Annotated in this window: 48 protein-coding genes and 2 pseudogenes (1 of these 50 running past the window's edge); 30 read left to right on the top strand and 20 right to left on the bottom strand. The window is 33.6% G+C overall.

From position 1 onward, the window contains the following. Positions 1-1,504: the 3' portion of a lipid A ABC transporter ATP-binding protein/permease MsbA gene (msbA, locus tag H3S88_RS10115; protein ID WP_198228795.1), read on the top strand. Its footprint begins 269 nt before the window's first position; 1,504 of the gene's 1,773 nt are visible here — the last part of the coding sequence; the start codon falls outside the window, past its left edge; its stop codon occupies positions 1,502-1,504. Between the two features lie 35 nt (positions 1,505-1,539). On the opposite strand, the gene H3S88_RS10110 is transcribed toward msbA, so the two are convergent. Further along, on the bottom strand, positions 1,540-2,607 hold the full coding sequence (locus H3S88_RS10110) for a glycosyltransferase (protein ID WP_198228796.1): 1,068 nt from the start codon (positions 2,605-2,607) through the stop codon (positions 1,540-1,542). Positions 2,608-2,625: 18 nt separating this feature from the next. Further along, positions 2,626-3,603: a glycosyltransferase family 8 protein gene (locus H3S88_RS10105; RefSeq protein WP_198228797.1), complete on the bottom strand. Its 978-nt coding sequence runs from the start codon at positions 3,601-3,603 to the stop codon at positions 2,626-2,628. A gap of 141 nt (positions 3,604-3,744) precedes the next feature. On the opposite strand from H3S88_RS10105, the gene H3S88_RS10100 reads away from it, so the two are divergent. Beyond that, the gene (locus H3S88_RS10100; RefSeq protein ID WP_198228798.1) at positions 3,745-4,713 is read left to right on the top strand and encodes a glycosyltransferase family 8 protein; all 969 of its coding nucleotides are present in this window, start codon (positions 3,745-3,747) and stop codon (positions 4,711-4,713) included. Here the strand turns inward: H3S88_RS10100 and H3S88_RS10095 are convergent, their stop codons facing one another. Continuing rightward, positions 4,714-5,670, bottom strand: coding sequence for a glycosyltransferase family 8 protein (locus tag H3S88_RS10095; protein WP_198228799.1), 957 nt, complete (start codon positions 5,668-5,670; stop codon positions 4,714-4,716). 153 nt (positions 5,671-5,823) lie between these two features. Here H3S88_RS10095 and H3S88_RS10090 point away from each other — a divergent pair, with 153 nt between their 5' ends. The 4 genes from H3S88_RS10090 (at position 5,824) to tsaB (ending at position 10,729) form a co-directional block, all read left to right on the top strand. After that, positions 5,824-6,801 carry a glycosyltransferase family 8 protein gene (locus tag H3S88_RS10090; protein ID WP_198228800.1) on the top strand — a complete coding sequence of 326 codons (978 nt, stop codon included), beginning with the start codon at positions 5,824-5,826 and terminating at the stop codon, positions 6,799-6,801. Between the two features lie 47 nt (positions 6,802-6,848). Beyond that, the gene (locus H3S88_RS10085; protein ID WP_198228801.1) at positions 6,849-7,826 is read left to right on the top strand and encodes a glycosyltransferase family 8 protein; all 978 of its coding nucleotides are present in this window, start codon (positions 6,849-6,851) and stop codon (positions 7,824-7,826) included. Positions 7,827-8,114: 288 nt separating this feature from the next. Beyond that, positions 8,115-10,019 (top strand): ATP-dependent DNA helicase, encoded by a 1,905-nt coding sequence (locus tag H3S88_RS10080; protein WP_198228802.1) that lies wholly within the window; start codon positions 8,115-8,117, stop codon positions 10,017-10,019. Positions 10,020-10,048: 29 nt separating this feature from the next. Further along, positions 10,049-10,729, top strand: coding sequence for a tRNA (adenosine(37)-N6)-threonylcarbamoyltransferase complex dimerization subunit type 1 TsaB (tsaB, locus tag H3S88_RS10075; protein WP_198228803.1), 681 nt, complete (start codon positions 10,049-10,051; stop codon positions 10,727-10,729). Positions 10,730-10,782: 53 nt separating this feature from the next. On the opposite strand, the gene H3S88_RS10070 is transcribed toward tsaB, so the two are convergent. Next, complete coding sequence (locus H3S88_RS10070; protein WP_025314989.1) at positions 10,783-11,049, bottom strand: GrxA family glutaredoxin; 267 nt, start codon at positions 11,047-11,049, stop codon at positions 10,783-10,785. A gap of 710 nt (positions 11,050-11,759) precedes the next feature. On the opposite strand from H3S88_RS10070, the gene H3S88_RS10065 reads away from it, so the two are divergent. From H3S88_RS10065 to H3S88_RS10050, 4 genes are all read left to right on the top strand, one after another. Then, positions 11,760-12,449: a DUF2884 family protein gene (locus H3S88_RS10065; RefSeq protein WP_198228804.1), complete on the top strand. Its 690-nt coding sequence runs from the start codon at positions 11,760-11,762 to the stop codon at positions 12,447-12,449. Positions 12,450-12,518: 69 nt separating this feature from the next. After that, on the top strand, positions 12,519-13,370 hold the full coding sequence (gene folD / locus H3S88_RS10060; RefSeq protein WP_144091677.1) for a bifunctional methylenetetrahydrofolate dehydrogenase/methenyltetrahydrofolate cyclohydrolase FolD: 852 nt from the start codon (positions 12,519-12,521) through the stop codon (positions 13,368-13,370). A gap of 71 nt (positions 13,371-13,441) precedes the next feature. Beyond that, the gene (ppiB, locus tag H3S88_RS10055) at positions 13,442-13,933 is read left to right on the top strand and encodes a peptidylprolyl isomerase B (RefSeq protein WP_198228805.1); all 492 of its coding nucleotides are present in this window, start codon (positions 13,442-13,444) and stop codon (positions 13,931-13,933) included. Continuing rightward, positions 13,926-14,678, top strand: coding sequence for a UDP-2,3-diacylglucosamine diphosphatase (locus H3S88_RS10050; RefSeq protein ID WP_198228806.1), 753 nt, complete (start codon positions 13,926-13,928; stop codon positions 14,676-14,678). The genes ppiB and H3S88_RS10050 overlap by 8 nt, the downstream gene beginning before the upstream one ends. Here the strand turns inward: H3S88_RS10050 and modC are convergent. Genes modC through modA form a run of 3 tightly spaced genes read right to left on the bottom strand, consistent with a single transcriptional unit; the run spans position 14,657 to position 16,810 of the window. After that, a complete protein-coding gene (gene modC, locus H3S88_RS10045; protein ID WP_198228807.1) occupies positions 14,657-15,340 on the bottom strand; it encodes a molybdenum ABC transporter ATP-binding protein in 684 nt (227 codons plus the stop codon). The genes H3S88_RS10050 and modC overlap by 22 nt on opposite strands. Beyond that, positions 15,341-16,033 carry a molybdate ABC transporter permease subunit gene (gene modB, locus H3S88_RS10040; protein ID WP_198228808.1) on the bottom strand — a complete coding sequence of 231 codons (693 nt, stop codon included), beginning with the start codon at positions 16,031-16,033 and terminating at the stop codon, positions 15,341-15,343. Between the two features lie 12 nt (positions 16,034-16,045). Beyond that, on the bottom strand, positions 16,046-16,810 hold the full coding sequence (gene modA / locus H3S88_RS10035) for a molybdate ABC transporter substrate-binding protein (RefSeq protein ID WP_370528605.1): 765 nt from the start codon (positions 16,808-16,810) through the stop codon (positions 16,046-16,048). Positions 16,811-17,180: 370 nt separating this feature from the next. Here modA and H3S88_RS10030 point away from each other — a divergent pair, with 370 nt between their 5' ends. From H3S88_RS10030 to amtB, 9 genes are all read left to right on the top strand, one after another. Beyond that, positions 17,181-17,960, top strand: coding sequence for a TOBE domain-containing protein (locus H3S88_RS10030; RefSeq protein ID WP_198228810.1), 780 nt, complete (start codon positions 17,181-17,183; stop codon positions 17,958-17,960). 15 nt (positions 17,961-17,975) lie between these two features. After that, positions 17,976-19,436 carry a molybdate ABC transporter ATP-binding protein ModF gene (gene modF, locus H3S88_RS10025; RefSeq protein ID WP_144091682.1) on the top strand — a complete coding sequence of 487 codons (1,461 nt, stop codon included), beginning with the start codon at positions 17,976-17,978 and terminating at the stop codon, positions 19,434-19,436. A 395-nt stretch (positions 19,437-19,831) separates the two neighbouring features. After that, positions 19,832-21,835 (top strand): excinuclease ABC subunit UvrB, encoded by a 2,004-nt coding sequence (uvrB, locus tag H3S88_RS10020; protein WP_198228811.1) that lies wholly within the window; start codon positions 19,832-19,834, stop codon positions 21,833-21,835. Positions 21,836-21,860: 25 nt separating this feature from the next. Then, on the top strand, positions 21,861-22,211 hold the full coding sequence (locus H3S88_RS10015) for a RidA family protein (protein ID WP_086308958.1): 351 nt from the start codon (positions 21,861-21,863) through the stop codon (positions 22,209-22,211). A gap of 211 nt (positions 22,212-22,422) precedes the next feature. Next, on the top strand, positions 22,423-22,923 hold the full coding sequence (purE, locus tag H3S88_RS10010; RefSeq protein WP_039128522.1) for a 5-(carboxyamino)imidazole ribonucleotide mutase: 501 nt from the start codon (positions 22,423-22,425) through the stop codon (positions 22,921-22,923). A 7-nt stretch (positions 22,924-22,930) separates the two neighbouring features. After that, positions 22,931-23,998, top strand: a complete 1,068-nt coding sequence (gene purK / locus H3S88_RS10005; protein WP_144091715.1) for a 5-(carboxyamino)imidazole ribonucleotide synthase — start codon at positions 22,931-22,933, stop codon at positions 23,996-23,998. Between the two features lie 21 nt (positions 23,999-24,019). Further along, on the top strand, positions 24,020-25,510 hold the full coding sequence (gene dgt / locus H3S88_RS10000) for a dGTPase (protein ID WP_198228812.1): 1,491 nt from the start codon (positions 24,020-24,022) through the stop codon (positions 25,508-25,510). A gap of 490 nt (positions 25,511-26,000) precedes the next feature. Further along, entirely contained in the window at positions 26,001-26,339 is a 339-nt protein-coding gene (gene glnK, locus H3S88_RS09995) for a P-II family nitrogen regulator (RefSeq protein WP_025315005.1), read from the top strand. 20 nt (positions 26,340-26,359) lie between these two features. Then, positions 26,360-27,643 (top strand): ammonium transporter AmtB, encoded by a 1,284-nt coding sequence (amtB, locus tag H3S88_RS09990; protein ID WP_198228813.1) that lies wholly within the window; start codon positions 26,360-26,362, stop codon positions 27,641-27,643. Positions 27,644-27,936: 293 nt separating this feature from the next. Here amtB and H3S88_RS09985 read toward each other — a convergent pair whose 3' ends face one another. From H3S88_RS09985 to dsdX, 3 genes are all read right to left on the bottom strand, one after another. Beyond that, the gene (locus tag H3S88_RS09985; protein WP_039128532.1) at positions 27,937-28,416 is read right to left on the bottom strand and encodes a hypothetical protein; all 480 of its coding nucleotides are present in this window, start codon (positions 28,414-28,416) and stop codon (positions 27,937-27,939) included. Between the two features lie 220 nt (positions 28,417-28,636). After that, positions 28,637-29,968, bottom strand: coding sequence for a D-serine ammonia-lyase (gene dsdA, locus H3S88_RS09980; RefSeq protein ID WP_198228814.1), 1,332 nt, complete (start codon positions 29,966-29,968; stop codon positions 28,637-28,639). A 21-nt stretch (positions 29,969-29,989) separates the two neighbouring features. Further along, positions 29,990-31,327 (bottom strand): D-serine transporter DsdX, encoded by a 1,338-nt coding sequence (dsdX, locus tag H3S88_RS09975; protein ID WP_198228815.1) that lies wholly within the window; start codon positions 31,325-31,327, stop codon positions 29,990-29,992. A gap of 233 nt (positions 31,328-31,560) precedes the next feature. Between dsdX and dsdC the strand changes: the two are divergent. Then, positions 31,561-32,500: pseudogene (gene dsdC / locus H3S88_RS09970) on the top strand (DNA-binding transcriptional regulator DsdC). 87 nt (positions 32,501-32,587) lie between these two features. On the opposite strand, the gene H3S88_RS09965 reads toward dsdC, so the two are convergent. From H3S88_RS09965 to fdhD, 4 genes are all read right to left on the bottom strand, one after another. After that, positions 32,588-33,487, bottom strand: a complete 900-nt coding sequence (locus H3S88_RS09965; protein ID WP_198228816.1) for a DMT family transporter — start codon at positions 33,485-33,487, stop codon at positions 32,588-32,590. A gap of 183 nt (positions 33,488-33,670) precedes the next feature. Further along, complete coding sequence (locus H3S88_RS09960) at positions 33,671-34,912, bottom strand: nucleoside permease (RefSeq protein WP_198228817.1); 1,242 nt, start codon at positions 34,910-34,912, stop codon at positions 33,671-33,673. Between the two features lie 61 nt (positions 34,913-34,973). Then, positions 34,974-35,792: a purine-nucleoside phosphorylase gene (locus H3S88_RS09955; RefSeq protein ID WP_198228818.1), complete on the bottom strand. Its 819-nt coding sequence runs from the start codon at positions 35,790-35,792 to the stop codon at positions 34,974-34,976. Positions 35,793-36,220: 428 nt separating this feature from the next. Beyond that, positions 36,221-37,030, bottom strand: coding sequence for a formate dehydrogenase accessory sulfurtransferase FdhD (gene fdhD / locus H3S88_RS09950; RefSeq protein ID WP_198228819.1), 810 nt, complete (start codon positions 37,028-37,030; stop codon positions 36,221-36,223). A gap of 191 nt (positions 37,031-37,221) precedes the next feature. On the opposite strand from fdhD, the gene H3S88_RS09945 reads away from it, so the two are divergent. After that, positions 37,222-37,752, top strand: a complete 531-nt coding sequence (locus tag H3S88_RS09945) for a DedA family protein (RefSeq protein WP_065737461.1) — start codon at positions 37,222-37,224, stop codon at positions 37,750-37,752. Here H3S88_RS09945 and mscM read toward each other — a convergent pair. Together mscM and asd are read right to left on the bottom strand one after the other, a co-directional pair. Beyond that, positions 37,749-40,295: pseudogene (gene mscM, locus H3S88_RS09940) on the bottom strand (miniconductance mechanosensitive channel MscM); the annotation flags it as partial. The gene H3S88_RS09945 and the pseudogene mscM overlap by 4 nt on opposite strands. 76 nt (positions 40,296-40,371) lie before the next feature. Beyond that, complete coding sequence (gene asd / locus H3S88_RS09935) at positions 40,372-41,220, bottom strand: archaetidylserine decarboxylase (protein WP_198228821.1); 849 nt, start codon at positions 41,218-41,220, stop codon at positions 40,372-40,374. A 207-nt stretch (positions 41,221-41,427) separates the two neighbouring features. On the opposite strand from asd, the gene rhaB reads away from it, so the two are divergent. The 6 genes from rhaB to rhaM all read left to right on the top strand — a co-directional run bounded on the left by rhaB (position 41,428) and on the right by rhaM (position 47,628). Further along, entirely contained in the window at positions 41,428-42,834 is a 1,407-nt protein-coding gene (gene rhaB / locus H3S88_RS09930; protein WP_198228822.1) for a rhamnulokinase, read from the top strand. Positions 42,835-42,873: 39 nt separating this feature from the next. After that, positions 42,874-44,124 (top strand): L-rhamnose isomerase, encoded by a 1,251-nt coding sequence (locus tag H3S88_RS09925; RefSeq protein ID WP_198228823.1) that lies wholly within the window; start codon positions 42,874-42,876, stop codon positions 44,122-44,124. A 14-nt stretch (positions 44,125-44,138) separates the two neighbouring features. Continuing rightward, positions 44,139-44,963 carry a rhamnulose-1-phosphate aldolase gene (rhaD, locus tag H3S88_RS09920; protein WP_086326293.1) on the top strand — a complete coding sequence of 275 codons (825 nt, stop codon included), beginning with the start codon at positions 44,139-44,141 and terminating at the stop codon, positions 44,961-44,963. Positions 44,964-45,017: 54 nt separating this feature from the next. Further along, complete coding sequence (gene rhaT / locus H3S88_RS09915) at positions 45,018-46,052, top strand: L-rhamnose/proton symporter RhaT (RefSeq protein WP_198228824.1); 1,035 nt, start codon at positions 45,018-45,020, stop codon at positions 46,050-46,052. Positions 46,053-46,068: 16 nt separating this feature from the next. After that, positions 46,069-47,223, top strand: a complete 1,155-nt coding sequence (gene fucO / locus H3S88_RS09910; protein ID WP_198228825.1) for a lactaldehyde reductase — start codon at positions 46,069-46,071, stop codon at positions 47,221-47,223. 90 nt (positions 47,224-47,313) lie between these two features. Next, a complete protein-coding gene (gene rhaM / locus H3S88_RS09905; RefSeq protein WP_144091699.1) occupies positions 47,314-47,628 on the top strand; it encodes an L-rhamnose mutarotase in 315 nt (104 codons plus the stop codon). 58 nt (positions 47,629-47,686) lie between these two features. On the opposite strand, the gene H3S88_RS09900 is transcribed toward rhaM, so the two are convergent. The 3 genes from H3S88_RS09900 to H3S88_RS09890 form a co-directional block, all read right to left on the bottom strand. Beyond that, complete coding sequence (locus H3S88_RS09900) at positions 47,687-48,550, bottom strand: helix-turn-helix domain-containing protein (protein ID WP_198228826.1); 864 nt, start codon at positions 48,548-48,550, stop codon at positions 47,687-47,689. A 29-nt stretch (positions 48,551-48,579) separates the two neighbouring features. Then, positions 48,580-49,404, bottom strand: a complete 825-nt coding sequence (rhaS, locus tag H3S88_RS09895; protein ID WP_065737451.1) for an HTH-type transcriptional activator RhaS — start codon at positions 49,402-49,404, stop codon at positions 48,580-48,582. 196 nt (positions 49,405-49,600) lie between these two features. Further along, positions 49,601-50,425, bottom strand: a complete 825-nt coding sequence (locus H3S88_RS09890; protein WP_198228827.1) for a helix-turn-helix domain-containing protein — start codon at positions 50,423-50,425, stop codon at positions 49,601-49,603. 285 nt (positions 50,426-50,710) lie between these two features. Here H3S88_RS09890 and H3S88_RS09885 point away from each other — a divergent pair, with 285 nt between their 5' ends. Then, positions 50,711-52,279: a hypothetical protein gene (locus H3S88_RS09885; RefSeq protein ID WP_198228828.1), complete on the top strand. Its 1,569-nt coding sequence runs from the start codon at positions 50,711-50,713 to the stop codon at positions 52,277-52,279. A 28-nt stretch (positions 52,280-52,307) separates the two neighbouring features. Beyond that, the gene (locus tag H3S88_RS09880; protein WP_144091704.1) at positions 52,308-53,657 is read left to right on the top strand and encodes an MFS transporter; all 1,350 of its coding nucleotides are present in this window, start codon (positions 52,308-52,310) and stop codon (positions 53,655-53,657) included. Between the two features lie 415 nt (positions 53,658-54,072). Here H3S88_RS09880 and H3S88_RS09875 read toward each other — a convergent pair whose 3' ends face one another. Beyond that, complete coding sequence (locus tag H3S88_RS09875) at positions 54,073-55,503, bottom strand: sodium:proton antiporter (RefSeq protein ID WP_198228829.1); 1,431 nt, start codon at positions 55,501-55,503, stop codon at positions 54,073-54,075. A gap of 919 nt (positions 55,504-56,422) precedes the next feature. Between H3S88_RS09875 and H3S88_RS09870 the strand changes: the two genes are divergently transcribed. Further along, positions 56,423-57,671 (top strand): type VI secretion system Vgr family protein (locus tag H3S88_RS09870; protein ID WP_198237271.1); only part of this gene is annotated, 1,249 nt, incomplete at its 3' end.

The following is a 57,671-nucleotide window of genomic DNA, read 5'->3' as shown; positions in this document are numbered from 1 at the left end:
TGCCAATTACGGTTATTCAGTTCTTCTTTCCTTAATTTCAGGAAAAATTGTGATGAAAATTAGACAAAAATTATTTAGTCATTTTGTTGATTCTCCAGTAAGTTATTATGATCAGAATTCAACAGGTAGATTACTCTCTCGGATAACTTATGATACTGATCAAGTTGCGTCATCTTCATCAGATGCCTTAATTACAATAATTCGTGAATCCGCATTTATTTGTGGCCTATTTTATACGATGTTTTACAATAGTTGGCAGTTATCCTTGTCCTTAATTATTATTACTCCAATAGTTATCGCCTTAATTACCTTTATTTCTGTTAGATTTAGGCGCTTAGCTAAAAACATGCAAAACTCAATGGGTAACCTTACCATGTCAATTGAGCAAATGTTAAAAGGACATCGTGAAATCATAGTATTTGGTGCTCAAGAGGAAGAGTCAAAGAATTTTGAAAAAGTTAGCAATAAATTTCGTCGCGATGGTATGCGATTAGTTTCAATATCAGCATTATCCACACCAATAGTTCAGGTGGTTATTTCTTTTGCGATAGCATTTGTATTATTAACAGCAAGTAATCCTGAATTGAATATTACTCCTGGTGAGTTTACTGTTGTTTTTTCATCATTAGTTGCTTTGATGCAACCTATAAAAAGTTTAACAAGTGTTAATGCCGGATTTCAAAAAGGTATGGCTGCATGCCAAACATTATTTGCTATATTAGAGCAACCAGTTGAGAATGATAAAGGTTCTATTGAAGTTGATAAAGTAAAAGGTGATATTGTTTTTGAAAATGTATCATTTGGTTATGAAACAAAAAATGATTTAGCCTTACAGGATATTAGTTTCTCTGTTCCTGCTGGTAAAACAGTTGCTTTAGTTGGTCGCTCTGGCTCAGGTAAGACTACTATAGCTAGTTTACTAACTCGTTTTTATGATATTTCTCAAGGAAAAATTCTAATCGATGGAATTAATATACAGGATTTTACCTTATATTGTTTAAGAAACCAAATAGGATTAGTTTCTCAACGTGTTCATCTGTTTAATGACACAATCGCTAATAATATTGCGTACGGTAAAATTGGAGAGTTTTCACAACATCAAATTGAGGAAGCAGCAAAAAAAGCCAATGCTTATGCTTTCATAAAGGAGTTTGATAAAGGTTTTGACACTTTAGTTGGTGAAAATGGTGTTTTGCTATCTGGTGGTCAGCGTCAACGTATTGCAATAGCAAGGGCTTTATTAAGAGATAATTCAATTCTTATATTAGATGAGGCTACTTCTGCTTTAGATACTGAATCCGAACGAGCTATACAAAAAGCTTTAGATGAATTGCAAAAGGGAAAAACATCTTTAATCATTGCCCATCGATTATCGACTATTGAAAATGCAGATGAGATTTTAGTTATGAGTGAAGGAAAAATTATTGAAAAGGGCAATCATTCGGAATTATTAAATATGAATGGGGTTTACACCAAATTGTATAGAAGTAATTTTAATGATTAAATAACATATTATTAATATTAATTTTTTAATGATTGCTAAAATTTATTCAATGAGGAATATTGCTCATAATTACTTTTAATGTTTAAGTTAGGATATTGCTTGGTTATAGCACATCTTAGTAAAACTTTTTTTGTTAATAATGAGCAATTATGAAGTTTGATAAATTTTAAAATATAAAAAATATTTCTTATAACATTTGGTTTGTTGTTGGTATAAATTCGGATTAATAATTTCAGCAGACCTAATTCTTGAATTAAACTATCTTTATCTTTTTTTGATTTTGGTAGATTGGATTTTAATACTGTTTCTAAATACGTTACATTCATTAATAAAACATAATTAAGTTTAGCAGACTCTGATAATTGTAATGTATTAATTTGTTGTATACATTCTTTTAATACATTCTTTAAAGTATGTACATAAATAGAATCTATATTTATATTCGATAATGACGATGAGTGTACTCGATGAAAATAAGCTTCCTTATTATTGAAATAATAAGAAAGTTTAGCTCTAGATATAATAGAGAGTGAAACAAGATGATCTTCATGATTTTTGCCAATAAAGTTTTTTGTAAATAAATCTCGTTTAAATATATATCTCCATACAACACCTGAATAATTTTTTCTTTCAAGCAAATAAGTTAATAGATCTGTACCGGATTCAAATTTTTTTTGCACTAATGGTATCAATTTGCTTGTTTTTTGTGGGGCCTTACTAACTTCAAAGGATGTATAATTAAAATAAAAAAACTCTAAGTTAGGATTGGAAGTCAATGATGATTCAAATTGATAGAGTAAATTTGTATTGATAATATCATCAGAATCAATAAATAAAATAAAATCAGCGGTTGCTATTTCAATTCCTCTATTTCTAGCTGAGCTTACACCTTGGTTATCCTGTTGAATAATTTTTATATAATTATATTTTGATGAGTATTTCTGAAGGATTAATAATGTATCATCGGTAGAACCATCATCAATACAAATTATTTCTTTGGGTAAACACTGTTGTTTAATCAAAGAATCCAGGCAAGTAGCGATATAATCCCTTACATTATAACAAGGAATAATAACAGAAACGTGTGCGTCTTTATTCATCATATAATATTCTTCTGATAATTATTTTTTCTGAAATAGCTTATACTTTAAGTAAACACCATAATAATAAATAGATTTACATTGAGCGCCTTGTTTCATCAGATATTTAGCATAGTTTCTAATTGATGAACTGTTTCCACTCAAAGGTAACGTTTCATTTTTCCATGGAGATAGCTGAAAATAATGGTCAAATATTTTTGATTGATAAACTTTAAACCAAGGTTTATTTTGTGATATGTAATGTAAAATTACTGTATATGGTCTAATATCTTTTTCTTGATGAGCATCAATTGAAATTTTTATTTTAGTATTAAATTTTACGGGCAACAAAAGAGTTCTGTTTTCTAATAAAATGTTTAAAACGTCTTGATCTGCAAATTTATATACATTTCCATCATTAATGAGTTCTAATGCTTTCTTTGTAATATTTTCTTCACACCATTTTTTAGTATTTATTAAAAGAACACCTGCATTAAAATATTTAGTTGAATCGATTTGGTACATTTTACTAATTGTTTGTTGCATATCTTTGGTGTCAGTTATTACACCTGCAATATAATTTTCAATATTGTATTGAGATAATTTTGCTAATGATTGCAAACATATTACATCACTATCAAGATAAATTAATCTATTAGTTTTTGATTCAAGTATTTCAGGCATAATAAAACGAATACAAGTAGATATAGTAGTAATATGTAAAACTAAAGTTTTGGGATTTATTTTAAAGTTATTATTCAAATAATAAAGTGTAATTGAAATATTGTTTCTTCTTAACTCTTTAAATTTTTGAATATTTTCTTCAGAAACCTTATCAATAAATAAATGGAAATTTAAATTATAATTTGGCGTGTTTTCGATAACTGATAACATCGCGACACCAGCTGGCATTGCATAATTATTATCAAAACCTAAAGCAATATCAAGTGTCTGAAATTGAGGATTGTATTCATTAAAAAGAGGTTTTATTTGATCGATAAAGTTATGAGTATTAACCATGTAAAGTAATTAAATTTTAAAAATTTAACTAATTATATATTCAATTTTTATTAAAATATAGCTCAGAAATTTAATAAATTTACACATGGATATATTTTATTTAAAATGAAGAAAAGAAACTATAAAAAATAAATGAATGGAATGGGTATTACAAATAAATATATTAGTGAATTAGAAATTTTCACACAATCAGATAAACAAAATTCAGATATGATGCACATAGCATTAGCATTTGATGATGGCTATGCGCTGCCAGCAGGTGTCACGATTTCCTCTGTTATTTATAATAACCCCAATGCTCATATATGTTTTCATTTATTTGTTGACAAAATATCTTCCGTCAACCTAGAAAAGTTTAAACAATTAGTAAATTCAACCATCACTATAAAAATATATTATTTAAATAATAATTTTCAGATTAATTCAGAGACCTTAGTACAAGGTTATTTATCAGCAATGTCGTGTGCTAGATTTATTATTGCTGATATATTAAAAGATGAAACAGAAAAATTTCTATATATCGATAGTGATATTTTATGTTTAAAACCAATTAATGCTTTATATAATATTGAATTAAATGATTACGTCGCAGGTGTTATACCTGATGATAGTGTAATGAAAAATATTATTAAGGATTTATATAACATCAATTCTGAAAATTATTTTAATTCTGGTGTTTTGCTCATTAATACAACACAATGGTTTGTTAATAATATGACAGAACAATGTATGAAAACGATAAATGATGGTAATGTTTATCGCTTTGGAGATCAGGATGTTCTAAATATTTTATTAGAAAATAAAACTATCCTTTTACCTATTAAATATAATACTAAAATTCATATCACTATCCCTTGCAATGAAGAGAAAGAAATTGCGCCATATACTGTTTTGTTACATTATGTGACAGGATATAAGCCATGGTATCAAACGTTTAATTCCCAATTATTTAAAAAATATTATCAGCTATCACCTTGGAAAAATGTAGAACGCCCATTAGCCTTAAAAAAATCTTGGTTACGGAATTATGCAAAGTACTGCTTTAAACAAAAAAAATTTATTTCGGCTATGCAATTCTATTATTTCTACTTACTAAGAAAAATAAACTAATTACTTCTTAAATAGTTTTAGTTTTAAATAATGGAAATAATATTTAGCACTTTCTATAAATTTTTTATTTTTTAAGTAAGATTTAGAATAAATCCGATAATCATTTACTCGCATTTTCGATTTATAACTTTTTAAACTGCTGTTACTCCAAGGTGTAAAGTGCTTATAAAAGCAATAAAGATTTTGGGCAATACCGGTATGCTCTTGGTACCAAATTTTTCTTGCACCCGTAAAATGCACAAAATAAGGTAATGATTGTTTATTATGGAAAAAAGATTCTTTTTCTTGGTCATTCATCCAAGTAAATAAATAATTCCATTTTACATCAATATAAGTAACTTGATTTTGTAAGACAATGTTCAGAGCATCTTGATCAGGATATGATAAATTATAATTTTGAGGCGATAATAATATTTGATTAGCTTTATTTTCAGTATCAAACTTTTTCCAATTCTCGGTATTTATGTATAAAAAACCAGAATTAAAATATTTTTCAGATGCTAAATTTAAACGTTTTTTATTTTGTAACATATTATCTGCATCTAAAGAATCGGATGTAACAGCACACACTACGGAGCCTATATTAATATTCAAAATTGAAGAAATATCGCCAAAGCATAAAATATCCGCATCTAAATAAATGAATTTATCAACATAATCAGGCAATAATCGTGGTACAGATAAGCGAATATACATCGAACGATTGATATGTTTTATTTTGTTGTTCTGGATGTCCGAGTATTTATTCAACTCATCAATAGGAATTGAATAAAGAGTAATTGAACTGCTGATTTCCTGTAATTTGTTTTTCTCTTTTTCTGATACATCATATAGAAAAACATGAAAATGAATATTATGGTGTTTATTATTAAGTATAATTGAAGTTATAGATACACCTACATGTTCAAAATAATTTGAATCAGTACAATATACAATATTAATAATACTATTATTCATTTCAAATACTCACTAATACAATTTTTTTAATATATCATAGCTATTTATTCATTACAAAATAGTTATATAAATATGAAATTGATAGTTAATTTTTTTATCATAATTGGTTATGCTACAATAAATCAAACTTTAAATTCTCGGTATTACTAGAACATGTTAGCAGAAAATCTTTTTATCAGTAAAACTACAACATTATTTAATAATGCTCTAGCATCTTTAGAAACTTTACACATAGCATTCTGTTTTGATGATAATTATGCAATGCCTGCCGGTATTGCAATGTCATCTGTGATAGTAAATAATCCAGATAAAAATCTAGTTTTCCATTTGTTTGCCAATAATGTATCAAATGAAAAAATCGAGCGATTCAATCAGTTAAATAAAGAAAATACTTCAATAATTTGTTATGAAATTAGTAATGAATTTTCGATAAATCCTGATACTTTAGTTTTACATGTTTCTGCTTCAACGTGTCTAAGATTCGTTGTTCCGCAAATCTTAAATAAAGTGACTTCTCGTGTTTTATATCTTGATTGTGATGTACTATGTACCAATAATCTTGATGAACTTGTTTCCACTGATTTAACAAATAAGTTTTCAGCCGTTGTACCTGATATCGGTAAAACACAAGAAAAGCAATGTGCGGCTTGCGATATTCCTTATGGAGAATATTTTAATGCAGGTATGATTTATATCAATACGGATATGTGGGTTGAACATAACCTAACTGAAAAAGCATTTAACATGATTAACAGCGGTAAAGTCTATAAATTTGCTGATCAAGATGTATTGAATATTTTAATGCAAGGTAAAACGGTATTTTTACCAAAACGTTTTAACACTATTACTTCGCTTACCGTTGGCGGTAATGAAGATAATCTCATTGAAGCCAATACAGCTATCATCCATTATGTAACAGGTAATAAACCTTGGTATCAACTCTATATTACACCACTTTATCAACATTATATAGCTACTTCGCCATGGGCTAATCAAAAATTATCATTGGCTAATGAAAATGCACCTTCAACCACAAGACGTTATGCAAAATTGTTAGCGAGTAAACATCAATATTTTAAAGCTTTTAAATATTACATTTTATATTTAAAACATAAAGCATTTAAAAAATAATTTATTCTAATAAATAGAAAAATGGTTTTAGTTGTATGGAAAATGATATGAACTATAGTGATAAATTTATAAAAAATACATTAGTTTTGAATAAAAAAGCACAGATAAATGAAGGCTATCATATTGCTTATTGTTTCGATGATAATTATGCAATGCCAGCTGGTTTATCTTTAACGTCAGTTATTGAAAATAACCCAAATATTGAGATTAATTTTCATTTATTTACTAATAATCTTTCGAAAAAAAATTTATCTAATTTTGAAACAATAGCCAAACAACTTGATTGCTCCATAACTTGTTACGAAATAGATAATAATTTTTCAGTAAATTCTGACACATTAGTTTTAGGAATATCAATTGCAACATGTTTGAGATTTATTGTTCCTGAAGTTTTACAAAAAATAACAAGCAGAGTTTTATATTTAGATTGTGATACCTTATGTGTTGGTAGCTTGGATGAGCTTTTCAATATTGATTTAAATAATAAAATAGCAGCGGTAGTACCTGATGCGGAGTATATGCAAAATGGCCAAGGTAAAAAGTATGGTATTCCTAATGGTGAATATTTTAATGCTGGCGTAATTTATTTTAATACATCATTGTGGAATGAAAATAAATTAACAGAAAAAACTTTTGAACTTATTAATGATGGAAATGTATATACATTTGCTGATCAAGATGTTTTAAACATTGTTATGAAAGAAAATACATTACTACTGCCTTCTGATTTTAATAATCTAACGGCTTTGACTGTAAATGGTAATGAGGATGCAAAAGTTGATAAAACGACTAAAATAATACACTATATAACTAAAAATAAACCTTGGCATCAACCTTATCGAACTGATTTTTTTGATCATTATTTTGCTAATTCACCTTGGAAAGGTATGTTATTACCTTTGTATAATGATAACAAAACCTCTTCAATTCGAGCTTATTCAAAGCTAATGTTTAAGCAGAAAAAATATTTATCAGGAATAAAGCACTATATGATTTATTTAAAAACTAAATTAAAAAAATTATAGTGGTTGAATAATCCTAATTTTTTGAGCTTATTTGGTTTATTGATTTGAAAAATTAATCTATTTCTAACTAAGCTTTTTCTTTACCATGAATATTCTAGTATATATTTTTGCTTTCGTTATTGTTATAGTATAGATAGTTATTATGATAGTTAATTGTTCAATCACATGACAATAATTTCATCTCAAATATATAATTATTTTATTTTTTCAAACATTAACTTATTTCTTAAATAAATTTTCCAGTGTTAAATACAAATTGGGCTTATCTATTAATTTGGTGCATTTTAAGTGATTGATGATTTTGCAGAAAATGGTTTGCTTGCGACGGCTATAGATGGTTTTATTGCAAGAGAGCCACAAAGACGTATGGCAAATAAAGTCACTGAAGCAATCAATGCGCAACATTCTCTGGTGGTGGAAGCGGGAACCGGAACAGGCAAAACATTTGCTTATTTAGTGCCAGCCTTGCGTAGTGATAAAAAAGTAATTCTTTCAACGGGGTCGAAAAATTTACAAGAGCAACTCTTTAGTAAAGATCTACCTATAATAAAAAAAGCCCTTAATTACACAGGTAAAATATCACTCCTTAAGGGGCGAGCTAATTATCTTTGTCTAGAGCGGTTGTATCATCAATATGCAGGCGCAGGCGATCTTGATAAAGATTTACGCATCGATCTTGTTCGAGTTAAAAATTGGTCAATTAAAACTAAAGATGGTGATATTAGTAAATGTACAACTGTAACTGAAGACAATCCTGTTTGGTCAATTTTAACCAGTACTAACGATAATTGTTTAGGGAGTGACTGCGAACATTATAATGATTGCTATGTTGTCAAAGCGCGTAAGCGAGCATTAAACGCAGATGTTGTCGTGGTGAATCATCATCTATTTTTAGCTGATGTAGTAGTAAAAGATACGGGGTTTGGGGAACTTATCCCTAAAGCGGATGTTATGATTTTTGATGAAGCACATCAGCTACCCGATCTAGCTTGTCACTACTTTGGGCAACAGTTAACTAGCCGGCAACTGTTCGATCTGGCTAAGGAAATAAATCTTACATATCGCACTGAAGTGAAAGATATGGCACAGTTACAGCAGTGTGCGGATAAACTTCAAAAATGCACACAAGATCTACGATTAGTCATCAACCAACATTCGCCAAAAGGAAACTTACGCTATTTATTCAATCAAGAAGCAGTAAAAAATGAGTTATCTTATTTGGTTGATGCTTTAAATTTTTGTCATGAAGTTTTATTACTAGCTGTGGGACGGTCGTCAACTTTAGATAATTGTTTTGAAAGAATAAAGCAATATCATGCTCTTTTGAGTCGATTACAGCAGACAAATATAACAGGCTTTAGTTATTGGTATGAATGCACTAATAACTATTTTATTTTTGCTTTGACTCCATTATCGGTGGCAGACAAATTCACTCAATTAATTGCTGAACGTGATGGAAGTTGGATTTTTACTTCTGCAACACTATCGGTTGATAATCGATTGGACTATTTTACCAAACGTTTAGGCTTAGATAATGCAGAGTCGCTCATTCTAGAAAGTCCATTTGATTATGCAAATCAAACTATTATGTGTGTTCCACGCTATATTCCTTCACCAAATGAACAAGGGAATGCACAGAAATTAATCGATATTCTTTTGCCTGTTATTGAAGCTAATCAAGGGCGTTGTTTCTTTTTATGCACTTCCTATGCAATGATGAATGCACTAGCCAAACAATTTCGAGAATTAACCACTTTGCCGGTATTGGTTCAGGGCGAAATCAGTAAAGTTAAATTGTTGGAGCAATTTATCCATAAAGGTAATGCACTACTGATTGCAACCAGTAGCTTTTGGGAGGGTATTGATGTTAGGGGAGACACCCTCTCATGTGTTATCATAGATAAATTACCTTTTACTTCGCCAGATGATCCTCTAATTAAAGCCCGTATGGAAGATTGTCAAATGCAAGGGGGCGATGCATTTAATGAAGTTCAATTACCTGAAGCTGTAATTACATTAAAACAAGGTGTTGGGCGATTAATACGCCACCATAACGATCGAGGTGCAATTATCATTTGTGATAATCGATTAGTGATGCGAGCTTATGGTGCAACATTTATTAATAGCTTGCCACCTTCGCCAAGAACACGTGATATAAATAAGGTGATAAATTTTTTATTAGCTAAAAGTTAATTACAAAAATAAATTATTTTGGGAAAAAAATGAGTACTATTTTAGCCATTGATACCGCTACAGAAGCTTGCTCTGTTGCATTACTCTATTGTAATGAAATCACATTCGATTTTAAAATTTCTGCCCGTGATCACACTAAGCAGATCTTACCTATGATTGACAATCTTTTAAAACAATCGGATTGTTCACTTTCTCAGGTAGATGCTGTAGCCTTTGGGGCAGGTCCTGGTAGTTTTACTGGTGTTAGAATTGGTATAGGTGTAGCGCAAGGATTAGCACTCGGTATTGATAAACCAATGATAGGGGTTTCAACCTTAATGACATTAGCTCAGGGGGTGTATCGTACCAGACAGATAACAAATGTTATTCCTGCGATAGATGCCAGAATGAATGAAGTCTATCTAGGTCAATATCAATACATTGATGACCATTGGCAAGCAATTATTCCAGAGTGTGTCATTGCGCCAGAAAAAGTAATAGATAAAGTTCAACATATTTATAATGATAGTTATAGTGCTGGTACTGGATGGCAAACTTATCCAGATATGCTGGAAAATATTCACACAAGCGATATTTTATTACCACATGCTCAGGATTTAATTGTCATAGCCGATAAGAAGTGGCAAAAAGATGAATGGGTTAGTGTTGAAAATGCTGAGCCAACCTATTTGCGTAATGAAGTTACATGGCAAAAACTGCCTGGCCGTTAAAAACAAAAAGCCACCTAATGGTGGCTAAATGAATATCAAAAAACTATGTTCGCTTACTCGCTAAATAGTCCCAAATGCTCTTTAGCATAAGCTTCAAAATCAGTGCAACCACCAATTGGCTTTTCATCAATAAAAATTTGAGGAACTGTTTCTACTGGTTTGCCAACACTTTTAGAAAGATCTTCTTTAGTAATGCCTTCAGCATTAATATCGATATAACGATAAGAAAAATCATCACGTTCTTTAGACAGTTTTTCAGCTAACTCTTTAGCTCGAACACAATATGGACAACCTTGACGACCAAAAATTACAGTATACATTTTTCACCTCTGATAAATTATTTTTTGAATATATAAATACTATACTTTACTTTTTGAGAAAAAAAAGCAGTTAAATATAGTTGTTTTAATAGATTATATCTATTGATACTATGAGTTCATTATAAAGATCGTCTGTAAAAGAGATAACTTTAATATGTTTCTTTTATTCGTAGTATTTATTGGGTTAATTTATTATAACATTCAGGAACCTGAAATTTTTCATATCCTGTTATTAGACTTTTATAAAAATGAAATAGTACATAACCTATTAGTTAAAAATAATTATTGAAACGGAACAACTAAAATAAAACTAATGAGTGGAGTTGAATCTTCAAAAAATTTTTAATTGTTGTAAAAAAGTTTCAGGTTAACTATACGTTTCAGTATAAATTAGATATATATGCTTGGCAACTTCATTCATCAACTGTATTGGGTTGGTCTGGTAAGAGAGATTGCAACGCACACGCTATGACGATCTAAAAAATATCTTTAAAAATGGTTAAATAAAAAATGCTTTAGATAAGTAATTTAAGCAACCTTGATAAGAATAGATGAATAATATCTTTTATTAATAAGTTTATTGTTACTTATACTTAAAAAACGCTCTAATAAATTCCAGATAAACTGGAATGACATAATAAAGATTTTTTATTATATTAATTGAGAATCAACCGCTATAATTTATTCTAATAAAAAAACTGGATATATATATGTTAAAGAAATTATTATTGATGGTAATCATTTTTCCTGCCACATTATTTGCCGCTCAAAAAGAGTGTCCAGTTAAACCAAGCTATAACATCGTAATAAACAAAGAAAGTGTTCATATTTTCAATAAAAAAAATGATTTAATGATCAAATCTAACGGAAAAGTTGTATTTAATGAAAAAACCGTTTTACTGCAACCTCCACTCGAAAAACAAACCCAAAAATTCCAGACAGATTTGCGACAGCAATTACCAAAATTAGAACAAGAAGCATTAAGCCTTTTATCAGAAGTTAAAATAACATTTGAAAATGCGATAAAAAATAAATTAGGTAACGATAATGAACTGCATCGTGAATTAAATAAATTATATAAAAGATTAGTGAAATTACTCCATAAATCTATAACATCAGAAAGTGGTAATACTCAATTTTATTACCAAAATTTTAATAATTTAAAAAAAGATGGTGAGGATATAGGTACGCATATTTTTTATAATGTAGTAGGGGGTAGCATTATAAATTTTGATTTTTTTAAAAATTATGGCGCAATAAAACAGATCTCGAAAAATGAATGGAAAGCTCAGAAGCCTAAACTAAAAGCTTTTGATGCTCATATTTGTTCCGTTATCACTGATATTGATGGTCAATATCAACAAATATTAACTCAACTTAACCAATCAACTTATAAGTGAATAGACATTAATAAAAACTTTTGCGAAAATATCCCACTATTATCAATCCAGTTGAAGATACACAAGTTTATGACAGCCAATATTATTGATGGAAAATTTTTAGCGAAGCAAATCAGAGATGATATTGCTAATAAGGTAAAACAACGAATTGAAAAAGGGTTATCTGTTCCAGGGCTTGCTGTAGTGCAGGTGGGATCAGACCCAGCTTCAAAAATTTATGTTAGAAATAAGCAAAAGGCCTGTGATGATGTCGGATTTGCTTCTTTTTCTTATGATTTTCCCACTTCCACAACAGAAGAGTTATTAACTCTTATTGATAAACTTAATCAACGTGATGATGTCCATGGTATTTTAGTTCAGCTTCCTTTACCAGATAATATTGATAAAACTAAAGTCCTTGAACGTATACATCCTAGTAAAGATGTTGATGGTTTTCATCCCTATAATATTGGTCATTTACTACAACGAGATCCGCTTTTACGTCCATGTACCCCTTATGGTGTGGTTAAAATGTTAGAATCAACGGGTATTAATTTAGCTGGATTAAATGCCACCGTTGTGGGAGCTTCAAGTATTGTTGGTCGCCCTATGGCACTTGAGCTTTTATTACTAGGTTGCACAACTACGATTACTCATAGTCGTACCGTGGATTTAGCTAAACATGTCAGCAATGCAGATATTGTTGTTGCAGGTGTTGGTATTGCCAATTATGTTAAAGGTGAATGGATCAAACCAGGAGCAATTGTGATTGATGTCGGTATCAATCGATTACCCGACGGTAAACTCGCTGGGGATGTTGAATTTGAAACCGCCGTTGAACGTGCGGGTTGGATAACTCCAGTTCCTGGTGGTGTTGGTCCAATGACTGTTGCAATGTTAATGAGTAACACGCTTGAAGCATGTGAAAAATTTGGCAAATAAATAGAGAATCATTCTTTTAGTTTTTGATTTGTAAATGTAAGTTAAAAAATGAAAATAATAAGGAACATTTTATGATTATATTTCACACTTCTTTAGGTGATATAAAAATTGATACTTTTGACGATAAAGCGCCAGAAACAGTTAAAAATTTTGTTGAATATTGCCAAGAAGGTTTCTACAACAATACTATCTTCCACCGAGTCATTAATAATTTTATGATTCAAGGCGGTGGTTTTGAACCTGGTATGAAGCAGAAAAAAACCAAGTCTCCGATCAAAAACGAAGCGGATAATGGCTTGAAAAATAATCGTGGCACTTTAGCTATGGCTCGCACATCCGATCCTCATTCTGCTACTGCGCAATTTTTTATTAATGTCGTTGATAATGATTATTTAAATTATCGTTCATCAGACATTAATGGTTATGGCTATTGTGTTTTTGCGCAAGTGGTTGATGGTATGGACGTGGTTGATAAAATTAAAGGAGTAAAAACAGGGCGCAGTGGTATGCATTCTGATGTGCCTGTTGAAGATGTAATCATTAAGAGTGTAACGGTTGAATAATCCAATTCGTTATTTTATTGCAGATATTCATCTAACGGATAATGAGCCTGCTTCGGGTTATTTTGATATAACCGCAGGCTTTTTATCTTTCTTAGAGAGCCTACCTGATTGCTGTGAACTCTATATTCTTGGTGATTTATTTGACTACTGGATAGGTGATGATGTTGATTCAAAGTTACATCAACAAATTTCACTTGCATTGCGATCACTAACAAAACGGCAAATTAAAACCTATTTTATTCATGGTAATCGTGATTTCCTATTAGGCGAAAGATATGCTAAATCATGTAATATGACGATTTTAGCGGATATTAACTGTTTACCTAATGCATATAGTAATATCCTCTTTTTACATGGTGACTTATTATGCACGGATGATCCACAGTATCAAAAATTTCGTAAGATCATGCATAAAAAATGGTTACAAAAACTTTTCTTGAAACTTCCGCTGTTTATTCGTTTAAAGATTGCAGGCAAATTGCGACAAAAGAGCAGTTTACACAATCAAATTAAATCAGAAAGTATTATGGATGTGAATCAACAAGCTGTTGAAAAGATGATGAGTAAATATAATGCCAATATTATGGTACATGGTCATACACATAAGCCAGCGACACATGAATTTTTAATTGATGGTAAACCTGCTAGTCGATTGGTGTTAGGCGCTTGGCATGATGGCGTATCTTACATTAAACAAGACAGTAATTGTGATACATTGCAGCTTTATAACCACTCTTTTAAATAATCACTTTGTAAAATGTTTTGAGTTTTCCCATGAGACAGTAATTTTCCCTGTTCTAAAATAACTACATAGTTCGCTATACGTTTAACTTCATTAATGTTATGAGTGACATAAATGATCGGCACTTTTAACTCGTTAACTAATATATCAATATAGCTTAATAACTCTTTTTTTCTTGGCATATCTAATGCCGATAATGGCTCATCCATTAATAATAATTGGGGATTGGTTAATAACGCCCGACCAATTGCTACTCGTTGTTTTTCACCACCAGACAACATCGTCGGGTAGCGTTTTAATAAGTGGTTAATGTTGAGTACTTCAATAATTTCATCGAATTTTTGTTGATTAATCTTCTTTGCGCCATAAGTAAGATTCTTTAATACTTTCAAGTGAGGGAAAAGTAAAGCATCTTGAAAAACGGTACCAATATTCCTTTGTTCAGGGGGAACAAAAATATTTTGTTGAGTCGAAACCAACGTCACATCATTAAGTAAAATTTTACCCTTATCAGGTTTAATCAAACCATTTATTAAGTTTATTAATGTTGATTTGCCCGCACCTGAAACACCTAAAATAGCTGTCACACCTTGACAGGGAATGGTTTGCTTAAATTCAAAGGAAAAAGTGGTCAATTGTTTAATAATATCTATATTTATCATCATTTATTGTCCCAATAATTTCCTTTTATGCCAGCGGTTTAACATTTCTGATAAAAATAGCGCAACCAACGATAGCGCAATTGAAATAATGCATAGCCTTAAAGCGGCATTTTCTCCATTAGGCATTTGCAATAATGTATACATTGCTAGGGGAAGGGTTCTCGTTTCACCTTGAATATTCGATACAAATGTAATAGTAGCACCAAATTCGCCAAGACAACGTGCGAAACCTAGCACTGTGCCCATTAAAATACCAGGAAAAGCTAAAGGTAGTGTGATTGTCATAAATACTCGTAAACGATTTGCACCTAATGTGCGTGCGACATTTTCTAAACGTGAATCAATTGATTCTATCGCTAAACGAATTGAGCGAACCAATAATGGAAATGCCACCACAGCAGAAGCTAAAGCAGCACCTTGCCAGTTAAAACTAAAGCTAATATCTAAATAGTGATTTAACCAACTGCCGATGATACCGTTGCGTCCCATCGTTAATAGTAATAAATAACCAAGTACTACCGGCGGTAAAACTAAAGGCAAATGTATAATGCTATCAAAAAGCGATTTCCCATAAAATTGACATCTAGCTAAAATCCAAGCGGTCAAAATACCAATAGGCAAACTAAATAGAATTGCTACTCCAGCTATTTTTAGACTAAGTAGCAATGTTTGCCATTCAAATACGGTCAATATCATAATAATTCGTTACTATTTAGTTACAAATCCGTATTTTTCAAAAATCGTTTTAGCTTGTGGTGATTTTAAATATTGGTAAAAATCGTTTGCTTCAGGTTTTAATAAAGTAACGGGATATTCAATAGATGTAAAAGTTTCAGCAGGAAAGATACCAACAATTTTTACTTTATCACTTACTTTTGCATCAGTACTATAAACAATACCCAGTGCTGCTTCATTGCGTTCAACCAACATCAATGCATCACGAACATTACTCGCAGGGGCAAATTGTGGTGCAAGTTTGTCAAATACACCTAAATGAGTTAATGACTCTTTAGCATAAAGCCCTGCTGGAACATGATCGGGATCACCTATTGCTATCCTTTCTCCTTTAGGAAGGATCTCATTCCAATTGGTATTCATGTGAATGTCAACTTTATTTAATTTTGATTGTGCCGGTGCAATCAAAACTAATGCATTTTTAAGTAAATCTTCTTTATCTTTAATTAATTTATTTTCAATAAGGTAGGTCATCCATTTTTGGTCGGCTGACATAAAAATATCGGCAGGAGCACCTTGTTGAATTTGCTTGGCTAAAACCGAAGATGAGGCAAATGAAAAAACGACTTCAACATTTTTATGATCTGATTTATATTCTGAAGCGATATCTTGCATCGCATTCGTTAATGACGCAGCTGCAAATACCGTAACTTTTTCAAGTGCCTGTGCTGTAAAAGTGAATATTAAAGTCGTTAAAGCAAAAATTAATATAGAGATTTTTTTCATTCTATTCCTCACTACCAAAGATAATTGATCGTAATTAGTTAATAATGTACGTTATGATTATTTTACTAATGCTCAATGTTTTTTATTTAGAAAATATGAGAACTGAATCATAGTGTAAAACATAGTAACATTTCGTTATATAAAATAAAACATATCGATGTAATCGAGCGTATTGATAATAAACAAATACATTAGCAAAAATCTAATTTTGTATCACTTAGGTAATAAGGTTGTTAGGATAGAATTTATCTAATTGATTTATCAATTTTCTTTGCCAAAGAAAGAATTATTTCTCACAAATTTTGTAGGAAGCAATAAAAGGGTCTACAATACCTAAATTGTTTTTTAATAGAGCTATTTTAAAGTTTATCAAGGTATACAAATGATCCTCTCGCCCGATATTTTGTTAACACTCAATTTGAACCAACAACTCTTTATTGATCCAAGGCGTATTGCTTTACTCAAAGCCATTGAAAAAACAGGTTCATTAAGCCAAGCTGCCAAACAAATAGGGTTGAGTTATAAAACGGCTTGGGATGCAATAAGTGAAATTAATAGGCTGACAACCAAACCTTTTTTAATTACCACAACTGGTGGTAAAAATGGTGGTGGTACTAAATTAAGTTCCTACGCAGTAAGATTTATTCAACTTTACGATCTTTTAACCCACTTACAACATAATGCTTTTAATATATTAAATGATGATAATGTACCGCTAGATGATATTTTAAAAGCTACCGCAAGATTATCATTACAAACCAGTGCTCGAAATCAATTGTATGGTAGTGTTAAACACATTGAAACAAACCATGTTGCCGGATATGTTACGGTTAAATTAAGCGATAACCAAACAGAATTAAAAGGTTACATCACTCAACAAAGTATTGAAAGATTAAAGCTAAGTGTGGATAAAACGGTACTTCTGCTAATCAAAGCCCCCTTAATTGAGTTAAATGATGCCAATGAAAATAGTTTATCAGTTAAGGTTGAAACCATAAAAACCGATGGTGAATGGACTGAAATTGAATTTACATTGCCATCGGGTATGAAACTTTATGCAAGTAAATTAACCCAAGAAGTCAAGCAGTATGATTTATACAAAGATAAACCGCTAACAATATCAATTCATCCTCAGCATATTATTGTTGCCACATTAGTTTAGTAAAACGAGGTCATTATGTTAACCATTGAAAATGCTCACTACAAGATTAGTGACTATAAAGTTTTCACCATTGAATCACTCACTATCAGTCCAGGACAAAGTATTGCTTTTGTTGGCCGTAATGGCAGTGGAAAGTCTGTACTAGCTAAAGCACTTGCGGGCGAACAAAAATTATTATCGGGTCGAGTGATTAATCAATTTGAATCCGTAGCCTATATTTCGTTTGAACAGTTACAAAAGTTAATTGAAGAGGAATGGCAACGCAATAATACCGATATGCTTAGTGAAGGTGAAAATGATACAGGATTAACCACTCAACAAATTATTCAAGAAAATAATAAAGACGAAAAACTTTGTCTCAAACTTGCAGAACAATTTGGAATAAGTCATCTGTTAAATCGGCGATTTAAATATCTTTCCACAGGTGAAACGCGTAAAACACTCATCTGTCGAATGTTAATGTTAAATCCTCAATTATTAATATTAGACGAACCGTTTGATGGTTTAGATATCTTATCGCGGGAAAATTTAGCAGAAAAACTGGGTCAATTAGCCAAACAAGGCATTTCAATAGTATTGGTTTTGAATAGATTTAATGAAATTCCAACCTTTATTGAAAATATTGGTCTTCTTGTAGATTGTCAGCTATTGAAATTTGGAACTAAAGCAACCATATTAAACGATGAAATAGTTAAGCAACTAGCAGATTTAGAAAACCTGCCCAATATGCCGTTACCCGAAGCAGACGAACCACCAATTCAATTAGCCGATCAATTAGAACGTGTAAGCTTAAATAATGTTTATATTCAATACGATGATAAATTTATCATTAATGGATTAACATGGCAGGTAAAAGCCAATGAGAATTGGCAAATTGTCGGGCCGAATGGTGCAGGAAAATCCACGCTATTGAGCTTAATAACAGGGGATCATCCACAAGGTTATTGTAATGATCTTACTTTATTTGGTCGCAGACGTGGTTCCGGAGAAACCATTTGGGATATTAAACGGCACATTGGTTATGTAAGCAGCAGTTTGCATCTCGATTATCGTGTAAGTTCCAGCGTTAAAGCTGTGTTAATTTCTGGATATTTTGATTCGATTGGGGTCTATCAGGCCGCTAGTGATAGGCAAGCGAAATTAGCTGATGAATGGTTACATTTACTGGGTCTGAAAGATCATGCTGATAAGCCTTTTCAATCATTATCATGGGGACAGCAAAGATTAATATTAATAGCAAGAGCGTTGGTTAAACATCCAACACTACTTATTTTAGATGAACCTTTACAAGGGTTAGATCATCTTAATCGAGAGTTAGTAAAATGTTGGATAGATCGCTTAATAGAGGAAGGGCACACACAACTGTTATTTGTATCTCATCATGTGGAAGATGCTCCAAAATGCATCACTCATCGATTAATATTTGTGCCTAACTTCGATCATAGCTATCAATATAAATTTGAAGTACTGAATTAGTTATTAGTTTTTAACTATTAAAATCGATTTAAAAAATAGGAATAACCTTAAAAAAAAAGGTGTTTTTATTAAGGATTTTTTGCTTGATCTTTGAAAAAAGTTTATAGCAATTATACTTAGAGAGTTATCCCCGTTGCCTGTGGATAACTCTGTGAGTAGTTTATTGAAAACAGCTCAGAAGCCAATAGCTATCAGGTTTTAAGTTGGTTTGGTCACATGTTAGTCATGATTTATATTATTGTTATTTATCAATGCGTTATATTAAATCAAGCTGTTGTTTTCGAACTAATCTGATAAGCGTTTTTGTTAACTGAACAAAAAATATAAGATTTTAAAAGGTCAAGCCTTTTTGGGGATAATTTTTATTAATAGGTAAAATATTAGGTTACGATGTAATGAAAAAATTTAAATTGTGTTCCGAATTCAAACCTGCTGGGGATCAACCAGAAGCAATAAAAAGGATTAATCAAAATCTTGATGATGGAATTGCACATCAAACATTATTAGGTGTAACTGGATCGGGTAAAACGTTCACTATGGCAAACGTTATTGCCCATCATAATCGCCCAACAATTATTCTTGCGCCAAACAAAACATTGGCAGCTCAATTATACGGTGAAATGAAAGCTTTTTTCCCTGAGAACGCTGTTGAGTATTTTGTTTCTTATTATGACTATTATCAGCCAGAGTCTTATGTGCCTTCAACTGATACATTTATTGAAAAAGATGCATCGATTAATGAACACATTGAACAAATGCGTTTGTCAGCAACCAAATCATTACTTGAACGTCGTGATGTCGTGATCGTTGCCTCCGTGTCCGCTATCTATGGATTAGGTGCGCCTGAGACCTATATGTCAATGATATTGCATTTAACTAAAGGTACGATAACCGATCAACGAGCAATCCTAACACGTCTTGCTGAACTACAATATACGCGTAATGAAATTGGTTTTAGCCGAGGTACGTTTCGGGTTCGTGGCGATGTGATCGATATTTTTCCTGCTGACTCAGATGAACTTGCTGTGCGCGTTGAACTGTTTGATGATGAAGTTGATCGGATTGTGATGTTCGACCCTTTAACGGGGAGTGCTGTGAATGAAGTATCACGTATTACCATCTATCCAAAAACTCACTACGTGACACCTAGAAATATTATGGACAATGCGATAGCACAAATTAAGCAGGAACTAAAAGAGCGTCAAAAGGTACTTCTTGATAATAATCGCCTTTTAGAAGAGCAACGATTAACGCAACGTACACTCTTTGATATTGAGATGATGACAGAACTTGGTTATTGTTCGGGGATAGAAAATTATTCGCGTTTTCTATCACAGCGTAATCCAGGTGATCCACCTGCAACGTTATTTGATTATTTACCAGCAGATGGGTTACTGTTTATTGACGAATCGCATGTGGCCATTCCACAGCTTGGAGCCATGTACAATGGTGACCGATCACGTAAACTGAATCTGGTTGAGTATGGATTTCGTTTACCATCGGCGTTAGATAATAGACCTTTAAAGTTTTCTGAATTCGAAAATATTATGCCACAAACGATATACGTATCGGCAACACCCGCGACCTATGAAATTGAAAAATCTGGGGGCGAAATCATTGAACAAGTCGTGAGACCAACAGGTTTATTGGATCCAATTATCGAAGTTAGACCTGTTGCAACACAAGTGGATGATCTCTTATCAGAAATTAAACTCCGAATTAATAATGATGAGCGAGTGTTAGTTACTACATTGACCAAACGAATGTCAGAAAACTTAACGGATTATTTATCAGAGCATAATGTGAATGTTAAATATCTACATTCAGATATCAATACCGTTGAACGAATGGAAATAATTCGTGACTTACGTCTTGGTAAAGTCGATGTATTAGTGGGCATTAACTTATTGCGTGAAGGATTAGATATTCCTGAAGTCTCACTGGTTGCCATTTTAGATGCTGATCGGGAAGGCTTTTTGCGTTCTGAGAGTTCATTGATTCAAACCGTTGGTCGAGCAGCGCGTAATGTGAATGGGAAAGCAATTTTATATGCTGATAAGATTACCCCTGCAATGCAGAAAACGATTGACGAAACGGCTCGACGCCGTAAAAAGCAGCAGGATTTTAATACTAATCACGGTATAACACCAAAATCAGTACGCAAAGAAATTAAAGATATTTTGGACGCAGGATTGAGCACTAAAAAAGCAACAGCTAAAATACAGGCGTTTGAACCAAATAAACCGTATAATTATGTGTCGGTTAAAGACGTACAAGCAAGAGTTAAAGAGCTTGAAGCAATGATGTACGAAGCTGCGCAAAATCTGGAATTTGAAAAAGCGGGTGTATTACGTGACGAGATCAAAAAATTACGTGCAGATTTTATTAAAGTATCTTAGTTAATCATCGAACAAGGAAATCATGATGACAATTATTCGAATTGACCCACAAGATCGTTGGTCAGAAGCAGTGATTCACAATAATGTTATATATTACACTAGTGTGCCAAGCAATTTAATCCATGACGCTTATGAGCAGACTAAAAGTGCCCTAGCGGAAATTGATAAAATTTTAGTCAGTGCCGACAGTGACAAAAGTCATATTTTAGATGTGACGATATTTTTAGTAAATAAAAGTGATTTTGAAGCGATGAATAAAGCTTGGGATGAGTGGGTTGCTAAAGGATCCGCGCCTGTGCGGTGTACCGTACAGGCTGGCTTAATGAACCCTGATTACTTAGTCGAAATAAAAATCATTGCTGCTATAAAAAAATAAAGTTCTACAATTCCGCCATTAAAGATGGCGGATCCCTTTTAAACGATCTGTTTACCTACTTAAATCTTCAGAAATAAAATCTCTTTCTATTAGTAAAATGATCGAATTTTTTAACTTTGATATTTCAAATCATGGTTATTCTTATCCCCATAAGATAAAATTTGGTGTATACTTCAACAACATAATAATTTATATACACATATAATTTTATATGCATATTCAACCTAAAATTGCCATTGTAATGGGCTCCAAAAGTGATTGGGCAACCATGCAACATGCTGCTGATATTCTTGACGCTTTAGCTATCAATTATCATGTCGAAATTGTTTCCGCTCATCGAACTCCTGATAAATTATTTCAATTTGCACAAGAAGCCAAACAACGAGGTTTTGATGTCATCATTGCCGGAGCAGGCGGTGCGGCGCATTTGCCTGGTATGTTAGCGGCAAAAACCTTAGTACCAGTATTAGGTGTACCTGTTCAAAGTGCAGCCTTAAATGGTGTTGATAGCCTCTATTCTATTGTACAGATGCCAAAAGGTATACCTGTAGGAACACTGGCTATTGGTAAAGCAGGTGCAGCCAACGCGGCACTATTAGCAGCTCAAATTCTTGCTTTACATAACCAAGACCTCTATCAACGTTTAACCACTTGGCGATTAAGCCAAACAGATGAAGTATTAAATAACCCCGATCCAAGAGTAGATGCTTAAAATGACGATTAAATCAGTTTGTGTTTTAGGGAATGGTCAATTAGGCCGAATGTTAAAACAAGCAGGTGAACCATTAGGCGTTCATGTATTCCCTGTTGGCTTAGATGTTGATCCAACAACTATCCCATACCAACAATCGGTCATTACTGCCGAGATTGAACGCTGGCCAGATACCCCTTTTACTCAAATTTTAGCTAATCATTCTCATTTTATTAATCGAGATATTTTTCCGATTATTGCTGATCGACTAACCCAAAAACAGCTATTTGATGAACTAGGTTTACCTACCGCTAAATGGTCATTATTAGAAGATCCGCAAAATTGGACAAAATTATTTGCAGAGCTTGGTGAATTGTTAATTGTCAAACGTCGAACTGGAGGATACGATGGTCGAGGACAATGGCGTATCACTAATCAAAGCGATATAACCGTACCTGATGATATATACCATAATGCGATTGTAGAACAGGCTATCGCTTTTGAAAAAGAGATCTCCTTAGTCGGAGCACGTAACGGAAAAGGTGAAACTGTTTTTTATCCGCTGACGAATAATTTGCATCAAGACGGTATTTTAAAAATGAGTGTCGCTATCCCTAACCAATATCCAATATTACAAGCTAAAGCAGAAAAAATGCTAAAAGCTATTATGGATAAACTTAATTATATTGGTGTAATGGCAATGGAATGTTTTGTCATGGGCGATAACTTATTGATTAATGAATTAGCGCCAAGGGTACATAACAGTGGACATTGGACACAAAATGGAGCTTCTATTAGTCAATTTGAGTTACATTTGCGGGCGATATTGGCATTACCACTCCCACAACCGAATGTATTTGCGCCATCGGTTATGATCAACCTTGTTGGGACTCAATTAAACCTAAATTGGTTGTCTGTTGATTTAGTTCATCTACATTGGTATGAAAAAGAAGTTAGAGCAGGTCGTAAAGTTGGGCATCTAAATTTAACTCACAATCAACCAGAGAAATTGAAACACTCTTTATCTCTTTTAACACCACTTTTACCGGATGAGTATCAATCATCGATTGAATGGGCAAAAAAACAATTGTTGTAGTTTAAATACAAAGGATTGAATATGGTAGACTTTTCAAAAAAAATCAATTATCAACGTGATGCAAGTAAAGCATACGAGGTTTTAACTGATCCCTATTCAATCGTTCGCCAGTTTGAGAGTGATCGAGGAAGAATAATCAATTCCGCTGCGATAAGACGTTTGCAACAAAAAACACAAGTCTTTCCTCTAGAAAGAAACTCTGTTGTTAGAACTCGTCTTACTCACTCAATGGAAGTTCAACAAGTCGGTCGATATATTGTTAAAGAAATCATCCATCGACTAAGCAAATCAAAAAAACTTAAAACCTATGGGTTTGATAATATTATTACCTCGATTGAAAGTTTAGTTGAAATGGCTTGCTTAATGCATGATATTGGCAATCCGCCATTTGGCCATTTTGGTGAAAAAGCAATAAATCACTGGTTTGTTAAACAGTTAGGTGTGGATGTTCAACCAAAATATTCCGTACTTCAACCCCAAGAGTCGGATGATGAGACGATTAAAGAACTAAAAATTAAAATTCGTCGTGATTTATCCAACTTTGAAGGTAATGCTCAAGCCATAAGGTTAGTACATAGTATCCAAAGATTAAATCTCACTTATTCACAAGTCGCCTCAATATTAAAATACACTAAACCTGCTTATTTGCCTAAAGAAGATATACCTACAGAGTTTTCTTATTTAATGAAAAAACCTGGTTATTATTTGTCTGAAGAACCATTTATAAAAAAATTATCTAACCAACTGGAAATTCAGCCATTTCATCGTTATCCACTCACTTATATTATGGAAGCTGCGGACGATATCTCTTACTGTATAGCGGATCTTGAAGATGCAGTAGAAAAGAAACTCTTTACGGTTCAACAACTCTATCACTATTTAGAAAAAGCTTGGGGGAATATTAAAGAGGGTGATTTATTTGACAAAGTAGTAAAACGTCCATACGTTAATCTGGAGCAAAAAAAATTTAACTCAATTGCTATTGGGCAATTTTTTATGTATCTACGAGTGAATACCATTAGTAAACTTGTTTACCATGCTGCTGAACGCTTTGTTGAAAATATTGAAGACATCTATCATGGTTCGTTTAATCATGCATTATTGGAAGATCATGGCGCCGAATATCAATTATTAAAAATATTTAAAAGAGTGGGTGTCGAACATGTTTTTAATCATGAATCGGTAGAAAATATAGAATTGCAAGGTTATCGTATTATCAGTGGATTATTAGATATTTACAGTCCGTTGCTAAACATGCCGACTAATGAATTTTTTAAACTTGCTGAAGAAAACAATCATCATCAATACCCAATTGAAACCAGACTTTATCATAAACTCTCTGCTAAACATTGTGATGCTTATCTACAGGCAACGAACTTGATTGGAAAAAAAGATCCCAAATTTGCCTATTGGGAATTTTATTACCGTTGTCGATTGTTGCAAGATTACATTAGCGGTATGACTGATCACTTTGCTTATGATGAATACCGTAAATTGATGGTAACTTTTTAATCCTATTATCATTTTATCGGACAGAGCACCAAATAGAAGCATAAGCACTATCGTTGTGCATAATAAAATAATATATCTATTTCTGTTAATTAGAATTTTAAAAGAGAGTAAATTAACACATTAACATTGGTATATTAATAATAACTCCAGCTCAATTAATATCAATTCGGATAATTTTCAACACAATACTACTGATAAATTGCTTACTACATTAAATATTTCGTAGGTTAATTAAGTTGTATTTTAATTACCCAGTATTTTACTTAAATAGCATTGAAATTAAAGCGTCCTTTATTGCATAAAACTTCGAATAAAAGAACATTTGTAACTTATTGTAATTCTATTCAATGACAGCAAAAACAAATCGACTTTGCAGTTTTAATAATTTTTATTTGTATTTTATAGGTACGATACATCTGTAGCGTAAGTATAGTTTTGTGGCACAGAGTTTGCATATTTCATCATATACCATATTCGTGAGGAAAAATTAATGAAATTAGTCACAGTAATTATTAAGCCTTTCAAGTTAGAAGAAGTCAGAGAGTCATTATCAAATATAGGGATCACTGGATTAACCGTTACTGAAGTTAAAGGTTTCGGGCGACAAAAAGGGCACGCAGAACTCTACCGCGGAGCAGAATACAACGTTAATTTTTTACCAAAAGTGAAAATAGATTTAGCCATCAATGATGAACAACTTGATGAAGTTATTAGTACTATTTCTAAAGCTGCTTATACTGGCAAAATTGGTGATGGTAAGATTTTTGTAACTTCACTTGAGCATGTCGTTCGTATTCGTACCGGTGAAACGGATGAATCAGCTTTGTAATCATAATTAAGGATATTATTATGTTGAAGAAATGTATTTTACCATTGTGTCTTATTTTTCCTTCGTACGCCTTTGCAGATGTTGTTCTAGAATACGCGGATAATGCGGATAATGGTTTTATGATGATTTGTACTGCATTAGTACTATTTATGTCTATTCCTGGTATTGCATTATTCTATGGTGGTTTATTACGATCTAAAAACGTATTATCTATGTTATCACAAGTATTAGTTACTTTTTCACTGATTTCTGTGTTATGGATCGTTTATGGTTATACGCTTACTTTTGGTGAGGGAAATTGGTTTTTTGGTGATTTCGAACATTTGCTTTTAGTTGGTATTGATATAACGGATGTTAATGGCTCCATTTATGAACTCATTTGGGTTGCGTTTCAAGGATCCTTTGCTTGTATTACATGTTGTTTAATACTTGGTGCTTTTGCTGAAAGAATACGCTTTTCTGCTGTACTCATCTTTATGGTGTTATGGTTTACGTTCTCATACATACCAATGGCCCATATGGTATGGGGTGGTGGTATTTTAGGTGATGAAGGTGCTTTAGATTTTGCTGGTGGCACGGTTGTTCATATTAACGCTGCGGTTGCTGGTTTGATGGGTGCTTATCTACTTAAAAATCGAATCGGTTATAATCGTGAGCCATTAAAACCATTTAATCTTCCTTATGTTTATCTTGGCGCGGCAATTCTTTACATTGGTTGGTTTGGATTTAATGCAGGCTCTTCAACCCATGCTGATGAAATTGCTGGATTAGCGTTTATTAACACTGTTGCAGCAACAGCAGCAGCGGTTTTATCTTGGTCATTTGCCGAATGGGTTTTACGAGGAAAACCGTCATGTTTAGGGGCCGCATCAGGTGTAATAGCTGGATTAGTTGGAATCACACCTGCAGCAGGATTTGTCGGGGTAGGGGGCGCAATGCTAATTGGTCTTATTTGTGGTTTTGCGGGTGTTTGGGGCGTCTCTTCACTAAAAAGAATCTTAAAAATTGATGATACTTGTGACGTATTTGGAGTACATGGGGTCTGTGGTATCGTTGGTTGCTTATTGACGGGTATCTTTGCTTCAAAATCATTAGGTGGAGTAGGCTATGCCGATGGAATAGGCATGACGACTCAAGTTGGAATCCAACTAATGAGTGTGATTACCTGTGTTATTTGGACATCTGTTATCGCTTTTGTGGCTTATAAAATTGCGGATATTTGTGTTGGTTTACGCGTTAGTGAAGAACATGAACGAGAAGGCCTTGATATTAACAGTCATGGTGAAAGTGCTTTCAACAGTTGAGTTAAACTATCGAAATAGTTTATAGAAATAAAATCTCTTTATTAAAAAGTTTACCGACAAAATGCGGTAAACTTTTGATTTATATTTGTTAGAATGCTTGTCTGCTTTATTTGTCTTCTTAGAACTGACCTTTTATCTTCATAAATAATACTTCTTTTGTTTACTTATCCTTAGGGTTAATGTGGATAAAAAAGTTGAACATATAAAATTATTGATTAGATTAACAAAACGATATAAATAAAATCTACAGCATAACCGCTGTAGATTTTTTTATATTATTTAAGATTAACTGATTAATCATCCCAAAGCATAATGGCATTATCATCCGTTAATATGAGTGGCGGAGCAAAAAGGTGTTCTTTGATTTTTGTCGGTATCACATTAATATTATTTAGATCGATCTCAACACAAGGGTAAATTTTTGCCATTTGTTTTAAACGACTACCAAGTAATTGTTTGACTTTATTTGATTCTTTAGCTAATGCTAATTCATCTTTTAAAATACCAATTTGTTTTTTATGATGTTCTGATTCAAAATTTTCACCAAATATAAAACGAAATTCTTTATTGCTATCATTATGGTGTTTACAGTTGAATTCCTTATCTTTATATTCACCATGATGTAATTTAAGCTCTTTAATGCGCAATGCAATAATTTCATTAATACTATCAGGATAATTTAATTTAGAGTCTAGAAAACTTAATGTATTTGTTTCAGGTATTGATTCACTGCTCTGTACTAGGGTAAATAATGGTTTTTTATGTGTCTTCATTCTATAACTTCCTTTTTATTCAGGACAATAATATAACAATGTATAGGACAATTAAAAAAACGATTGTTACTATGTTGTAAAGATGTCAATGTAATGTTTTAGTATAAAAATAAACTAAAACTGCCAAGTTCTAATTCCAATTCCTTATTAACTTTCATGATGTTCTAATTTTGAAAAAATAAATCACCATAAAATTGACCATTTATAATATTAATGCATTTTATATTTTTGATAGGCTAAGATATTTTCCCATTTCCTCCTTTGGAACCATGCCACCACCTGTTGCCCAGACTAAGTGTGTCGCATTTGTTAAAATTTCTGATGAAACATTAATTCTTTCTAAATATGTTGAATTTTTTTCAACATGTAATAAACCAAGCATTCCCGCTAAAGCTGAGGGTTCTAATTGAATTTGTTGTTGTTGATTTAATAAACCGAGTAAATCGTACATCTCTTGATCATTAATGGTGTAATAACCATCAATTAATCTTTCCATTGCTCGTCCTACAAATCCAGAAGGTCTGCCTACGGCTAAACCGTCAGCAGCGGTGATATTATCAAGACCAATATCTTGAACAGAAATATGGTCATGTAATCCAGTGTAAACACCTAAAAACATACAAGGTGAATGAGTTGGTTCTGCGAAAATACAGTGTACATCATCACCAAACGCAAGTTTTAATCCAAAAGCAACACCTCCCGGTCCACCACCCACTCCGCAAGGAAGGTAAACAAACAATGGATGTTGTTTATCCACTTTTATGTTCATTTCAGTAAACTGTTTTTTAAGGCGTTCGCCAGCCACTGCATAACCTAAAAATAAGGTTTTTGAGTTTTCATCATCGATAAAAAAGCAATTAGGATCAGACGCCGCAGCTTTGCGACCTTTTTCAACGGCAACACTATAGTCTTGTTGGTATTCGATAACATTTACACCGTGTGAACGTAATTTCTGTTTTTTCCATTCGCGAGCATCACTAGACATGTGAACATTAACTTTAAAACCTAATTTGGCACTCATAATACCAATAGATAGGCCTAAGTTACCTGTTGAACCTACTGCAATACTATATCGACTAAAAAATTGGGTGAATCTGTCAGAAAATATTTTGGTGTAGTCATCCTTTTCGGTTAATAAGCCATTTTCAATAGCTAGCTTTTCTGCGTGGGTCAGTACTTCATACACACCACCGCGAGCTTTTATGGAACCGGAAATTGGTAAATGGCTATCTTTCTTGAGGAACAGACTTCCTGTGAACTTGTGTTGATAACGGTTTTCAAGAACCGCTTTCATATTGGGAATCGCAACAACCTCGGACTCAATTATTCCTTTCGTTACTGCTGTTTCGGGAAATGCTTTACATAAGTAAGGCGCAAATCTTGCTAATCGATTACTTGCATCCTTAACATCTTGCTTAGTCAGTGTTACATAAGATAATCCATCTGTCAAGCTCGTTATATTTGGGTTAAACCAAGCTGTTTCTTTTAGTTGTATTAAATTAGCGACTAAAGGATATTTTTGTATTAACTTTTCAACATCTTTAGGGATCATAATTTATTCCTGTAATATATTTTAAATAATATAAGATAGTAAAAAAGTACCTGCTAATGCGACTAATGATGCAATAAAGGTGGCTGATGTATAGTAGTTAAATATTTCATTTAATGTTGCGCCACAATATTGCTTAACTAACCAAAATAAAGAATCGGTAACAATTGTGCATCCAATAGCTCCCGAACCGATGGCTAATGTGATGATTTCTGGACTTACGTCAGGGTAACGAGGTAACATTGGTGAAACGATAGCTGTTGCACCCATCATTGCGACTGTTGCCGATCCTACCGCTGCATGTAAAATGATTGCCACTAACCATGCCAATAAAATTGGATGCATATCTAAATGGGAAAAAATGCCAGCTAAACCATCACTTAATCCACTATTTTTTAAAATACCGTTAAATGCTCCACCTGCACCAATGATTAATAAAATATTTGCAATGGAGGAAAAGCACTCCTCTGTCTTAAATAACAGAATGGACATAACCATATTGCGTCGAATGCCCAACATATAGTAAGCAACAAACGCTCCAATAAACATTGCTGTAATAGGATTACCGAAAAATTCTAACATTGAGTAACTAAAACTATTTTTATCCATAGCAAAGACGGCTACTGTTTTTATTAGCATCAAAACAATCGGCAGTAATATTGTGAATAATGTGGTACCTAAAGAAGGAAGTTCTTCTTCCGTTCTCACTTTCATATCTGAAAACTCTTCAGGTACGGTCTTAAAAGGGATTTTATTGTTAATGCATTTTAAAAAGATAGGTCCACCAATTAATGATGCTAATAATCCGATACCTAATCCGTAAACGATTACAGTTCCCACATCAGCACCCAACGCATTTGTTACAAACAGTGCAGCAGGATGAGGTGGAACAATACAATGAACGGCCATTAGTGCCGTACAGAGCGGAATAGCTAGCATTAAAAGAGAAGTTTGAGTTTTTTTAGCAATTGAAAAAGCTAATGGAATTAATAAAACAACACCTACTTCGACAAATAGGGTAATACCACAAATCAGACCTACTAGCACCATAATAACTTGTGGTGATAACCATCGACATTTTTGTAATGTCAGCCCTATGCGTTCGGCAGCACCTGAAATTTCCATCATTTTGCCAAGAATAGTGCCTAAACCAATTACCGCAGCTAAAAAACCTAATGTACTACCAATACCGTCTTCGATCGCTGCAATCATTTTTAGTGGTGGCATTTTCATTAACGCACCCACATAAAAGCTGGCAAGTAATAACGCTAAAAAAGGATGAAGTTTAAATTTTATGATCGAGATTACTATAAGGATAATACTGGTGATTAACACACTAATAATCCACAACTGCGAATCCATATTACCCTCCATTCTTTTTCATTAATTGCTAGCTTTATTAGAAGTTTTTGGTGATAATTTGACAAATGATCAATAATGGTTTTAACTTGAATTAAATTCATCTATAAGTGTGATTAAAATCAAAAAATGCTAATATTTCAATAAATTTCGTGTAAATAATTATTTAGAAGCGTAAGCTTTGAAATGTTTGCACATGAAATAGTATAGTAATGAGTTAGTAAAGGAGAATTATTATGTATGATGAAAATAGATTTTTAAATAAAAATCATGTTATTAATTGTTATCAGCTCTCGAAGCTGCACACATTTGAGTCAGTCGCTCGCTTGTCATTTATCATTTGCATTAGCAGCTGAAGAACTTTACATTAGTCCAAGTGCAGTAAGTCATCAAATTAATAAACTGGAAGATGAACTTTCATTTAAATTATTTCAGCGCTATCATCGACGAATAGCCTTGACTCATGAAGGTATGAACTTATTTAAAGTAGTCAAAAAGTCTCTAAATATTTTAAATCAAGAAATATTGGAAATTAAAAATCAAGAAGCTTTTGGCACTTTGACTATCTTTTCAAGACCTTCTTTTGCTCAAAATTGGTTAATTCCAAAATTATCACTATTTGCAAGGCACTATCCTTATATATCGTTAAACATTGTTTCGGGTAACGAAATTATCAATTTCAGTCGCCATCGGGTTGATCTAGCCATTTATTATGATGATCTGACTTATGATGATTTAACCTGTGAACATTTATTAAATGAAACCATTATTCCCGTTTGTAGTCCTTATTATGCACAACAAAATGATTTATGTAACAAAATTGAGAATTTATCGAAATGCTTCATACTGCATGACACTCAAGCATGGGGATATGATTCAAGTTTTGATGAATGGGAAAGTTGGGCAAAACATTTTTCCTTATCTTATGATTTTAACGAAATGCAAAATATATGTTTTGATCGTTCCGATTTGGCTGCAATAGCTGCAATAAATCATGCTGGTATTGCGATAGGAAGAAAGCAAGTCATTAAAAATTACCTCGAATCAGGCTTACTAATTACTCCATTTGAGGGAATGGAAGTAAAGTGCTCTCAACATTATTATATCTGTACACCAAAAGAGCGATATAATCCTAAAGCTGATTTATTTATTAAATGGTTAAAAAGTTATATGTAAGACTTTTTTATCAAAACATTAGATTAATTAATATACTCACCTTTACTAAAGGTGCGGAAGTTAACCGCACTCATTCATAAATTCCTATTATTTTTTTAAATGTTTTAAATTTGATAGTGCAATGGCCAATAGAATAATTATGACGCCCATCCATTGGTTAAAAAACACTAACTCTTTTAGATAAAGATAAGAACAGGTAACCGCTACGGGTAATTCTGCTGCTGATAGTATTGCACTTAATGAAATCCCTATTTTAGGCATGCCCACTGCAAATAAAAATGGTGGCAAAACGGTACCGAACAAAGCTAATAAAAAGCCTAACTCATAAAGTTTATCACTGATATCGAGTTTAAAGAAAAACATAGGCGGAAAAATTAAAAATGTCACAATGCAAGCGCCTGTTATCATCAATGCACTTTTTTCTAATTTCGGTAAATCATTACCAATATTACTACTGGTTGTGATGAATAATGAGTACATCAATGCGGCTAAAAAACCAAACAGACAGCCAGTTAAATTCAATTTAATGTCTTCATTAAAAATACCCGCAGCCAAACAGCTACCAAAAATAATTGCTACTACGGTTAAAATTTGAATGTTAGTTGGTTTATTTTTAAAGATAACATAATCAATAATGATACTAATCCAAAGATATTGCATCAATAAGATAATAGCAATTGAAGCGGGAACTAATTGTACACATTGATAATAACAAATGCCCACTAACCCTGGAAAAATACCAACGGCACACACTTTCCATTTTTTAGTTAATTGAGGTTTTGGGGTTAAATCAGGTTTAGATTTATTTAGTGTTTTAACCAGAAAATGAATCAACCACAACATTAGCATACCTAAAAAGCATTGAACACCCGTCACTTCACCAAGTGTGTAGCCATCTTTATAAGCGGTTTTTACAATAGATGAGAGCACTCCAAAGCTACATGCTCCTAAAAAAACTAATAAACCACCCAAAAATTTTTCTTTCATATTTAAATCTCATTACTCTAACAAAATATTTTATTTAACACACACAATTAGAGCTCACAGGGGATATCCCCTGTGACTCTTAAATTATTTAATAATTAGTATAAAGAATACTAAACGAATCAGAACTGAATGAACGTTATTAGGTTTAGCTCATTAGTTTGACCAGTAATTTTGACCAGTAAATTATTGCACAACAGGCTCTAACTTACTGTGGCGGTAGTTAAATGTAAAATAAAAAACTACTCCTAATACCAGTGCATAAGATGCAAAAATGATCCAAATTGTTTGCCAATCTTTAACACCGTCATGCGTGCACATGTCAACAACAAAACCACTCAATATTGACCCTAAATAAGCACCAATGCCATTCACCATGGTCATATATAATCCTTGTGCACTCGCTCGAATATTCGGGCTTACTTCTTTTTCGATAAAAATAGAACCCGAAATATTGAAGAAGTCAAAGGCACAGCCATACACAATCATCGACAGCATTAACAATACAAAACCAAATGGTGTTGGATCACCAAAAGCAAACAGACCGAATCTGAGTGTCCAAGCAATTAAGCTTATCATAATGACTTTTTTGATGCCAAATTTCTTAAGAAAGAATGGAATGGTCAAAATAAATGCCACTTCTGCCATTTGTGAAACAGATAACAAAATTGCTGGATACTGTACAATTAAGCTATTTTTAAACTCTGGAATTTTACCAAAATCATGTAAAAATGCACCACCAAATGTATTAGTGATTTGCAAGATTGCGCCAAGTAACATCGCAAATAGAAAAAAAACAACCATAGTGGGATTCTTAAATAGCACAAATGCATCTAAGCCTAAACGGGAACTCCAAGACTGTTGCTGTGATTTATTCATGTTAATGTTAGGTAACGTCGTGCTATACACCGCTAGCAAAACTGATGCCGTGCTCGCTACATAAAGCTGAGCGTTGCTCAATTCAAATTTCAGTAAGCTAATCATCCACATTGCAACAATAAAACCAATAGTACCAAATACCCTAATTTTAGGAAAAACAGCGACGGTATCTAATTTTTCCTCATCCAGACAGTGGTAACTGATTGAATTTGATAATGCAATGGTTGGCATAAAAGCAAATGCATTACATAACATCACCCAAAATAGCATTATCGAATTATTGACTGATGCAGCATAAAACAGAGCAATAGCACAAATGCAATGGCAAAGCATATACAAATATTTAGGTTGTAAAAATTTGTCTGCAATAATGCCAATAATACATGGCATTATTAATGCGGCTAAACCTTTTGTACTAAAAATCATTCCTACTTCGGCGCCTGAAAAGTGCAACGTGTTGAACAGATAACCGCCGAAAGTCACTAACCAGCTTCCCCAAATAAAATATTGGGAAAACATCATTATTTTCAATCTATTTTTAATGTTCATTATTTATCCCTAAAATAATGTGAACTTTTTATATCAAATAATAAATAATAAAAAGTATTGATTAAAAACGCGCTATTGTTTTAGTGATTAGCTGTAAAAATGTTGATTTAACACGCTCTGCTGTTTCAATTACTTCTTCGTGACCTAAAGGTTGATCTAATATGCCGCATGCCATGTTAGTTAAACAAGAGATACCAATGGTTTTAATACCTGAATGATGAGCAATGATTGCTTCCGGTACTGTTGACATACCCACTGCATCCGCCCCTAAAACTCGAATCATTCTCACCTCGGCCGGAGTTTCATAGGTTGGTCCTGTCCACCATGCATAAACACCTTGTTGTAGTGTAATATTTAGTTCGTTTGCTACATCAGACACGATTGTACGTAATTGTTTATTATAAACCTCGCTTACATCTAAAAAGCGAACGCCAAGTTCTGGATTATTTGGTCCAATTAATGGGTTATTAGCTGTTAGATTAATATGATCGGTGATGAGCATCAAATCGCCTGGTTTAAAACTCGTATTTACAGCACCACAAGCATTAGTAATAATCAGTTTTTCAACGCCGAGCATTTTCATTACACGAACAGGAAAAGTAACCTGATCTAATGTAAAACCTTCATAATAGTGAAAACGGCCTTTCATCGCGATTACAGTTTTATCTCCACTTTTACCAATGACTAATTCGTTAGCATGTCCAACTGCGGCAGATTTCGCAAAATGAGGAATTGTGTCATAAGGAATGTGAACCGCATCTTCAAGCGTATCGGCAAAAGGGCCTAAACCTGAACCAAGAATAATCCCAATCGTTGGTTTTTTATCGGTATGTTGTTGAATAAAATTAACTGTTTGCTGTATATCAGATGTTTGATGCATGACTGTACCCTTTCAAATTATCGAAAAAAACGAAAAAAATTGGTGATTAAACATAATCACAAAAAACTTAGATGTCTCAAAACTAACAATTATTGTTAGTTTTGAGAAACAGAGTTATAAATATCATACTATTCAATAATAGAGAATAATCGATATAAATAACCCTATTTTTCATTTACAGAGAAAGATCACCTAAAAATCTACAAGAAAAACAAAGTATTTGTTATTCATAGTTGTATATTATGCTGATCTTCATGCAATAAAGAAAGATGCTTATTAATTTATCTTTCATTTAATTATGGGATAAAAATAGTTTTATTATTTTTTAATGTGCTATTTTGGAATGCATCACATTGATAATATGTAAAAAATACTTTTTCAGTATCGTATGGTTATTTGATAACGCTTAGTTCAGATTAAATTTAATCTCATCCCAAAATACGCCCGCAATCGGAATAAATAACCCCTTTATCACCTCGAAAAAAACCAATCAACGTTAAGTTATTTTGTTTGGCGTTATCAATGGCCATAGATGTTGCGGCAGAAACAGCCAAAAGAATTTCAATTCCACAGATAGCTGTTTTTTGAACCATTTCGTAGCTGGCGCGGCTAGAAACTAGAATAACGCCTTTCTGTTCTCGATTACTCAATTGTTGCTGTTTTGCTCGATAACCGAGTAATTTATCTAATGCAACATGCCTACCGATATCTTCAAAGCCAGCTAAAAATTGCCCATTCAAATCAAGCCAAACAGCAGCATGGGTACAGCCAGTTTGTTTGCCAACCAATTGAACTTGAGTTAAGTATGAAAGAGAGTCTCTAAAATTGGAAAATTCTATTGTATCGTTTATTTGAAGCGGTGAAATACTTTGACAAACTTGCTCAATTTGCTCAGTACCACAAATTCCGCATCCTGTTCTGCCAGTTAAATTACGACGTTTTTCTTTTAATTGAGCAAAACGTCTTGATGATAATTCAATATTAACTTCAATTCCTTGCGATCTTTCAACGATATCAATGCCATAAATATCATTAACTGATTCAATTATGTTTTCAGTTAATGAAAAACCAATAGCAAAATAGTCAAGATCTTTAGGTGTTGCCATCATAACAACATGGGAAATTCCGTTATAAACTAAGGCAACGGGTTTTTCGATAGCTACTTTGTCCGCTTGTGGGTTTTGTAATGTACTGTTACTGAATTTGGTTACTTCTAATGAAGTGGTTCCGATCGTCATAATTGAACTCTGGCTATTTTAGTTGTTAACAAATAGGTTTTTTATGATCAGCTTATCAATGTTAATAATGAGTAAATCAATATACTTATTATTTTAAAAGCAGCCAATAATTAATACGCTCAAATCCTATACGTTTAATATTATGGTAAAATAAAAAACTATTATCAATTGCTAATTTATCAAGTCAAACTATGTCATTACAAGAAATTACACACATAATAATGCAATTTATTCAGACACATCAAATGTGGGCATTGCCAATTATATTTTTACTGGCTTTTGGTGAATCAATGGCTGTTATTTCGTTACTTGTGCCAGCAACTGCCATATTATTGGGGGCTGGCGCCTTAGTTGGCGGTGGTGCGATATCGTTTTTTCCTGTGATGATTGCTGCTTCAGCCGGAGCAGTTTTAGGGGATTGGGTATCTTATTGGTTAGGTAAGCACTACCATCAACAAGTGATTGCCTCATGGCCATTAAACAAACACCCAAAACTTATTTTTCGAGCCGAACAATTCTTTCAACGTTATGGTACGTTAGGCGTCTTTATCGGTCGGTTTTTTGGTCCATTACGAGCATTTGTACCCCTCATTGCTGGCACGATGCATATGCCAGCAAGTAAATTTAATTTAGCTAATATCGCTTCAGCACCAATTTGGGCATTTGTGCTTTTGGCTCCCGGTGCATTTGGTGTACCTTGGTTAGAAACCCTATTTGGTTAAATCGTACCAACATTATAACTACGACGCCCACTTTTGCGACCAAGCGCTTCCAAATTGGTTTGTAAAGGTGGGAATGGTAATTTTAAATTGTGTTCACGGTAAGCTTCTAATATCAGTTTATGAATTGCACTGCGTAGCCGCATACGGTGTCCCATTTCTGCTGCAAATACGCGTATTTCAAACAACTGAATACCTTCTTGAATATCCACTAAAAACACTTGTGGTTCAGGATCTTTAAGTACATATTCACACTCTTCACAAGCCTGCTGTAGCAATTTGATCACCAGATCGCTATCCTCATCAATGGTTGCTGGAATGGTTAATACAATTCGGGTTATTGAATCTGATAATGACCAATTGACTAGTTGCTCGGTAATAAACGCTTTATTGGGCATAACAATTTCTTTACGGTCCCAATCGACAATAGTAATGGCACGCGTATTGATTTTGGTGATATTTCCCGTTAAATCCCGAATGGTAACGGTATCGCCAATCCGCACAGGTTTTTCAAACAAGATGATTAAACCTGAAATAAAGTTTGCAAATATCTCTTGTAAACCAAATCCTAAACCGACACCTAGTGCCGCAATAAGCCACTGAATTTTTGCCCAATCAATACCGATAAACGAAAACGCAATCATACTGCCTATCATCAAAACGATATATTTTGATACGGTTGAGATGGCATACCCCGTGCCTGGGGCTAAATCTAAATGTTGAAGAATACCTAATTCAAGTAGTGCTGGCAGATTTTTTACTATTTGAACGGTAATGGTCATAACTAAAATGGCAATACAAACAGCGCCTAAAGTAATGTACTGTTCAACTTCGGTTCCATTTATTATTACACTCGTGCCCCAGAGTTTAATATTGTTCATAAAGGCAAAAGCTGAGTGCAATTCTGACCAAAGTAATATCATACTGATTAATGCTATCAGCATAATAATCGATCTAACTAACTGTAACGATTGAGCACTAATTGCATCTAAATCTATGACAGGTTCATCCATATTGTCATTAATTGTTAGTTCTTCCTCATGACCTCTAGCGCGTTGCATACGTTCTAGTCGGCGCTGTTTTGCTCGTTCAAATTCGATGCGACGTTTTTGGATCCACATCCAACGACGAATCATAAAATAGATAACTAATAAACCGAACCAAATAAAAACAGAAGCTTCAAGGCGACCTAATAGAACTTGAGCCGTTGATAAATATCCTAAAAAGGCGGCAATAATGGCTAACCACGGAGCACTCAATAAGATAAACCATAAAATATGGCTTAAGAGATTATCACCAGAGCCTTTTTTATCTATATACAATGGAACACCCGCTCGGTGAATTGAGTTGCTCATAAATACTAATGCAAAACACAAAATAATAAAAGCACTACGACCAATAGTAGCAGCAAATTGGCGGTTACTAAACTGATCAAAACTCATCACAATCATTACAAGGGGGATCACTAACCAAACTGAAAGTTTATAATATTTCATTGCTTCACGGACGTTAGCTTTTGACCAGCCAAAATGGGTAATAAAGAGTCCTGATTCTTCCGCAAAATGAGCCGTGATTATAAAGACCCATAAAATCGGTGCTGCAGCATTAACACCATAGCCTAGAGCTATAGCTACCGGATAATCCCAATTAATTTGTTGTAATGCATAACCAAACACAGCCCATAAAATGGGTACAGGTAACGCCATGATTAACGAGTAGACAACCACTTTTAACGTTAATGAATAACTGTCTTGCGTTACTTTACCCACACGCGCAGCGGATTTGTTTAAAAATGCATAATATTTAGCTCGCATTTTGAAATGTGCGAAAACAAATATCATAGATAATGTTAATAAGAATAGTAATTTAGGTGAAGATAATATTTCACAACTGGCATTATACAGTTGAGTTAGCGTATCAATAGAAAAAAGAACATACACCACATCTTTAGCTAAATTTACTGGATATTCCAACGAAATTGGATTTACATCGGCAACCCAGAAAAAATAACGATGTGCCGCATCATTAACTTCATCGATGGCATTGGTTAATTGTGTATTGGATATTTTTAATTTTGTTAACTCCAAAATAGTGGTATCTGTACCTGAAATTAACGTTTTAAGCAATTCGCTTTGTTCTCGAATTGATCGGCGATACTGGCTGGCAAGTTTTGAACTATTAAGTGGGTTTGATAATGTAGGATAGTTCTCTAATGCCTTTAAATGAGTACTGTAATTTAATTGTTGAACTTTTGCTTCCGCTATTTCTGCATCAAGTGGTTGTGATTTTGGTTTTTCTGGTAGATTTAACAACTGTTGGCGAAGTGTTTCGCCAAGTGCTGTTGAAAAGCTTAACCATTCCCCTTGTTCAGCAAGGGTTGATAATGTATTTTGTACATGTGATATTTGCGTAGTAATATTATTTTGTTCATTAGTAATGCTGGTTAAATGTGTTTTTTGAAGTTCTAAATTTTGACGGAGTTCATCATTTTTATCACTTAATTGATTGACTGTTTGTGATAGTTCTTCTTCATTATCAATGGTAATGGCTGTTTGTTCAGCTAATGTTATTGATGTAAACAGCAATAAAGCACAACATAAAATACTACGCATCCACATAAAGCTATATCCTTTCAGCTAATTTTTGACCAACACGTGTTGTATTACCAACTTTTAAGTGGCTATCAAATTCAATTGTGTTAGATGCAAACAAGGTAATGACGGTTGAACCGAGTTTAAAACATCCCATATCTTGTCCTTTAACTAATTTTACTTCACCTGAATAGACCCAACGTTTCATTATGCCTTCACGTGGTGGAGTAATACAGCCTTCCCATTGTACTTCAATACTGCCAACGATGGTTGCACCAACTAAAATCTGTGCCATTGGTCCGAAATCGGTTTCAAATAAACAGATTACCCGTTCATTGCGAGCAAAAATATTTGGTATACATTCAGTAGTTGCTTGACTCACAGAAAAGAGTGAACCCGGTACATAAATCATTTCACGTAAAACCCCATCACAAGGCATGTGAAAACGGTGATAATTTTTTGGTGAAAGGTAGGTGGTTGCATAAGAGCCATTTTTAAAGAATTTAATCATATCGGAATGGCAAGCAAGGAGTGATTCTAAAGAATAATAATGTCCTTTTGCTTGTAATAATAAATTATCTTGAATCGTACCAAATTGGCTAATAGTCCCATCAGCAGGCATAACTATAGAGTTAACCGCGCTATCAATTGGGCGTGCATCTTCTTTTAGTTTACGTGCAAAAAAATCATTGAAAGTTTTATAGTCTTCGGCATTTTCTAATTCTGCTTCACTCAGATCTATTTTATACAGTTTCATAAAGCCCTGAATTATCCAAGTAGTAACTTTACCTAATTGCTTTTTAGCCAGCCAACCAAATAACGAGGTTAATAACTGTTTAGGAAGAAGATACTGAATAATTGCTTTTAACTGATTTGACATGGATTACTCTCAAATTTTGTCTAAAAGAATTATTATACCAATAATTTATTGGAATGTATAAAACCCATAAAATCGGCAATTTGTGTGATAGATCACACTTAGTTTAAAAATTTTGCCAATATCCATTAAACAATGGCAATCAATTAAAAGTCTCCATATTTACTTCTATCTAAACTATCACCATTAATAAAACTAAGGGCAGTGTTAATGGAAGATAGATATATTGTAGCAATAGACTTAGGGGCATCTAGTGGTCGGGTAATGCTGTCATGCTATCAACAGCAAAATCAAAAAATAACGCTTGAAGAGATTCACCGATTTAATAATGAATTTAAAGCGATAGGTAATCATTTTTGTTGGGATTTAGTTTATCTGGAACAACAAATATTAATCGGTCTAAATAAAATTATTCAGCAAAATATCAAAATTGATAGTATTGGTATTGATACTTGGGGGGTTGATTATGTATTGCTTGATAAAAATGGACAAGTAGTTGGCCCCACTTACGCTTATCGTGATCACCGAACAGATAATATCATGTCACTTGTGCAATCAGATCTGGGCAAAGAAACGATTTATCAAAAAACAGGTATCCAATTTCTTACTTTTAATACGCTTTATCAACTCAAAGCGATGATGATTGAACATCCCACTTGGTTATCACAAGTAACCGATTTAGTGATGATCCCGGATTATCTTATTTATAGGTTAACTGGCCAATTAAATCGCGAATACACTAACGCCTCTACCACTCAATTAGTTAATGTTGCTACTCATGACTGGGATGATGACTTGCTCAACTATTTGGGTGTTCCGCGTAAATGGCTTGGTGAAATTACTCAACCTGGGAATCAAGTTGGAATGTGGCGAGCACCAACAGGCGATCAAATTCCTGTCATAGCCATTGCTAGTCATGATACGGCTAGTGCAGTTATTGCCACTCCCATTACCGATAAAAATAGTGCTTATTTATGTTCTGGTACGTGGTCATTAATGGGGATTGAATCAAAACAATCGTTTACTGGGCAACAAGCATTAAACGCCAATATTACCAACGAAGGTGGTGTTGATGGGCATTATCGGGTATTAAAAAACATAATGGGACTTTGGTTATTCCAACGAATCTGCGCTGAATACGAAGTTAAGGATATCACCTCATTAATTCAATTAGCACAACAAGAATCCCCATTTGCCTACATTATCAACCCAAATGATTCTCGTTTTTTAAATCCTCAATCAATGACAGAAACCATTAAACAAGTTTGTTTTGAAAATTACGGTCATGCACCTGAACGTTTATCGGAGTTAGTACGATGTGTTTTTGACAGTTTGGCTCATTTATATCGTGATGTAATTAAAGAATTGGCAACGATCACAAATGAAGAAATCAATACGTTACATATCGTTGGAGGTGGCTGCCAAAACACTTTTTTAAATCAGTTATGTGCCAATCTTTGTCAAATCAATGTTACGGCTGGGCCAATTGAATCTTCAGCACTCGGGAACGTGGGTTATCAATTGATTTCGTTAGGCGCTATTAAAAATGTCAAAACTTTGCGTCAGATCATCGCTCAAAATTTTGATACCAAATACTACTATCCAAACAATAGTTAATTAATAAAAAAAATTATATATTTTATAAAGGAGTATTCCATGAATGTAGTTGAAAATGCATATCAAATTGCCAAATCAAGATTTGCTGAAATAGGTGTAGACACGGATGCTGCCATTGCCGCTATGGCTCGCTTGCCAATTTCAGTACATTGCTGGCAAGGTGATGATGTGGCTGGTTTTGAAAAGCAAGAGGGCGAATTAACCGGAGGTATTCAAGCAACTGGAAATTATCCTGGCAAAGCTCGTAGTGCTGATGAACTCCGCTTAGATTTAGATAAAGCATTTAGTTTAATTCCTGGACCTAAACGTCTGAACTTACATGCCTGTTACCTAGAAGCCGATCACAAAGTTGATCGTAATGAGATCAAACCCGAACATTTTGCCAATTGGGTTAAATGGGCGAAAAAACAACAAATTGGTTTAGACTTCAATCCTACTTACTTTTCGCATCCATTGAGTAATGACGGGACTTTAACTCACACTAACGACCAAATCCGTCAATTTTGGATCGATCATGGCAAAGCGTGTCGTAAAGTATCAGAATACTTTGGTAAAGAGTTAGGTACGCCATCAATTATGAATATCTGGTTACCAGATGGCATGAAAGATATCACCGTTGACAAATTTGGACCAAGACAACGTCTAGTCGAATCTATTGATGAGATTATTAGTGAAAAAATCGATCCAAAATATCACATTGATGCAGTCGAAAGTAAATTATTTGGTATTGGTTTAGAATCCTATACTGCTGGCTCTAACGAATTTTATTTAGCTTATGCCACCTCTCGTAAAACGGCATTATGTTTAGATGCTGGCCATTTCCATCCAACAGAAGTTATTTCAGATAAGATTTCGGCTGTTATGCCATTTGTTGAACATCTTTTACTACACGTCAGCCGTCCGGTACGTTGGGACAGCGATCATGTCGTGTTATTTGATGATGAAACTCAAAATATTGCTAGTGAGATCATTCGTAATAAATTGTTCGATCGTGTTCATATCGGCTTAGACTTTTTTGATGCCTCCATCAACCGAATTGCTGCTTGGGTAATTGGTACTCGCAATATGAAAAAATGTCTATTAAAAGCTCTATTAGAACCGACAGATAAACTCAAACAATATGAACATAACCGTGATTTTACTTCCCGTTTAGCATTATTAGAAGAACAAAAATCACTGCCTTGGCAAGCAGTTTGGGACAAATATTGTCAACTTAATGATGTCCCAGTAGGGCAAGCATGGTTAGACGAAGTTCGTCAGTATGAACAACAAGTATTAAGTCAACGATAATAAAGGTGATAACTATGCAACAAATACAATCTTCATGGTTTGTTCAAGGCATGATTAAAGCGACCTATGACATGTGGTTAAAAGGTTGGGATGAACGTAATGGCGGTAATGTAAGTCTGCGATTATTGGAAAGCGATATCATATCTTTCAAAAACGATTTTTATCAAAACCCACGTCATGTAACGCTTACTCAAGATGTAAGTAAATTGGCCAATCAATACTTTATAGTTACAGGTTCGGGTAAATTCTTTCGTAATGTGATTTTAGATCCTGCTGATACTTTAGCGGTTGTAAAAATTGACGAACAAGGCAAAGGCTATTACATCATGTGGGGGTTGATTAATGGTGGATTGCCAACTTCAGAATTGGCAGCACATTTGCAATCACATATTGTCCGAATTGAGAAAAGTCAGGGTAAAGATCGTGTCATTATGCACTGCCATGCGACCAATTTAATTGCGTTAACCTATGTGCTTGAACTTGATACTGCGGTCATTACCCGCTTGTTATGGGAAATGAGTACCGAATGCTTGGTAGTCTTTCCTGACGGTGTTGGAGTGGTGCCTTGGATGGTACCGGGCAAAGATGAAATTGGTTATGCAACCGCGCAAGAAATGGCAAAACACACTTTAGTACTTTGGGCATTTCATGGTGTTTTTGGCACAGGGCAAACCTTAGATGAAGCCTTTGGCTTAATTGATACGGCAGAAAAATCAGCGGAAGTATTAGTTAAAGTATTATCAATGGGAGGCAAGAGACAAACCATTACGACTGAGCAATTTAGGCTACTTGCTCAACGGTTTGATGTTACTCCTTTAGAGGATGCTTTAAAACAATAAATAAGCTTAGTAAAAATAGCCTAATTAATATTGTTTAGATATAAGGATACAAATATGGGTAGTTCGATTTTTCTAGGCATTTTTTGGCACTTTGTGGGTGCCACTTCTGCTGCTTGTTTTTATGCACCATTAAAAAAAGTGAAAAACTGGTCATGGGAAACGATGTGGTCAATAGCCGGTCTGTTTTCTTGGATTATTTTACCATGGTCTATTAGCTACTTTTTATTACCCGATTTTTGGGCTTATTATGGTTCATTTGGTTCACAAATATTGATACCCGTTTTTCTATTTGGCGCAATGTGGGGAGTGGGTAATGTCGGCTATGGCCTTACCATGCGTTATTTGGGTATGTCGATGGGAATCGGTATTGCAATTGGTATTACCTTAATTGTTGGTACTTTGATGACGCCGATTTTACAAGGAAAATTTGGGGAGCTGGTTGCTTCGACTGGCGGTAAGATGACATTATTAGGCGTTGCTGTCGCAGTTGTTGGGGTTGGTATTGTTACTTATGCTGGACTTTTAAAAGAGAAAACCCTTGGAGTACAAGTCGTCGATTTTAACCTTAAAAAAGGGTTATTGCTGGCTATTATGTGTGGTATTTTTTCAGCCGGTATGTCATTTGCCATGAGTGCAGCTGTACCTATGCACACAAAAGCGGCTGAATTAGGAGTTGATAACCTTTATGTTGCACTACCAAGTTATGTTGTCATTATGGGTGGTGGAGCGATTGTTAATCTTGGTTTCTGTATTACACGCCTCTGTATTAAAAAAGATCTGTCATTCAAACAAGATATTTCTGTTGCAAAATCGTTACTCATCAGTAATGTACTTTTTGCCATATTGGGTGGTGCAATGTGGTATTTCCAATTCTTCTTTTATGCATGGGGACATGCCAATATCCCAGCCGAATATGGTTTTATGAGTTGGATGTTACATATGAGTTTTTATGTATTATGTGGTGGCATCGTTGGATTAGTATTAAAAGAGTGGCTTGGTACTGGTACAAAACCAGTAAGAGTTCTTTGCATTGGTTGTTTGGTGATTATTGTTGCTGCCAATATTGTTGGTTTAGGCATGGCAAATTAATTTGAAGGAAAAAATTATGTCTTATCGTATGATTCTAAATGAAACGTCATATTTTGGCGCAGGTTCAATTGTTCACATTGTGGATGAAGTTAAAAAACGAGGTTTTAAAAAAGCTTTAGTTGTAACGGACAAAGATCTTATTAAATTCAATGTTGCGACCAAAGTTACAAAATTATTGGATGACAATGGTTTGAGTTATCAAATTTTTGATGATGTCATACCTAATCCTACGATTGGTGTAGTGCAAAAGGGCGTTGAAATTTTCAAACAATCGGGTGCTGATTATCTAATCGCGATTGGTGGCGGTTCACCACAAGATACGGCTAAAGCAATTGGCATCATTATTAATAATCCTGAATATTCCGATGTTCGCAGTTTAGAAGGCGTTGCACCAACTAAAAAACCAGCGGTTCCAACCATCGCCATACCAACTACAGCCGGAACCGCAGCTGAAGTAACGATCAATTACGTTATCACAGATGAAGAGAAAAAACGTAAATTTGTTTGTGTTGATCCGCATGACATTCCGGCTGTTGCCATTATTGATTCCGATATGATGGCAAGCATGCCTGCAAGTTTAAAAGCAGCAACGGGGGTTGATGCGTTAACTCATGCTATCGAAGGGTATATTACTAAAGGTGCATGGGAACTCTCTGACATGTTCCATCTAAAAGCGATTGAAATCATTTCACGTTCACTGCGTGATTCGGTTAAAGGCGTCGAAAAAGGGGGGGAAGAGATGGCACTTGGGCAATATATTGCTGGCATGGGCTTTTCAAACGTTGGTTTAGGCCTTGTCCATGGTATGGCTCATCCTCTAGGCGCATTTTATAGTACACCACATGGTGTGGCAAATGCAGTTTTGCTCCCTCATATCATGGCTTACAATGCTGATTTTACTGCTGATAAATTCCGTGATATTGCTAAGGCAATGGGGGTTGTTGGCACTGAAAGTATGAGCATTGAGAAAGCCAGACAAGCCGCTATTGATGCCGTAAAACAACTTAATCAAGATGTGGGTATTCCAGCTAATTTGAAAGCAATTGGTGTGAAACGTGAAGACATCCCTGCACTTGCAAAAGCTGCTTTTGATGATGTATGCACGGGCGGTAATCCTCGTGATACAAATGTTAGTGAAATTGAACAACTTTATCATGCTATATATGAATAAAACATTCATCCGTTAATAACTTCGAGATAGGTTAGATGATATTTATTTAATCTATCTTGTTATTTATAAATAAGATTAAAAGGAGTGATCATGTTAAGAAAAGCGACAATCATGCAAGTACATCCAGATAAACATGCGGAATATAAAAAAAGACACGATGAAATATTTCCGGAGTTGGTCACAGAACTCAAAGCTCACGGTGCGCACAACTATTCGATCTTTTTGGATACTAAACGCAGTTTACTTTTCGCATATGTAGAAATTGAATCCCAAGAGCGTTGGGATGCGGTTGCTAAAACTCAAGCTTGTCAAAAATGGTGGGCATTTATGCAAGATATTATGCCAAGTAATGTCGATAATAGCCCAATAAGTGAAGAGTTATTACCCGTATTTTACCTCAATTAATGTGTTGCTCTCTTTTACTGATTTAAAAGAGAGTTGACTTTAACAATCTATTTTAATTCTATAAATTTATATTTTTATTAATCTTATCTTTGAATTTTGCTCGATATTGGGATGGTGTTTGTTGCGTCTCTTTTTTAAAAACTACAGAAAAATAGTTACTATCATCATAACCACATTCTGATGAAATCATACTGATCGAGTATTGAGTATTTCGCAGTAATGACATCGCATTACATAAACGACGTTTTTGCAGATACTCATTAATGGTCATGCCAGTTTGGCTTTTAAATAAACGACTAATCGAACGTTTAGCAATATGATTTTGTTTGCAAAACATCTCTAAATTAAATGAACTGCCAATATTGTTATGCAGTGTTGTAAAGAGCAGATCCAACTGATGAGTTGCTGTAGGGGATTGTTCATTAGGAACTTGCTTGATTCTATCTAACAAAATCACTAACTGTAAAAATAACGCTTCGGACAAATGCACTGAAGCTAAATTATTTTTTTTTGATTCTAAGGTTAATTGATCAACTAACGGCGAGAGCTGCTTAATAAATGAAGGATTAATACGCCAAACGCGTTCCGTATGTTTAGCATTATGTTTAGGAAGATATTTTTCAATTATTGTTGATAAAAAAAGCGTTTCTCGCAAATATAATATATTAAACAATTTAAGATTATTTACTGATTCATAACCATGAAGATCTTTAGGATTAATATATAAAATATCGCCACTGGTAATAGGATAAATATAATCATTCCAATGATGCAAACCATTACCCGAACAGACAATGACAATTTCATGGAAATCATGATTATGCAAAGGAAAAGGCTGTTGATCATCTCTTTTTTCGACAGTAACAGTATTTATTTCTGAAATAAAATAGTCCTGTTTATATAAACGTAAATGTTTATTCATAACCTGTTCCTGACGTCCGTGTATAGCCATTAATGATAACGTTTTTCTGGATCATTACGTAATATTTGTGGACCAACTTTAAACTCTTGTTTAAAACATGTTGAAAAGTAGGCGCTATCATTAAATCCACATTCCTGAGCAATTTCGGTAATTGATTTACTAGTATATATTAATTGGCTATAGGCCTCTGCTAAACGTAATTTTATTAAATATTTTTGAGGAGTAATACCTAATTGGTTTTTCATGTGGCGATGAAAAGAGCGCAGTGACAATGAAAATTGTTGAGTGATCTTATCCCAATCAATGGTTTCTTTAAAATGAATTTGTAGCCAGTGTAATAACTGTTTAACTCGAGTATCTGTCGAACCTGATCCTTGATTCACATACTGATTTTGTTTAAATAACAAAAGTAGCTGTAAAAAAAGGCTTTCCTGAATAGGATTTGGCTGTTCATTAACTTGATTGAGTTGATTCAAAATGGTTTGCACATGTTGGTTACATTTTTTGTCTACAAAATAGTGCGATTGGCTAGAATTTTGAGTAGGTATTAATTCGCCAATACCATTGATGAAATTGAATTTATCGGGCTGTCTATATAAGATATTTGTTAAATGTAGATTATTAACGTTTTCGTATAAATGGCAATCACTTGCATGAATATAAAACATCATGCCTGGATAAAGGTCAAAAAGCTGACCATTTAAAATATGTTTACCCGACCCCTTTGTAACAATAACAATTTCATTAAAATTATGAGTATGTTCAGGATATACGGGTTGTGGTGCTCGAGGTTCAAGGGTGATGTTTTGCTCACTAGAAACAAAAAAATCCTTATCAAGCAGCTTCTGAATCATAGATGACCTCATCGTTTTACTAATCATTATATCTATATTCTAAGAGTAAAATCTTATCTGACCTTTAATATCTGGACATGGAAAATCTTTTTTTGGCTGTAATTTATAGGAAGTTTGGACTTTTTATCAAATTTGTGCGAAGACTCACACTTTTGACAACCTATTAAACTTACAAGCTGAGCTATTAATTATTCGCTTAATCTACTGAATTTTGCTTACCGATTTTCCTTTCTTCACTTGGTGTAATACCAAATGTTTTTTTATATAGCGTTGTAAAATGAGTACTATTGATAAAACCGCAAAGTAAAGATATTTCAGTAATGGTCATATCACTTTCACGAATTTTTGAGCGTGCAGATAATAATCGTAGTCGTTTGATGTAGTTTTCTGGTGTTAAACCTGTTGCTTGTTTAATATGCCTGAACATTGTTCTAAGCGTTAAATGAAAATGTTGAGCAATAGTATGCCAATCATATTCATCAAAGCAGTTTTCTTGTAAATGATTAAGCAGAAGGTGAAGCTTATAACGTGTGTTATTTTTTTGTGCCTGCCGTTTTGATTGATCAATAATGGTAATTAATTTAAAAAATAAAAATTCACGATACTCTAATGAGTTTTGCAAATCGAACATTTGATCGATAACTGCATTACACTCTTTTCTTAGGCTAGGTGCTAACCAAACATAAGAATTTAAATCACTTGCGGAAATTCGATTCAATAATATTTCTATCTTATTTAAAAACATAAATTTTCGACGAGGATTAATCAAGATATTTGTCAGTTTTAAAGTGCCTAGATCATCATAGAAATGATAATCATGGCAACGTACTAAAAACACATCACCTTGTTGAATAAATAAAGGTTTACCATTAATAACGTGCAGTCCATGGCCTTGCTCTACAATGACCAGCTCATCAAACTCATGGTTATGCTCAAAACTATTACCTTCCGGATCACTTTTATACAGTGCTAATTTATCTAATTCAGAATTAAAATAAGTAATGATTTTTAAATGGTTCATAATGCTTACCTAACTTCTTTTAATTAATTCTAGTTATGCTGAGTGAAAATGCTGAGTTAAAAAAAGTGTAGCTGTAATGATTGTTAAAATTATTTTCACTTTCACTCCTCATACAATAATGTAATTAACTTTCCGTTTAAAAATAATAATTCTAAAAATGTGAACTGACTCTTAATGATCTTTTTGCTACTGCCATTTATACCGCTAATCTGGCAGTGTCAAAGTAGCTGCCTTAAGCACCGCATAGCTATACTCCTAAAAATAGATATTTTAAAGGAGAAGACTATGTCACAAGCGATGCAAAAAAATGATGATCTTGTTATGATTCGAGACATAACGTTTATTTCTAAAGCCGAAAATTTATTACCCACAATTCATCAAACAATAATCAAAGCGCAAAATATCATCACATTAGTCAATGATCCTAAAGCGGTTCATGGATGGTCGGCTAAGGTCATTAGCCCTGCGACAGTTTATTTCAATCAAAGCTTTCAAACTGGCGAAAGTTTTATTATTGATTTTGGACAACATGGTGTTGGCTATTTATCTTTTTTGTGTGATGCGATAGGCAGTCCTCCCGATGCACCTGCACATATCAAGTTCACCTTTGCGGAAACTTTAGGTGAACTTGCAGAGCCATTTAGTCAATATCAAGGATGGTTAAGTAAAAGTTGGTTACAAGAACACGACGAATACATTGATGTGCTACCTGCACAAATAACCTTATCCAGACGTTACTGTTTTCGCTATTTGAAAATAGAGATTGTTTCACTATCGCCTAAATACAATTTGACGTTTAAAGATATCGAGTTTAAAACGGTAAGTTCAGCGCCTAAATACTGTATTGGGTGTCAAACACAAGATCCTCAGCTCGCTAAAATAGATCAAGTATCAGTGCACACATTGCGAAATTGTATGCAAGAAGTGTTTGAAGATGGCCCTAAACGAGATAGACGATTGTGGTTAGGAGACCTACGACTTCAAGCTTTAGTCAACAATGTTACATTTAAACAACATGACCTTGTTCGCCGTTGCTTATATTTGTTTGCAAGCCATAGGCGAGAAGATGGAATGGTTTCGGCTAATATTTTTGTCAAACCACAAATTATTGCTGATGATACGTTCTTATTTGATTATTCGCTGTTTTACATTGATGTCTTATATGACTATTTCATGGCAACAAGTGATCATAATACGGTCAAAGAGTTATGGCCTATAGCCTTACAACAGATCGACATTGCACTTAAACGTTGTGATGAATATGGGCTGGTAGTTGATAGTGATGACTGGTGGTCATTTATTGATTGGCATGAAAAACTCAATAAACAAGGTGCTTCACAAGGTGTTTTAATCTATTGTTTAGACAAAGCGATAAAGCTATCCCAAACCTTTCAACCAGAAATATCCTCAAATTTACAACAAAAATTGGATTTTGTTAAACACGCTGCCGACCAACTATGGGATGACAAATCAGGATTTTACATAAGTGGGGCGCAACGTCAAGTTAGCTATGCAACGCAAATTTGGATGATTCTTGCTGATGTAGGGGATCGTAACCATCAGCAAAAATTGATGAATAAGTTACTATTAACTCCTCCTGATATTGGTATGAATACACCTTACTTACGTCATCACTATATTTTAGCTTTATTAAAAGTTGGTATGAAAAAACAGGCGATAGACGAAATTAAAGCCTATTGGGGAAAAATGGTTGAATATGGCGCTGACACTTTTTGGGAACTTTTTGATCCCAACGATCTCAATTATTCACCTTACGGAAACAAAATAATTAACAGTTACTGCCATGCATGGAGCTGTACACCTGCTTGGTTTATTCGTCAACACTCTCTTTAACCAATCAATATTATTAAAGGATCTTAAAATGATGCATTCAATATTTAAACTTTGGCAACAACGAATTGGTTATGGGATTGCTGATTTATCCTGTAACTTAGTATGGCAATTAATTTCGTTGTATCTTATGTATTTTTATACCGATGTAATGGAACTTCCTGCTTACTATGTTGGTATTATGTTTTTAGTTACGCGATTGGTTGATGGTGTCGCTGATGTATTAATGGGACTTATCATTGATAATACATCAACCCGTTGGGGACGGTGTCGTCCATGGTTATTAATCGGCGCAATTCCTTTTGGTATACTATGTGTGTTGGTATTTTATGTGCCCGATTTTGGTACCACAGGAAAACTTATCTATGCATTTGTAACCTACTTGTGTCTGTCATTTATCTACACCATTGTTAATATCCCTTTTAGTGCAATGTTACCGTTTTTAACGGCCGATTCTTTAGAACGTACAACCTTATCCTCAGTAAGAATTTTATTAGGATCGTTAGGATCAACCATTGTTGCCGTGGCAACATTACCTTTAGTTGCAACGCTAGGTAATGGTAATCAAAATCATGGTTTTTTATATACTGCAATCATTTTTGGTGGCATTGCAACTTTCTTTTTAATCGTCAGTTTTAAAAATGTTGAAGAAAAAATCTCAATAACCCAAGATAAAATGACGCTAACACGAGCATGGCAAGGTCTAAGAAATAATACCCCTTGGAAAGTATTTGCTTTCAATATCTTTCTCATGTGGGGAGCATTCTTTTTACAAACGGGCACGTTAGTTTATTTTTTCAATTATTATGTCCAAAGCACTGAATTAACCGCCATTATTGCAGGTATATCAACTTTTGTACCATTACTTGGAACGCTCACCGTTCCTTTCTTAGCTAATCGTCTTAAAAAACGCCATATTTACCTATTCGCTAGCACCATTAATTTAGTCGGAATGGGGATTATGATGCTATCAGGCATTAATCATCTTGGCTTAATAATTGGTGCGGTGATTTTATCGATTGGAGCGGGTCAACGTTTAGCGATCTATTTTTCAATGCAAGCCGATCCTGTTGATTATGGCGTCTGGAAAACAGGCATTAATACTGCCGGTATCTTAACCTCTATTAACGGTTTTTTAGGTAAGGTTGCGATGGCAGGTGCGGGTGCAATTACAGGCTTTTTACTCTCTTCTGGTGGTTATATCGCTAATGCAGAACAAGTACCAAGTGCACTTTTTGCCATCAAGCTTTGCTACCTCTATCTACCTGTAATTTTAATCATAGCTTCTATGGTTTGGATTGGTAAATTTTACAAACTTGATGACATTTATGCGTCCATCTGTGCAGAACTTGATGCCAAACGATTAAATGAAAGTGAATAAGAAGATAAGTAAGCGTACTAAAGGGTATTTTGATAATTTAAAAGGAGAGATCTATGTAGCTAAAAATTGTCGTTGTAGGCTGATGTTTATATTTGCTTCCAACACCTGCATCATTTGAATTGTAGACAGAACAAGGTGCACTTAAGTTAAAGCGTGAGGGTGAATTCAATATTGATGCTACAAATGAAAAACATCAACCCTCCATAAAACGACAGCAAAAACGATTTAGATATCAAAGATGGCGATCGGTGGAGAGTGAATAGTTGAATCTCAATTAGTTTAGACGGTAAATGTGAGTTAGCCAATCACTCTTATGCCACTTTTTCAATACAACCACTGGTCGATCTCAGTGGTTAAGTGAATTTAGATAATGCTAGCTTTTATTTTAGTTAAAAAGATGATTGGCAAACTTAATTTAGAACAGCACAAAAAAGATTAAATTATCTATTATAAATACAGGAATCAAAATACCAATTGACCATTTCATATAACCAAAAAAGCTAGGCATAATGATTTTGCTTTGGGTTGCAATACTTTTAACCATAAAGTTAGGTGCATTACCGATATAGCTAAGTGCTCCCATAAAAACAGACCCCATTGAAATTGCAAGTAAAGTTTTTTCAAGTGTGGTCATTAAAAGTTTGGCATCGCCAGAGGCTAAATTAAAAAAGACTAAATAAGTCGGCGCATTATCTAAAAAACCTGACAACAAACCTGAAAGCCAAAAATACATACTATTAATTGGGTCATTTTGTGAATCACTTACCAAAGCAACAACGGGCGCCAAAGCACCGTCATGCCCCTCTCTTAAAATAGCTAGAACAGGAACGATAGTGATAAAAATTCCTAAAAATAGCTTGGCAACCTCAATAATTGGATCCCAATTAAATTCATTTCCTGCTCTTACTTGCTTCGGGGTAATGAGCACTGATGTAATGGTGATTATCACAAAAATGATGTCGCGCACTAAATTAGGTAATGCAATATGAACTTCTAAAAATTCAAAACTAACCGATGATTGCCAAATGCCCGACATAAGCACACTAGCAATAATTGCTATCAATAAAAATACATTCTTAATCCCATAGATTTTAATTGATTTGCTATGTGAAAAGGTGGATGCCGTTACGGGCAATTTACCATATTGTAGACTAAAATATTTGTGATCAATCACATAAAAAATAGCCAATAACAAGCTCGACGTCAGCAAAACAGGCAACAGCATATGTTGAACTGTCCAACCAAAATTGACACCTTTTAAAAAACCAATAAACAAAGGAGGATCACCCAGCGGTGTAAGACCGCCTCCAATATTGGCGACTAAAAAGATGAAAAAAATAACAATATGTACGGCATGTTGACGATCACGATTAGCTCTAATTAAAGGTCGAATCATTAGCATGGCTGCACCTGTTGTACCCATTACTGATGCAAGCAGAGTTCCTATTGCCAGCAAACCAACATTTAATTTTGGGGTACTTACTACATCACTTTTAATTAAAATCCCACCCGAAACTGTAAACAGTGCCAGCAGTAATAAAATAAAAGGGATAAACTCAGCAATAATGGCGTGCGCTGTTAAATTTAACGTTGTTTGCCAGCCAAACGTTACCAATGCAAACAATAAAAATATCAGCGTCCAGCCTAATGTGACTTCACCATAATGATGATGCCAAAGCCGTGCTAAAAACAGCGGCATTAACGCAATTGAAAGTAAAATTCCAAGAAAGGGAATACCCCAATAAATTGACAAATCATGACCACTAAAATCCGCTGCATAGATATCAAACGGCATTAATATTAATAAAATAGATGATAGTAATGATAAATTAAAGTGGGTTTTCATATGCTATTACAGGCGTTAAAGCAAAGAATTATAGCCGAAATGTTCAACGTTTACCAATCAAACTATTAATGAAACTTTAGGCAAAAACTGGTTAAACATTGAAATAAAAAGTTAGAAAGATTTGTATGCTAAATTGGATCTTAGGGTAATGATCCCTTAGTGAATGTTTTATCGACAAAATAATGAAAAATACTCTTTCAGCATTTGTAAAAAATATTCAGGAGTCTATACCGTTTCAATTTTTTATATGAATTTAATATTTAAAAACGGATCAAACTAATACAAGGCTTAACCTTTTTACTAATATCCTTTGAGCTTATCTCTTATAAACTGTGTTTTTAATAACGAAATGGTATAGACTCCTGAATATTTTTTACAGAATAAATTGTAACATTCTAATATAATTATATTTTTATGTTCATTTAAATCTAATCATTCAAAATTATCTAAATTCTATTCATTATCTTAGTAATACTTTTAAAAAGTATTTTTTACCATTGTGCTGTCAGTTACTTTGTCAAAAAGTTTCAGGTTATGGGTATGTTTGAGTAAAATGAAATTTTTTATACAAAATCTTAAAAAATATCCTACAAAGAACTTAATAAAAAATCTGTAAAATCCAAATTCTGTTAATTCTTTTTTGAACATATTTAAGTAACAAATTTTTAATGGCATTATGCTTTATTTATTAATAATATCAGTAAGTTATCCATGTAATTAAATTTAAGGAAATGTTAAAAAAAGATTGCAAAAAACGTACTACAGTGTATTTTATGCTCTTTTGAGGTTATTTTTTAATGTAACTTCGTTCAGGTATTTAGCTAATAATGATAAATGCTTAAATAATCAATTTGTTATTAAAAATAGTGCTAAAAATTATTAATAATAAATAATTCAATAAAACACATTTGCAGTGCACATGAAATATATCGAGGATAACATGGATAGAGGATTAACCAATCTGGTGAATCAATTAGGCAATGGTTTAAGTCATGGTTTAAAGAATGGTTTGGTTAATGGCGCGGGTCACAATCGCTATACATTAAATATGGATGGTTTGCCTGCTGAGATTTCAATCTTACAGGTTGAGGGTAATGAACAACTTAATCAGCCTTGGCACTATACGATTACTTTTACCAGCTCGGATAAACAACTTTCTGTTGAGTCATTTCTTAATCAAAATGCCCGTTTGAGTTTTAATCCTGCTAATTCTGGCAGTTTAAGCGATTTTGCTACTCAAGGACTTAATGCACTTAATTCCTTAACTTCGGCTAATCCATTAGATGCATTAAAACACTCTGAGCCATTAAAACAGTTAAATAAGCTTAAACAATCTAATCCACTTGATTCACTTAACTCTTTAACCCAGTTTAATCCGCTTAATCCGTTAAATTCACTATTATCTCAAGGTGGCTCACGCACTCTTTATGGTGTGATAACCCAGTTCAGTCAATTATCAGTCAGTAATGATGAAGCTCGTTATCAGGTTGTCTTATCCTCGCAATTAGCCAAACTGGCATTAAGTCATAACTGTGCTATTTTTCAGAATCAAAGCGTTATCAGTGTGGTTGAAGAGGTCTTGCGTGGTCATGGTTATACCGGGATTGATTATCGTTTAGCACTTAAAGAGCAATATCCGGAGCGTGAATTTATCACCCAGTGGCAGGAGAGTGACCTTGAGTTTATTCAAAGACTGCTTGCTGATGTGGGGGGCTATTTCCGGTTTGAAACGCATGGTGAACATAATTGTGATGTGATGGTCATCAGTGATTATGAACAAGGTTATCAGCAGGTGGCTGATATTGTGTACAAACAACCGAGTGGCACACTGGATAACGGCGTTGAAAGTGTCTGGGATATGACCTTGCACAGTCAAATGGTGGAAGCTTCGGTACAAGTACAAGATTATAACTACCGCGATGCACAGGCGAATTTATTGGGTGAAGTTAACAGCCAACAAAAAGATAACACCACTTATGGCACCGATTACCGTTATGATGAACACTATAAAGGGTTAAATAGTAATGGTGACAGCAATAATGGAATTGATAGTGACATCAATAATAATGATGATAATGAAAATAGTGGTGATATCGATACCGATGATAGTCAAGGCAGTAAGGGCAATAATAACGATAATAGTCGCGATAACAACAGTGATATTAGCA

It is taken from the genome of Gilliamella sp. B14448G11, assembly GCF_016101765.1.
In the GTDB taxonomy this organism is placed as follows: Bacteria; Pseudomonadota; Gammaproteobacteria; order Enterobacterales; family Orbaceae; genus Gilliamella; species Gilliamella apicola_N.
The sequence above is the reverse complement of the archived record's forward strand: the minus strand, read 5'-3'. Positions and strand labels throughout refer to the sequence as shown.

Excerpts from the sequence above, each read along its gene's own strand:
- H3S88_RS09885 (WP_198228828.1), top strand. The coding sequence starts at position 50,711 with ATGTCACAAGCGATGCAAAAAAATGATGATCTTGTTATGATTCGAGAC.
- H3S88_RS09890 (WP_198228827.1), bottom strand. The coding sequence starts at position 50,425 with ATGAACCATTTAAAAATCATTACTTATTTTAATTCTGAATTAGATAAA.
- dsdA (WP_198228814.1), bottom strand. The coding sequence starts at position 29,968 with ATGATCCCTAAAGATGTTGAAAAGTTAATACAAAAATATCCTTTAGTC.
- modF (WP_144091682.1), top strand. The coding sequence starts at position 17,976 with ATGTTAACCATTGAAAATGCTCACTACAAGATTAGTGACTATAAAGTT.
- H3S88_RS10110 (WP_198228796.1), bottom strand. The coding sequence starts at position 2,607 with ATGATGAATAAAGACGCACACGTTTCTGTTATTATTCCTTGTTATAAT.
- rhaS (WP_065737451.1), bottom strand. The coding sequence starts at position 49,404 with ATGATTCAGAAGCTGCTTGATAAGGATTTTTTTGTTTCTAGTGAGCAA.
- purE (WP_039128522.1), top strand. The coding sequence starts at position 22,423 with ATGCATATTCAACCTAAAATTGCCATTGTAATGGGCTCCAAAAGTGAT.
- H3S88_RS09880 (WP_144091704.1), top strand. The coding sequence starts at position 52,308 with ATGATGCATTCAATATTTAAACTTTGGCAACAACGAATTGGTTATGGG.
- H3S88_RS10105 (WP_198228797.1), bottom strand. The coding sequence starts at position 3,603 with ATGGTTAATACTCATAACTTTATCGATCAAATAAAACCTCTTTTTAAT.
- H3S88_RS09985 (WP_039128532.1), bottom strand. The coding sequence starts at position 28,416 with ATGAAGACACATAAAAAACCATTATTTACCCTAGTACAGAGCAGTGAA.
- fucO (WP_198228825.1), top strand. The coding sequence starts at position 46,069 with ATGTCTTATCGTATGATTCTAAATGAAACGTCATATTTTGGCGCAGGT.
- uvrB (WP_198228811.1), top strand. The coding sequence starts at position 19,832 with ATGAAAAAATTTAAATTGTGTTCCGAATTCAAACCTGCTGGGGATCAA.
- modB (WP_198228808.1), bottom strand. The coding sequence starts at position 16,033 with ATGATATTGACCGTATTTGAATGGCAAACATTGCTACTTAGTCTAAAA.
- dgt (WP_198228812.1), top strand. The coding sequence starts at position 24,020 with ATGGTAGACTTTTCAAAAAAAATCAATTATCAACGTGATGCAAGTAAA.
- asd (WP_198228821.1), bottom strand. The coding sequence starts at position 41,220 with ATGTCAAATCAGTTAAAAGCAATTATTCAGTATCTTCTTCCTAAACAG.
- folD (WP_144091677.1), top strand. The coding sequence starts at position 12,519 with ATGACAGCCAATATTATTGATGGAAAATTTTTAGCGAAGCAAATCAGA.
- H3S88_RS10095 (WP_198228799.1), bottom strand. The coding sequence starts at position 5,670 with ATGAATAATAGTATTATTAATATTGTATATTGTACTGATTCAAATTAT.
- rhaD (WP_086326293.1), top strand. The coding sequence starts at position 44,139 with ATGCAACAAATACAATCTTCATGGTTTGTTCAAGGCATGATTAAAGCG.
- rhaB (WP_198228822.1), top strand. The coding sequence starts at position 41,428 with ATGGAAGATAGATATATTGTAGCAATAGACTTAGGGGCATCTAGTGGT.
- amtB (WP_198228813.1), top strand. The coding sequence starts at position 26,360 with ATGTTGAAGAAATGTATTTTACCATTGTGTCTTATTTTTCCTTCGTAC.
- rhaT (WP_198228824.1), top strand. The coding sequence starts at position 45,018 with ATGGGTAGTTCGATTTTTCTAGGCATTTTTTGGCACTTTGTGGGTGCC.
- modC (WP_198228807.1), bottom strand. The coding sequence starts at position 15,340 with ATGATGATAAATATAGATATTATTAAACAATTGACCACTTTTTCCTTT.
- H3S88_RS10085 (WP_198228801.1), top strand. The coding sequence starts at position 6,849 with ATGAACTATAGTGATAAATTTATAAAAAATACATTAGTTTTGAATAAA.
- ppiB (WP_198228805.1), top strand. The coding sequence starts at position 13,442 with ATGATTATATTTCACACTTCTTTAGGTGATATAAAAATTGATACTTTT.
- fdhD (WP_198228819.1), bottom strand. The coding sequence starts at position 37,030 with ATGACGATCGGAACCACTTCATTAGAAGTAACCAAATTCAGTAACAGT.
- H3S88_RS10065 (WP_198228804.1), top strand. The coding sequence starts at position 11,760 with ATGTTAAAGAAATTATTATTGATGGTAATCATTTTTCCTGCCACATTA.
- H3S88_RS09955 (WP_198228818.1), bottom strand. The coding sequence starts at position 35,792 with ATGCATCAAACATCTGATATACAGCAAACAGTTAATTTTATTCAACAA.
- dsdX (WP_198228815.1), bottom strand. The coding sequence starts at position 31,327 with ATGGATTCGCAGTTGTGGATTATTAGTGTGTTAATCACCAGTATTATC.
- H3S88_RS09925 (WP_198228823.1), top strand. The coding sequence starts at position 42,874 with ATGAATGTAGTTGAAAATGCATATCAAATTGCCAAATCAAGATTTGCT.
- H3S88_RS09945 (WP_065737461.1), top strand. The coding sequence starts at position 37,222 with ATGTCATTACAAGAAATTACACACATAATAATGCAATTTATTCAGACA.
- H3S88_RS10090 (WP_198228800.1), top strand. The coding sequence starts at position 5,824 with ATGTTAGCAGAAAATCTTTTTATCAGTAAAACTACAACATTATTTAAT.
- tsaB (WP_198228803.1), top strand. The coding sequence starts at position 10,049 with ATGAGTACTATTTTAGCCATTGATACCGCTACAGAAGCTTGCTCTGTT.
- H3S88_RS10100 (WP_198228798.1), top strand. The coding sequence starts at position 3,745 with ATGGGTATTACAAATAAATATATTAGTGAATTAGAAATTTTCACACAA.
- H3S88_RS10030 (WP_198228810.1), top strand. The coding sequence starts at position 17,181 with ATGATCCTCTCGCCCGATATTTTGTTAACACTCAATTTGAACCAACAA.
- H3S88_RS09965 (WP_198228816.1), bottom strand. The coding sequence starts at position 33,487 with ATGAAAGAAAAATTTTTGGGTGGTTTATTAGTTTTTTTAGGAGCATGT.
- H3S88_RS09875 (WP_198228829.1), bottom strand. The coding sequence starts at position 55,503 with ATGAAAACCCACTTTAATTTATCATTACTATCATCTATTTTATTAATA.
- H3S88_RS10070 (WP_025314989.1), bottom strand. The coding sequence starts at position 11,049 with ATGTATACTGTAATTTTTGGTCGTCAAGGTTGTCCATATTGTGTTCGA.
- rhaM (WP_144091699.1), top strand. The coding sequence starts at position 47,314 with ATGTTAAGAAAAGCGACAATCATGCAAGTACATCCAGATAAACATGCG.
- H3S88_RS09900 (WP_198228826.1), bottom strand. The coding sequence starts at position 48,550 with ATGAATAAACATTTACGTTTATATAAACAGGACTATTTTATTTCAGAA.
- H3S88_RS09960 (WP_198228817.1), bottom strand. The coding sequence starts at position 34,912 with ATGAACATTAAAAATAGATTGAAAATAATGATGTTTTCCCAATATTTT.
- glnK (WP_025315005.1), top strand. The coding sequence starts at position 26,001 with ATGAAATTAGTCACAGTAATTATTAAGCCTTTCAAGTTAGAAGAAGTC.
- H3S88_RS10015 (WP_086308958.1), top strand. The coding sequence starts at position 21,861 with ATGACAATTATTCGAATTGACCCACAAGATCGTTGGTCAGAAGCAGTG.